The sequence below is a fragment of the Actinocrispum sp. NPDC049592 genome, from assembly GCF_040675465.1.
GTDB lineage: Bacteria > Actinomycetota > Actinomycetes > Mycobacteriales > Pseudonocardiaceae > Kibdelosporangium.
In genome coordinates this window covers 1-56702 of the sequence record NZ_JBFAPA010000023.1, presented here as the reverse complement: position 1 = coordinate 56702, position 56702 = coordinate 1, and the positions used below count along the sequence as shown (strand labels likewise).

Below are 56702 nucleotides of genomic sequence, written 5' to 3'. Positions count from 1 at the left end.
GTGGAGAGGCGGTCGGCCAGTTCGGGTGGGGGGATGGCTGGGAAGGTTTCGGTGGGTTCGCCGGGGACCGCGATGCGGACCGTTACTGTGGGTGGGCCGGCTTGGGAGCTTGCGCGGTAGCGGATGGTCACCCGGGTTCCGTTGGCCCAGCTGCCGGGGCTGGCGGCCGTCACGGTGTACGCCGGGTGGGGGAAGCGGGGGCCGGGCGTCCAGAGCGCTGAGGCGGTGGTGGTCTGGCCCGCGACGCGGATGATCCACGCTGTGCGACCGCCGTTCTCGAAGAAACCGTGCACGGCGTTCGACGTGGCAGAGCCGCGAGGCGGCCCGAAGGTGGCCAGGAAGTCGTTCCAGCTCGACACTCGCCCCGGCGCACCCACCGGGCCTCGGTGTGTCCGGCCCAGGAACACGGCCACGTCGGTCCGCAGCGGCTCGGCGACCGGAGCCGGCGGACTGACCGTGAGGCGGACGCCTGGCAGGGAGGTGGTCATGAAATGTCGATTTCCAGCTTCTCTACCGCGAGGACGAGGGTCTCCATGGCGATCTCGTTCTTCGTCGCCGCCAGCGTCGGGCCGGTGTACTTGGTGGGCCAGCCGCGGTCGAAGTTCCACCGCATGGCTTCCTGGCGGTTCTCGTCCAGCAGCACGATGGAGCCCGCGGTGCGCCGCACTTTGCCGTTCAGCGCCTCGACGATCCAGCTCCAGAACGCGACATCGCCGGTGATGCCCCGCTTCAAGGTGATGTTGGTGAACTTCTTCAGGCCGGGGATCTTGCGGACGGTGATGTCCTCCGCGCCGGTGCGGTACTCGATCGGCGAGATCTCCAGCTCCAGGCCGCTCACCTCGGTGAACGCTCCCTTGACGGCGACCGGGTCGTTGCTGACGTTGGTCACGATGACCTGGAAGTTGTAGGAAGCATAGGGATCTTCCCGGAACACGGGTGGCATCGCTGCCTCTCCTCACACACTCAGGCGAGCTGGGTCTCGCGGGTCTTCTGCTGGATCCGGAAGATCACGAACTCGGCCGGGAACACCGGCGCGACACCGATCACGCAGATCAGCCGCCCGTTGGCCAGGTCGTCCTCGGTCATCGTGGTGCGGTCGCAGGCAACGAAGAACGCCTCCTCGGCGGTGGTGCCCGCCAGGGCGCCGCCGCGCCACACGCCTGTCAGGAAGTTCGTCACGGTCTGGCGAACCAACGCCCACAGCGACTCGTCGTTCGGCTCGAACACCGCCCAGTGCGTGCCCTCGTCGATCGACTCCTCCAAAAACAGGAACAGCCGCCGCACGTTGATGTACTTCCACGAGCTGTCCGACGACAACGTCCGCGCGCCCCACACCCGGTGCCCCAACCCGGGGAAGAACCGCAGCGCGTTGATTCCCTTGGGGTTCAACAGGTCCTGGTGACGCTTGGTGATGTCCTGCGCGATCCCGTCGGTCAGCCGGATACCGCGGATCACCACGTTCGCCGGTGCTTTGTGGACACCCCGCTCGACATCGGTGCGCGCGTAGATTCCGGCCAGGTGACCGGACGGCGGCACCTCGACATCCGCGTTCACCGAGAGGTCACGCGTCACGAGCCACGGGTAGTACAAGGCGGCGTACTTGGTGTCAAAGGGTTCCCGGAACGTCTGAATGCCCTCGATGTCCAGACCGTCCTGCGGGTCGAGGATCGCGAACCGGTCCTTCAACGTCTCGCACTGCGTGATCAACGCTGACAACACGGTCCCCGACCACATCCCCGGCACCGCGCAGATCGCGATCTCGTCGATGTCCTCCAGCGCGACGATTCCGGTGCGCTGCCCGCTCCCGCCGTCCGCACCAACGAAGTCACCAACGGAAAGCGACCCGAACGAGTCGTCGCCGTCGGCCAAAGTGAGCCACGAGCCGATCGCCGGGGTCGGGAACTTGCCCGGATCATCGGAAAGCCCAGCCAGCCCACGCGCTCGGACCAACTGCGACTGCCCTGCCAGCACACCAGTCAGCGAAGACGGCCCATCGCCGGTCAACCGGAGGTTGCTGAAAGTCTCAGTGACGGCTTCGAAGCGCGTGTTCACCTGAGCCTCGACCAGATACAACCGGTCGGACTCCAGCACATCCTGGGCAACATCGACGTCGAACGTCACCACGTCCAGGTCAACGGAAACGACCCGGAGCACGGCCAGCCGATGACCATGGTCCAACTGGACCACAGCGCCGGTGTACAACCGGCTCGCCCCACCGACCCGAAGTGTCCTCTGTGGACCAGCCGGTGACGCGCTGCGAACCCGCCGCACGGTGAGCCCAGTGTCCCAAGCGGGATGCGTGGCACCAGCGGCCAACGTCAAGGTCACCTTGCCATCGGCCGGAGTGCCAACAGTGACAAGGAAAACACCGCGACCGATCTGCACCCACACCTTGTCCGGAGCGGGCGACGGCGGCAGCCCATTCACCTCGGCGACCTCGACCGTGGTGCTGTCAGCGGAAGCATCCGCTGTCAGCTGGGTAACGAAAAGCCCACCCTGGCTGGGATCCGGCAGCACCGGCAGCGAAGCACCCACCACAGGCTGGATCCGGACCTGAACGCCCGACCCCCACGCGCCCGGGCTGACCGCGCTGAACTCGAGGGAAGCCGTGTTCGACCGGGCACCGACCTGGACGAAATCCCCTCGTGCGGCACGAACCTCAGCGGTCAGCGGCGTATCCAGGGTGATCCGCCGCGAGGTTACGTCATATGTGGCAATGCGAGCGGTGTGAATGGACTGCCGGTCGTCGCCGCGGACGATGTCGACCTGGTCGTCGCCGGCGAAGCCGATCAAATGGCTCAGCTGCAGCGAATCGGCGCCGGCGGCCGCGTCCGCGACGATCGAGGAAGTCAGACCCTGACCCAGGGTTCCCTTGGCGGCAACGGCATCCTTGCTGACCACGCGTTTGACGTACAACCGCTGCCCGCCGTTGTCGAAGAACCCCTTTACCGCCAACGGGAACAGCCACCAGCGCCCGCCCTCGCCGGGGTTGTTGGCCCAGGCGTCCCGCACGGACGGCTCGGGAGTGGGCACGAACCCGCCGAAGGTCCGCTGGAACTCCAGGAAGTTGGTGACCAGACGGGGTTTTCCGGTGTCCGGCCCGCGCACGGTGACCCCGGCCATGCCCGCCGTACTGGTGCTCACCCCCGCGATCGGCCGTGGCCCCGCGTCGACCTCCTCGACGTACACCCCGGGGCTCAGATACTCGGGCATGGCTCCTCGCTTCCTCGCTGAGACTGCTAGCTGATCTCGATGACCTGACTGGCGCCCACGTCCTGGGGCAGGCGCACGGAGACCGACCCGCCGCGACCGGGCCGGTCGGTGGCGCTCACCGCGACCGGGCCACCGTCGGCCGGCCAGCGCAACGACAGCCGGAACGCGCCTGCCGCACCGGAAAGCGTGCGTTCCCGCCACTGCACCTGGTCGACCTGCCCGGCCGCGCTGACGAGCGCGTTCACGATCGGCGCCTGGGTGTTCGCGTCCCGCACGACCCCGTGGACGACGCGACCCCCTGGGGGATAAGCAAAAGTGACGTCCGGCAGCAACCGCACCAGCCGCGGTGAGGCGCCCACCGCGGGCGGGTCGGGGTGCACGACGAACTCGACGCCGACCACACCGGCGTCGAAGGCGACATCGTCGGCCGGGTACAACGGCTGGTAGCCCGGAGAACTCAGCAGCACGCGATGCCGTACCGGCGCGGTGAACCGGCGGCCGAGACCCGGGAAAGCGAAGGCACCACTGGGAGTCCGCACGACCTGCGCGTCCGCGGGCCGCCATTCCGCGCCGTCCCAACGGTCCACGGAAACGCGCACGATCCCGCGCACGACCTGGTTGTACTCGTCGAATGGGATCAGCCAGGCCGGGCTGAACAGCGACGACCGTTCCAGCGGCAGCAGACGGGTCATCGCCGGGCCACCCCGTCGATGATCCGGTTCTGCACCGGCCGGACCCGCTGGGCCGACTCGACATCGAGGTTCACCACGCGGACCTCGTAGTTCAGCGATAGCCGGTAGGGCTTCTGGATCGCGTACCAGACCCAGGACTTCTGGTCGAGCGTCAACGACGTCAGCGTGACGTGCAGCGAATCGTTGCTGCCCGCAAGGCTTCCGGTCAGCTGGCCGCCGTCCAGGATCGCATCGTCGTACAACGCTTGCAGTGCACGGCCGAGCATCCGGTGCTGGGTCACCTGATCGCCGCCCCACGGGGTGATCAGGTAGCGCAACAACAACGCCATCGGCGGTTTGCGGGTCGTCGGCGGATCCGGTGGCAGGGAACGCACCGGCGGCCGGTTGCGGGACGTCGGGTCCTCGGCGATCTCGTAGAGGAACACCGTGAGCGTCGGCGGCGGTGTGGTCGGCGTGTCCAGCAGGTCGTCCAGCTTCGCGATGGGCTTCTCCAGCATGCCCAGCCCGTCCAGCGCCTGGTTCAGGGTCTCCACGATGATCGTCGAGACGTCGGCGATGACGCCGAAGTCACCCATGCGAGTCCTCCCCAGGCTCCGCACTCGAAGGCGTGCCGGGCGAGGATGGCAGGCCCCGCGTGACCACCCCGCGTTCCGCTCGTCACGACGGCGTCACCGAACCGTTCCGCGGCGCCGGTCGCCGGAAAATGGCGACGTTGTGACAACGGGACCGACAACGGCGAGGTGACACCGGATGCGGCATTCTTCCGTTTCGTGAACGCACCCCTCGAGCGCTCCGGCACCCTGATCCTGCGGGTGTGGGTGGACGGCGACGCGTTGCGCGTTCGCGTTCTCCGGTCGATCGGCGCACGTCAGGCCCCCGCGATCGCCGTCACCACAACGGAAGAAGTGCATCTCGCGGTCCAGGCGTGGTTCGACGAACTGCTGCGCCGGGACTCGTGACGTCCCGGAGATGGCACGGCGACGCCTCGGCGACGGATCACCATTAATCTGCGCGGCGTTCGTAATACCGGCACGATCATGAACTTCTGAGTAGTGTGGGGAGCGACTGATTCCCTGCGTATGCGGGAAATTGATCACATCACACACGGCGGCATCGCCCGGGGGGACCGATGAACGCGGACCACGACCAGATCACCCTACGGCTGCTGAAAGGGTTCGCGCTGACGGTCGGCCAGCGGCGGGTGCCCATTTCCGCCAGCGCGCAACGGCTCCTGGCCTTCCTGGCGCTGCAGGACAGACCGAGAACACGGTCCTATGTGGCCGGCACACTGTGGCCGGAGAACACCGTGTCCCGCGCGAGCGCGAACCTCCGTTCGTCGTTGTGGCGGGCAATGCGCGCCGGGCACGACGTGATCGAGGCGTCGGCGCAGGAGATGTCCATCGCGAAACACATCACCGTGGACATTCACGACGCGACGACCCGTGCATACCGATTGCTGGACACGACATATTCCTGCGACGACATCCTGACCGCGGACACCCGCGCCGATCTGTCGGCCGACCTGTTGCCGGACTGGTCGGAGAGCGAGTGGGTGCTGATCGAGCAGGAGCAGTACCACCAGTTGCGGTTGCACGCCCTGGAAGCGATGTCCGAGCGGTTGATCGAGGCGGGCAGGCATGGTGAGGCGGTCGCGGCCGGTCTGGCGGTGGTGCGCGCGGAACCGTTGCGGGAAAGCGCGCACCGGGTACTGGTAAAGGCACATCTGGCGGCCGGGAATCGCGGCGCGGCGTTGCGGCAGTACGAACAGTGCCGCCGGATCCTGCGGGCGGAACTGGGCCTCGAACCGTCACAGGCGCTCAAAGACCTGTTGCCCCACCGCGTTATCGCCGCCGCCAGCTGACCAGAAACCCTGGCCCACTCTCGTGAGGGTTTTCGGTCGTTCTAACGACCGAAAACTCTCACGAGAGTGGGCGCTCGCGGCGCGCATAGAGGGCGGCGCTAATGCATGGGGATGTTCGCTTCCTCGGCGAGCCGCTCGTTGCCGGTCTTGGTCTTCAACGGGATCTGCTTGAGGAAGAACACGACCGCCACCGACAGCACCGCGAACGGCAGGCAGTACAGGAAGATGCTGCTGGTCGCGACCGCGTAGGCATCCTGGATGACGGCCACGATGGGCGGCGGCAGCTTGGTCAGGTCCGGCACCGCGGCCGTGCCCGAGCCGCCCGGCAGCGGGCCGAGCTTCGCGGTGATCTCGCTGGTCACGCGGTCGGCCAGGACCGCGCCGAGCACGCTCACCCCGATCGACCCGCCCAGGCTGCGGAAGAACGCCAGGTTGGAGGTGGTCGCGCCGAGGTCCGCCGCGGGCACGTCGTTCTGCGCGACCAGCACCAGGTTCTGCATCAGCATGCCGACCCCGGCGCCGAGCACGACCATGTACGCGCTCAGCACGACCAGGTTGGTGTCCCGGTGGATCGTGGCCAGCAGGGCGAACCCGGCGACCATCAGCACGCCGCCGATGACCAGGTGCGCCTTCCACTTGCCGGTCCGGCTGATCAGCTGGCCGGACACGGTCGACGAGACCAGCAGGCCGAAGATCAGCGGCAGGCCCATCAACCCGGCCACGGTCGGCGTCTTGCCGAGCGACAGCTGGAAGTACTGCGACAGGAACACCGTGCCGCCGAACATGGCGACGCCGACCAGGAAGCTGACGACCGTGGTCAGCGTGACCGTGCGGTTGCGGAAGATCGACAGCGGCACGATCGGCTCGCTCACGCGCGACTCGACCCACACGGACAGCGCCAGGACCACGACACCGAACCCGACCAGCAGGAACGTCCAGCCCGAGCCCCACGGGAACTGGTTGCCGGCCAGCGAGGTCCAGATCAGCAGCGTGGACACGCCGAGCATGATCAGGAACGCGCCCAGGTAGTCGACCTTGGCACCCTCCCGCCGGATGGTCGGCAGCTTCAGCGTGCGCTGCAGCAACGCGATCGCCGCCAGTGCGAACGGCACGCCCAGGAAGAAGCACCAGCGCCAGCCGAGCCACGAGGTGTCCACCATGACGCCGCCGATCAGCGGCCCGGCCACGGTCCCGGCGGCGAAGATCGCGCCGAACACACCCATGTACTTGCCCAGCTCACGCGGCGACACCAGCGCGGCCATGACGACCTGGGCCAGCGCGGTCAGACCACCCGCGCCGACGCCCTGCACGACCCGGCTGCCGATCAGCACGCCGATGTCACCGGCGAACCCGGCCACCAGCGAACCGACCACGAACATCGACAGCGACAGCTGGACCAGGAGTTTCTTGTTGTACAGGTCGGAGAGCTTGCCCCACAGCGGCACGGTCGCCGTCATGGCCAGCAGCTCTGTGGTCACCACCCAGGTGTACGACGCCTGCGAGCCGCCCAGGTCGGCCACGATCCGCGGCAGCGCGTTGGCCACCACGGTCGACGCCAGGATGGCCACGAACATGCCCATCATCAGCCCGGACAGGGCCTCGATCACCTGGCGGCGGTTGGGTGCCGCCACGCCTGGTCCGTCGGACATCACGGTCACTTCTGCTCCCCCTTTGGTTGCGGTAGCCCGGCTGCGATCGAGGCGATGGCCTCGTCGAACAGCTGCGTCACGGACGCGTCGCCGTCCTTGGCGAACCACCGCCGGATGGCCGCCTGGAAGGCCGCCCCCACGGCGGCGAAGATCAGCGCCGGGTAGTAGTCGTCCGGGTCGACACCCGCGCGGGCCGCGATGGCCTCGCAGGTCATCCGCTCGGTCTCGCGCCGGGCGCTGAACATCTTCACGATCAGCCCGGGGTCGTTCTCGATGATCGACACCCGGACCAGCCACTCGTCGGCCTCGCGGTCGATGCGCAGCGCGGCCGAGCGCATGGCCGTGGCGAACGCGCGGAACGTGCCGACCTCGGCGGGAACGGCGGCGAACTCGTCGAGGATGCGCTGGGTCTCGGCGATCGGGTCGTCGTCCGGCCGCAGGACGGCGTCCTCCTTGGCCGGGAAGTAGTTGAAGAACGTCCTGGTGGACACGCCCGCGCGCTCGGCGATGTCGTCCACCGTGACGTTGTCGTACCCGCGCTCGACCGACAGCCGGATGGCGGCCTCGGCCAGCGCTTTGCGCGTCTCGATCTTCTTGCGCTCGCGCAGGCCCAGCTTCAGGTCGGCATCCGGCATGCGACCAGGCTAGCGGGGATCTTGCATCCTCTGCAAACTTGCAGGGTGTGAAATGAGTCCCTCGGACAGCACCGCGTTGAGGCCGTAGAGGGTCGCCCGGACGTCCTCGACCTGCGCGTCCGGCCGGGCCAGGTGGGCACCCAGGCGCCGGACCTGACGCTCGATCTCGCCGGTGCGCTGCAACGGAACCACGTGGTCGGAGATGAGGTGGTAGGCGCGCAGCACCGAGCGCTGGGCCTGCGGGGTCATGCCGGAGGACAGCTCGTCCGCGGCCTTGCGCACGGCGAGCCGCACCGGCCGCAGGTGATCCGGGACCGGCCCGGGCAGCTGCGCCTTCGGGCGGACCGGGTTCAACGCCCGCAGCGCCCCGGCGACCATCGCGACGTCGATGACCGACCGCAGCAGGACGGCCACGATCGGCGCGAACCAGCCCAGCGCGGACAGCCCCATCGCGCCCGCGACCAGCAACAGTCCACTCAACGTGGTGATCACGGCGATGATCCGCGACCGGCGCGCGGTGGTGATCGCGTCGGCCAGGCGCGCGACCATCCCGTCCGCGATGATCATGTCCGCGACACAGGTCCCTCGTCCGCTCAACGCGACGCCGACATCGGCCGCGCCGACCGCCGGGTCGTCGCCGACCATCAGCGTGCGGCCCTTGCGGCGTTCCTCGCGGACGCGCTCCACCTTGTCCGCGGTGCCGCACCCCGTCCACAGTTCGTCGACGCCCAGCAGCACGCCGACGTCCTCGGGGTCGTTCAGCCGTCCCCTGGTCACCAGCACCAGCCGCTTGATCCCGGCGGACCTCAGTTTCCGCAGCGACTCGGCGGCTTCGGGGCGGACCTCGTCGCGCACGAGCAGGGCCCCGGCGGGCTGACCGTCCACAATGACCCATGCCAGGCCTGCGCCGTCCAGACTCGCGCGCGCCTGCGCCACCTTCACCCAGTCCGCGGTCACCTCCGGCTGGGTCTCGGTGACGATGACCTTGCTGGTCCGCGTCCTGTCCCGCACTCCAGCGGCTTTCGCGGCACGCACGACCGCACCCGCCAACGGGTCGGGCCGGTACTGCTGCACGGACGCGGCCAGCGCGAGCACATCGTTGGTCAGCCGCCCCGGCGCGGCGACGACCTCGGTCACCGACAACGCCCCCAAGGTCACCACGCCCGCGCTGTCGACCACTCCGACGCGGGTGCGCGCGAGGTGATCGAGAATGCCCGCGTCGCCCATCACCACGCCTTGCCGCGCCGCCCGGTTCACGCCCGCGAGCAGCGACAACGGCCTGGCCAGCAGGATCGGGCCGGGCGCGGCCACCGCCAACGCGGCGAACGCGGCCAGCGAGTCGCGCGTGACGAACCAGATCACCCCGGAGATCAGCACCGACAGCGGCAGGAACACCACCGCGGCCCGGTCCGCGCGGCGCCCGGGCTCGGCGCGGTCGGACACCGCGCGCCCGGCGAGTCGCGCCATCGCGGCCCACGTTCCCTCGTTCGCCGGCACGGTCGCGATCAGCTCGACCGGGTCGCCCGCGTTGATCGCGCCGCTGCGCACGGACTCGCCTTTGCGCCGCAGCACCGCGATCGGGTCACCGGACAGCGGCGCCTCGTCCAGCACCGCGTCGGCCAGCAACCGTCCATCGGCCGGGACGGCCTCGCCGGTCACCACCCGGATCCGGTCGCCGGTGGCGATCTTGGTGTCCTGCTCGGCGACCTTGATCGCGGCGAGCTGTCTGGTCGCCATACGCCAGGCGCGGATCTCGATCATCCGGCCGAACACGGCCAGCACGCCGATCGCCGCACCGACTTCGTGCTGGTGGACCAGCAACGCGGCGCCGACGACCGGCATCGCCAGCAGGCTCGCGTCGACCCGCCGGCCGGCCAGACCCTCGATCGCCCACACCGCGAGTGGCGCCAGCCACACCGGCGCCGCGACCGTCCACAGTAGATCGGCACCCGGCATGCCCAGTAACTCCACCACCGCCGCGACCACCGTCAGAAGGATGGCCGCGACGAGCGCGGGCACGGACGCGAGCCGCCAGATGAGGCGGTCCTGGCCGGTGATCATGCCGGAACTCCCAGCTGTCAAAAGACTTATAGCCAAGGAGTACCCGCAATCGGCCGGACTGCGCAACCGATTGACTGATCTTTTTAGACCATTTTTTCGCTGTGCTACGGAAGCCCTCTCAGTTCGCGCTGGGCTTTGTGAAGGTTCTGCGGGGAGACTGTGACGTCGCCGTAACTGTCCAGCCGGGCGCCGAGCGGGCCGGTGAAGTCCGGGCGGTCGACCTGCCCGAAGTCGCGAACCGTTGATATGCCTACGGTCGCGCTCATCGGGGCGACCTCGTCGATGCGCACGCAGCCCGCCCGCTGGTTGGTCACCGTGACGTTCCAGTGCGCGAACCGGGCCCCGTACAAGGGACCCGCGTCCGCGCTGCCGCCGTGCGAGCCGTCGTTGAAGATCACCACCTCGGTTCGCACGTTGCCGAACGGCAGCCCCCGGTGGGTGTCGAAGGTGCCCGCCTCCATCCGGCCCTTGGACCAGACATTCCCACAGGACAAGCCTTCCACGTTGATCCCGTGGTGACCCGAGCCCGGGGTGGGCGGCTCGGTGAACTTGCCGATGCCGAAGTCCTCGATCAAGTTGTCGTGCGACTGCTCGCGGCAGCAGTACGAGTGGTGCTGGCCGCGGCCGGCCACCCACGTCCGCGAGAGCGTGACGCCTTTCGCCGCTACCAGCAGGAACCCGTTGTCACTGTCCACAACGGTCACATCGTCGGCCCAGCAGTCCCAGGCGCACTGGAAGACCAGGCCGTTGTACCCCTTGTCCTGCAGGTGCGCTGGTCGGACCGTCTTCACCAGCCGGATCGTCAGGCCCTCGACGCCCGCTCCGGTTACCGCCGGGGCCGACGTGGTGAGCCGCGCGTTCCACTCCGGCCGCAGCTGCACCGGCAAGGGCTGCGCGAACGTCACCTTTGTCCCGGTTATCGCGGCGATCCGGACCGGCCACTGGAAAGGCTTGTAGGACAGCAACTTGGTCTTGTCGGTCCACACGTAGGTCCGCGTGCCGGGGATGTCGCCGCACATGTGCTTGAGCAGACCGTGCGCTGGATCGTCGTCTACCTGCAGCAACACCCGATCGCCGACCTCGAGGCCGCTCGCGTCGGCCACGTCCACGGTGAAATCACCGCGCCGGGCGGGCTTCACCACAGTGGTGATCGGCGCCGAGGCGTCGCCTTCGTTGCCCAGCCAGCCTTCGAGCGGCCAGTTGTGCGCCTGAATCGCGTTGATCAACGTGCTGCGGCGATCACGGTGGCAGACCCAGACCAGCCCGCCGCACCAGCTCCACGCGGAGTTCTCGCTGCCGTAGCGGCTGCGGTTGATGCCGACGATCTGTTCGAGCGACCGGGTGGCATACAGCGTGGTCCGGCCGCTGCCCGCGCCGCGCAGCACGACGTTGGAGTAGCCGACCTCGACGATGTCGTCGATCCGGAAGGTGCCTTCCGGCACGTACACGACTCCCCCGCCGGACTTGCCGACGTCCGCGATGGCGCGGTTGATCGCCGGGGCCGCGTTCGCCGACCCGTCCGCCTTGGCGCCGTAGCGGAGCACGTTGACGTGCGCGGGCCGCTGCGTCGGCAGCCGCTCGCCCAGCCGGTAGCCCGCGAAGGAAACATTTGGGATCTGGGGATGGTCGTAGGGGTTCTGGACGAACTCCTGCCATAACACTGGTACCGCTGCCTGCGCGGAGCCCCCGCCCGCCGCCAAGGCCGCAGCCGCGGTGCTTCCCACCAGGAACTTCCTGCGATCGAACGCCATCGCCACTCGTCCTCACATCCCGGTCGTGGCGGCGGCAGGGGTCGTCATTCAGTGAGTACCAGAGACCCCGGTCACAGTGAAAGGACGAATTGCCCTACCCGGGCCTCGGTAAGGTCGGCGGAGTGAGCACCGCACCACAGCTGCTGGCCATCAGCGACCTGCACGTCGGTCACGAGGACAACCGCCCGATCGTCGAGGGCCTGCGCCCCGAGCACCCGGGCGACTGGCTGATCGTCGGCGGCGACGTGGCCGAGACCGCCGCGGACATCGAGTGGGCGCTGAGCCTGCTGAAGTCGCGGTTCGAGACCGTGGTGTGGGTGCCCGGCAACCACGAGCTGTGGACCACCTCGAAGGACCCCGTGCAGCTGCGGGGCGTCGAGCGCTATCAGCACCTGGTGGCGATGTGCCGCCGGATCGGCGTGCTGACGCCCGAGGACGAGTTCCCGGTGTGGACCGGTGACGGCGGCCCGGTCCGGATCGCGCCGCTGTTCGCCCTCTACGACTACACGTTCCGGATCGACGGGGTGAACAGCAAGGAGGAGTCGCTGAAGGCCGCGCACGACGCCGGGATCGTCTGCACGGACGAGTACATGCTGCACCCCGACCCGTACCCGTCGATCGACGCCTGGTGCGACGCGCGGATCAAGGAGTCGGAGAAACGGCTCGCCGACTGCGACCCCGATGTGCCGTTGGTGCTGGTCAACCACTGGCCGCTGGTCCGCCAGCCGACGCGGATCCTGCGCTACCCGGTGTTCGCGCAGTGGTGCGGGACGGTGCAGACCGCTGACTGGCACACGCGGTTCAACGTCGCCGCCTGCGTGTACGGCCACCTGCACATTCCGCGGGCGACGGTGTACGACGGCGTGCCGTTCACCGAGGTCTCGCTGGGCTACCCGCGGGAATGGCGGCCGCGGGGCCTGCCGGAGAAGCTGCTGCGCCCGGTGCTGCCCGCGCGGGTGACGCCGTGATCATCGAGAAGCTGATGCCGGCGGGTGTCGTCTGCCGGGACACGACCGAGGACGCGCCCGAGTCGACCCTGTTCCCCGAGGAGGCCGAACGGGTCGCCAAGGCCGTGGACAAACGGCGCCGGGAGTTCGCGACCGTCCGGCACTGCGCCCGTCAGGCGCTCGGCGAGCTGGGCATCGAGCCGGCCCCGATCCTCAACGGCGAGCGTGGCGCGCCGCAGTGGCCCGCCGGGGTGGTCGGCAGCATGACGCACTGTGCCGGGTACCGGGCCGCGGTGGTGGCTCGCTCCTCGGACATTCACACGATCGGGATCGACGCCGAACCGCACGCGCCGCTGCCGCAGGAGGGCATGCTGAGGATGATCGGCCGCGAGGAGGAGATCCCTCGGCTGGCCGCGTTGTCGGCGCGCGACCCGGGCGTGCACTGGGACCGGATGCTGTTCTGCGCCAAGGAGGCCGTGTACAAGGCGTGGTACCCGCTCACCCACAAGTGGCTCGGCTTCGAGGAGGCCTCGGTCACGCTGGACCCGGCGGGCACGTTCGACGCGCGGCTGCTGGTGCCCGGGCCGGTGATCGCGGGCGAGCAGGTCTCCGGGTTCACCGGGCGGTGGATCGTCAGCGACGGGCTGGTGATCACCGCCATAGTCGTCCCGGTCGCCGAATAGGGATGCGCCCGGGTTGGGTCACTGCTATGGTGATGCCATGGGCACTTTGGGCAACTGAGAACCTCCGCACGCTCGTTCCAGCGCCGCGTTGAGCCGTTTTGCCGTCCCCTTTTTCACCCTTTCCGGGAGGTTTCCCATGCGTGCACGCCCGAAATCGAAGAAGAATTCCGAGGCTGAGCCCCAGTCACTGTCCTTCATGCAGCCGATCGAGCCGCGTGACCCGGCCGACGAGCCGGAAAAGCCCAGCCGCGCCGAGCGCCGGGCCGCCAAACAGCAGCATCAGCAGGGTCACGGCGCGAAAGTGCAGACCATGCGCAACCAGGCGACCCAGAACCACCGCAACTTCGCCAACCGCCGCTCCGGCTGACGGTTTCCATGTACACCGCTATGCGGGAGACCGCCCTCCGGCGGTTTCCCGCTTCGGCGGCAACGGGAAAAACCCGCTCGTGCGTGCGACGTAGTCCGCGTATTCCGGGCGGGTTTTCCGCATGTGTTTCTCGGTGAGCGGTTTGCCCGAGCCGCCTGCCAGCAGCCAGATCATGGCAATGGGCGAAAGAACGGTCGCCGCCCCGGCCCAGCCGCCGAGCGCGAGCAGATAGAGCCCGGTCCACACCGCCGCGTCCCCGAAGTAGTTGGGGTGCCGCGTGTACCGCCACAGACCGGTCGTCATCAGCTTGCCCTGGTTCGCCGGGTCCGCCTTGAACCGGCTCAGCTGCCAGTCCCCCACCGTTTCGAACACCATCCCGACCGCCCACACGACCGTCGCGACGACCGCCAGCCACACGGGCGGGGCGGGCAGGTACTGGGCGGCTTGCACGGGCAGCGAGACGAACAGCATGATCAGGCCCTGCGTCAGGTAGACGACCTTGAGCAGGTGCAGGTTCGGGTTGCCCTTGGCGCGCCGGCGGATGGCGGCATAGCGCGGGTCCTCGGGCTTGGCGCTGTTGCGGATCGCGATGTACCCCGCCAGCCTCGCGCCCCAGATGACCGTCAACAGCGCTGGGAGGACCTCCGGGTCCGTCGCGAGCGCCAGGGAGACGATCGCGATCAGCGCGAACCCCAGTCCCCACGCGGTGTCGATGAGGTCGTGCCGGTCCCGCTTGACCGAGACCCCGAACACCACGCCCATCAGCACGACGACCGCGAGCGCCGAGAACGCCAGGTTGACCAGGAAATCGCCCATCGGTCCAGTCTCCCATCAATCCGCGTGCTCGTGCCTGCGAACGGGCAGCGGCTCGACGCGGGTCAGCGGCATTCCACTGTGACCGTCCACTGTGGTCTTCGTGGCGGTGATCTGGTCGACGCCCATCCGGTTGTCCTCGAACGCTAGGGCGCCGCCGGCCAGGTAGAGCCGCCAGATGCGGGCCTGTTCCCCGCCCACCAGCTCGACGGCCTCGGCCCAGCGGTCCTCCAGGGTCGCGGCCCAGGCGTCGCAGGTCAGGACGTAGTGCTCGCGCATGGCGTGGACGTCGCGGATCTCGAAGCCCGCGTTCGCCAGGTGGTTGAGGGTGGCGCCGATGGGGCGCATGGTCATGTCCGGGGCGATGTACTTCTCGATGAACGCGCCGCCGCCGGGAGCCGTGGCACCGCGGGACATCTGCTGCAGCACGAGGCGGCCTTCCGGTTTGAGCATGCGGAACAACGTCTGGGTGTAGACCGCGTAGTTCTGCTCGCCGACGTGCTCGCCCATCTCGATCGAGGCGACGGCGTCGAACGGGGCGTCGGTCAGCTCGCGGTAGTCCTGCAGGCGGACGTCGACCCGGTCCGACCGCGACCGGATGAAGTCGCGTTGCTGGGCCGAGAGGGTGATCCCGGTGGCGTGCACGCCGTAGTGGGCGGCGGCGTGGATGATCAGCGAACCCCAGCCGCAGCCGACGTCCAGCAGCCGCATGCCCGGCTCGAGGCCGAGTTTCCGGCAGATCAGGTCCAGCTTGTCGGTCTGGGCCTCGTGCACGCCATAGCCCGGGTCCCGCGAGGTCCAGTAGCCGCACGAGTAGGCCATGTGCTCGTCGAGCAGCAGGCTGTAGAACGCGTTCGACAGGTCGTAGTGGTGTGAAATGGCCGCACGGTCACGACGGCGGGTGTGCAGGCGCCCCTGCAGCCGCGCCTCGCTGAGGGGGATCCGCGGCCGGGGCCCGATCACGCCCAGCCGCACCGCCGACCGCGCGATGTCCAGCCAGTCCACCGGACTGGGCTTGGCGGTCACGCCCAGGCTCCAGAACCGGCTCAGCCCGTCGGCCAGCGAACCCTCGACGTCGAGATCGCCGCTGACGTAGGCACGCGCCAGCCCGAGTTCGCCAGGCTGCCACAGCACATGCCGTAGTGCACGACGGTTCCGCAACACGATGCACGGCCCGTCCACGGCACCGGCCCGGCTGCCGTCCCACGCCTTGAGACCGACCGGGAGCTTCGCCCCGAGCAGCCGTTCCACCAGATCCACGAGTTCCCGCGCCACGCCCATGGCTGAGGTTCGGCGCCGGACGTCCCCCGGATTGGGGACAAGCCGGATCCGCGCCCGCACCGAATGACCGGCATGGTGCGCACCGAACGAGTGGCCGTGATCGGCGCCGGAGTGGCCGGGCTGACCGCCGCCTACCTGCTGCAACGCCGTCATGACGTGACGCTGTTCGAGGCACAGCCCAGACTGGGCGGGCACGCGCACACGCACGACGTGCCCACAAAGGACGGTGGGCTGGTCGCGGTGGACTCCGGCTTCATCGTCCACAACGAACGGACCTACCCGAACCTGCTCCGCCTGTTCGGTGAACTCGGCGTACCCACCCAGGACACCGAGATGTCCATGAGCGTTCGCTGCGACGGGTGTGGCCTGGAGTACGCCGGTGCGCGAGGCTTGCCAGGGTTGTTCGCGCAGAAGCGGAACACAGCGAACCCGCGGTACCTGCGGATGCTCACCGAGGTGCTGCGGTTTCACCGGCATGCCCGGCGGGTCCTCACCTGCCCGGAGGCGGATGAGGTCACCTTGGCGACATTCCTGGCCATCGGCGGGTACTCGGAGTACTTCGTCCGGCATTTCGCGATCCCGGTGGTGTCGGCCGTCTGGTCGGCCGGACCGGCGGTCAGCGGACGCTATCCGGCGCGGTACCTGTTCTCGTTCCTGGCGAATCATGGGATGTTGTCGGTCACCGGATCACCCCAGTGGCGCACGGTCGCCGGCGGTTCACGGACCTATGTGGACCGTGCGGTGAAGGCGTTGACCGCGGTGCACGTCTCCACCCCGATCCGGGCGGTACAACGGACATCCGGTGGGGTGACCATCCACGATGACGCCGACCAGGTGCATCGCGCGGACCGGGTCGTGATCGCCACCCACCCGGACGAGGCCCTGGCGCTGCTGAAAGACCCCTCCCCGCGGGAAACCGAGGTGCTGGGCGCGTTCCGTTACTCGCGCAACGAGACCTGGCTGCACACCGACGAAACGGTCCTGCCACGGGATGCCAAAGCCTCCTGGAACTACCGGAAAACCGCGTGCCGGGACGAAAACGGCCCCGTGCTGGTCAGCTACGACATGAACCGGCTGATGAACCTGACCGGGCCGGAGAGCTACGTCGTCACCCTGAACGCAGCCGACCGCATCCGGGAAGACCGCGTGATCGCCAAAATGGTCTACGAACACCCGGTGTACACTCCGGAATCGGTTGCCGCCCAACAACGTCTGCCGGAACTCAACACGAACACCACGGCCTACGCCGGGGCGTACCACGGCTGGGGCTTCCACGAGGACGGCTGTGCGGCGGGAGTCCGGGCGGCCGCGGCGCTGGGCGTGACGTGGTGACCACGCTGTATGAGGCCGAGGTCGCCCACTTCCGGAACATCAAGCCGCACAAGGCGTTCCGGCACAAGGTGGCGATGTGGCTGGTCGACCTGGACGAGTTGCCGCGGCTGTCCTGGTGGCTCCGGCCGTTCGCCCGGTTCGAGGCCCGCGACCACCTCGGCCGCCCGGACCGGACCATCCGGGCGAACCTCGAAGCGTGGCTCGCCAAACAAGGTGTCGAGGCCGACGGCAAAATCCTTATGCTGGCCAACGCCAGAATCCTCGGCCACGTCTTCAACCCCGTCAGCGTGTTCTGGTGCCTCGACGCGCAGGACACCACGACGTGTGTCGTCGCCGAGGTGCACAACACGTACGGCGAACGGCATTGCTACCTGCTCACCACCGACAAGCAGGACAAAGCCAGCACCAGCAAGGAGTTCTACGTCTCACCGTTCCAGCAGCCGGGCGGGACCTACCGGATGCGGCTGCCCCGGCCCGGCGACCGCCTCTCGCTGACCATCAGGCTCAAGCAGGACGGTGCTGTTCCTGAGATCCCGCTCGTGGCCACCCTGCGGGGCACGAGCGTGCCGGTCACGCCCAGAACCGTGCTGCGGGCGGCGTTCCGCTGGCCGGCCAGTGTCCTGATCAGACGGCACGGCATCGCCCTGTGGCTGCGCCGGGCCCCGATTGTTCGCAGACCACACCACATCGCGCAGGATGGTGTCCAATGACGACAGTTGCCACGGCCGCCGAGCGCTGGCCCTGCCTGACCGAGATCCCGCATTCCCCGGCCAGGGCGTGGATCGCGGAGAAGTTGTTCCGGCGCACGGCCGGGCGGCTGCCCATCCAGGTGGTCTTCCCGGACGGCGAGCGGATCGGCACCGGCGGCCCGGTGATGACCCTGGTGCGGCCCGGGGAGTTCTTCCACCGGCTGGGCGTGGACGCGAAGATCGGGTTCGGTGAGGCGTACATGGCCGGCGACTGGACCAGCGAGGACCCCGTGGGCCTGTTCACCCCGTTCGCGCAGCGGATGGCGGTGCTGGTGCCCAAGCCGTTGCAAGTGTTGCGGCGCTGGGTGGATGCGCGCCGGCCATCGAACGAGCGCAACACGGTCGAGGGCGCGCGTGCCAACATCCACCGGCACTACGACCTGTCCAACGAGATGTTCGAAGTGTTCCTCGACTCGTCGATGACGTACTCGTCGGCCTGGTTCGCGCCCGGCGATGACCTGCATTCGGCGCAGCTGCGCAAGATCGACGGGATCCTGGACCTGGCCGGGGTCCGCGCGGGCATGCACATCCTGGAGATCGGCACCGGCTGGGGCTCGCTGGCGCTGCGGGCCGCCCAGCGGGGTGCGCGGGTGACCACGTTGACGATCTCCGGTGAGCAGCAGGCGCTCGCCGAGCAGCGGATCGCCGAGGCCGGGTTCGCCTCGCAGGTGCGGGTGCTGCTGCGGGACTATCGTGCGGCGCAAGGACATTACGACGCCGTGGTGTCGGTGGAGATGATCGAGGCGGTCGGCGAGGAGTACTGGCCGGCCTACTTCGCCACGATCTCCCGCGTGCTCAAGCCGGGCGGCCGGGCCGGTCTGCAGGCGATCACCATGCCGCACGACCGGATGCTGGCCACCCGTCACTCGTACACGTGGATCCACAAGTACGTCTTCCCGGGCGGGCAGCTGTTGTCGGTGCCCGCGATCCAGGACAACGTGGCGAACGCCGGGCTGCGGATCTCCTCGCGCCGCCAGCTCGGCCCGCACTACGCGCTGACCCTGCACGAGTGGCGGGAGCGATTCCACGCCGGCTGGGGCCGGATCGCCGAGGCCGGGTTCGATCCGGTGTTCCGCCGGATGTGGGACTTCTACCTGGCGTACTGCGAGGCCGGGTTCCGCGCGGGATATCTGGACGCCTGGCAGTTTTCTCTGCGCAAGGCTGGTTCGCGGCTACCATCGGGTGGTGGCTGAGCCGATCCTCGAGACGGTGCCGGTCCGCCCGGACCCGCCACCGAAACCCGGGTACCCACCCGGAATGTGGTTGCTGGCCGGGCTGGCCGGCCTGGTCGTGGGCGCGCTCGCGATCGGCGGCGCCTGGCTGGCGACCGGCACCACCGCCCGGCCCGACACCCGGCCGATCCCCGCGCTCACCCAAGTGGGCCAGTTCGAGCCGTACGACCGGGTGCTGGCCGGGCAGAACCCCCGGATCACACGGGTGATCGAGAACGAGCGCAAAGCCGCGCAGGAGAACACGAAACGGTTGTCGGAGTCGCACGGCGGCGCGGCGGCCCTCTACGCGCACCTGGCCGACGACGGCATCAGTTCCCAGCTGATGGTGCAGATCTACCGCGACCAGACGGCCAATCCGCCGTTCGTGCCGTTCGGCGACTCGACGCAACAGACCATCCAGCAGCACGGCGATGTTTCCTGCGTGCTGATCGGCGATCTCACCCGGGCCGCTCGCTGCACGAGGTCCAGCGAAACGCTGACCGTCGAGATCACGCCGGCCGGTGTGGTGGCCCAGAACCCGGCGGAAGTTTCCGGACTGGTGGACGAAATCTGGGAAAAGGTGTCGTGACTGTCGCTACCCTCGCGCGGCTCCGGCGGGCAGGACTCCCGCCCGATCGCCGCACCCGCCAAGATCGGCGCACTGGTCCCGTTCGACAAGGCGGAGCCGAACCGGAAGCCGATGGCCAAGCCGGTGGTGGAGCGCACGCTCAAAGCGATGCAGGAGAGCACCAAACGACTGTCCGAGTCGCACGGCGGCGCCGGTGCCCTCTTCGCGCACTACGCCGACAACAAGCTCGAGTCGAACTTCATGGTGGTGGCCTACCGCGACCGCTCCGCCGATCCGTTGTTCGTGCCATACGTGAACCCGGACGACCTCGGCCTGGCCAAGCCACAGCAGACCGTGGAGCGGTACGGCTCGGTGTCCTGTCTGGTGATGAACGACCCGACACCGCAGGGGCAGACGCCCGCGGCCGGCTCGGCGCGGGCGGCGAAGTGCTCGCGGTCGAGCGGCGCCCTGACGGTGGAGATCACGCCGGACGGCGGCGACCACTCGCCGAAGCAGGTCGCCGAACTGGTGGACGAAGTCTGGGCCTCGGTGTCCTAACCTTGGTGTTATGCGTGTTCCCTGGGCTTTGCTGATGGCTGGTCTGGGCGGGCTCGCGACCGCGGGCGTGGTCGTCGGTGGGGCGTGGGTGCTCAACACGACGGGCACGTACATCGACAAACAGCCCATCGACCCACCGGCGCGGGTGGGCGCCTATCTGCGGTACGACAAGATCGATGTCCGGTCGTCGGGGCGGCCGGACATCCAGCAGAAGATCCTGGAGCAGAACGCGAAAAGCTCGGAACTGCTGTCGCAGGCGCATGGCGGGGCGGCCGCCGTCGTCCAGTTGTACGCCGGACGGGATCTGCGGCAGCAACTTTCCGTCCAGATCTACCGGGCCCCGTCGGCGCACCCGTTGTACGTGCCGTACGAGGACTATCAGCGTTACCGGTTGGCGAAACCCACACAGTCGGCCGAGGAGTTCGGTGAGGTGTCGTGTGTGGTGCGCAACGACCCGACGCCCGCCGGGCAGCCGCCCGGGCCGAACGGCACGCACACCTCGTTGTGTTCCCGTACCAGCAAAGCGCTGACCGTCGAGGTCCGGCCGGTCGGCGATCTGGCCGACCAGCCGGACGACGTGGCCGCGCTCGTCGACTCCCTGTGGAACGCGATCACATAGCGCGTTCGATGATCGCCTTGGTGTCCACACCCGGTGGCAGCGCGCCGAAAGCACCCGTCCACTCGCCGAACCGCGAGGCGCAGAACGCATCCGCGACCGCCGGGACGCCGTGCCGGACGAGCAGCGAACCCTGCAGCACCAACGCCATGGTCTGCACCAGGTGCCGCGCCCGGTACTCGATGTCGTCCACATCGGACAGCTCCTTGCGGAGACCGATCACGGCCTGGTCCAGCCGGGCGTCCGCGCCGGTGGCCTGCTCGACCTCGGCGAAGTAGGCGTCCACGGTCGCGGGCTGGCGGGCCATCGCGCGCAGCGTGTCGAGCGCGGCCACGTTGCCGGAGCCTTCCCAGATGGACTGCAGCGGCGCCTCCCGGTACAGCCGAGGCATCCCGGACTCCTCGACGTACCCGTTGCCGCCCAAGCATTCCAGGGCCTCGGCCGCGTGGATCGGGGCGCGCTTGCAGACCCAGTACTTGCTCACCGCGAGCCCGAGCCGGCGCAACAGCTCCTCGTCCGCCGAGCCTTGCAGGGCCGCGTCCGAGGCTCCCGCGAGCCGCATCGCGACCGTCGTCGCGGCCTCCGACTCGACGATCAGGTCGGCCAGGACGTTGCGCATCAACGGCTGGTCCACCAGCCGCGCTCCGAACGCCCGCCGGTGGCTGGCGTGGTGAACCGCTTGCACGGCACCGAACCGCATCCCGGACGCGCTGCCGACCGTGCAGTCCAGGCGGGTGTTGTTGACCATCTGGATGATCGTCCGCACGCCCTCGCCCTCGGCGCCCAGCGGCCAGCCGACGGCGTTCTCGTACTCGATCTCGGCGGACGCGTTCGACCGGTTGCCGAGCTTGTCCTTCAACCGCTGCAAGCGGATCGGGTTGCGCGTGCCGTCCGGCAGCACCCGCGGCAGCAGGAAGCACGACAGGCCGCCGGGCGCCTGCGCGAGGGTCAGGAACATGTCCGACATCGGCGCCGACGTGAACCACTTGTGCCCCACCAACCGGTATGTGCCGTCCCCGGCCGGAGTGGCCACCGTGGTGTTCGTGCGGACGTCCGACCCGCCCTGCTTCTCGGTCATCGACATGCCCGCGATCAGGCCGCGCTTGGCCGAAGGCACGCGCAACCCGAAGTCGTAGGTGCGCGCGGTGAGCAGCGGCTCGAACTCGGCGGCGAGGTCGGCGTTCGCGCGCAGCGCGGGGATGGCCGCGTAGGTCATCGAGATCGGGCAGGTGTGCCCGGCGTCGACCTGGCCCCACACGTACAACTTGGCCGCGCGGGCGATGTGCGCGCCGGGCGTCGGGTCGGCCCACGGTGCCGCGTGCACGCCGTGTTCGACGGCGACGGTCATCAGCTCGTGCCAGTACGGGTGGAACTCGACCTCGTCGATCCGGTTGCCGTAGCGGTCGTGCGTGCGCAGGACGGGTTCGTTCTCGTTGACCACCCGGCCGCGTTCCTGCCACTCCTGGCTGCCCGCGAGGCGTCCCAGGGCGTGCAGGTCGTCCTCGGCCCAGCCGGCGCCGTGCCGTCGCAGGCCTTCCAGCAGCGCCGGGTCGGCGGCGACGTCGTGGCCGACGAGCGGCGGGACCTGGTTGGTGACCTCATGAGTGGGCATCGGAACCTCCGAGGGCGCGCAGTGTGAACGCGATGAGTTCGGGCAAGGAATCCGGCACAGCGTCGACTCGTTCTTCATCGATCTGCGCACCGGCGGCCAGGGGGCCGACGAGGATCTCGCCGAGCGCGCCGATCAGGGCGGCGGCGGTGATCTCGGCGTTCTGCGGCGGCAGGACTCCGGTGGCCACCGCCTCGGCGATCCGTTCCGCGGCGATGTCCCGGAACGCGCGGCGGAACACCAGGCGCTCCTGGTCCACCGCGGGGTCGACGGGTTCGACCAGGAGGGCGTAGGCCAGGCGAGGGGACTTCAGGGCGCGGGAGGTGAACGTCTCGACCACGGCGACGATCCGTTGCACCAGGTCACCGGGCTGCGCGGCGGCCTGGGCGACCGCGTCGACCTCATGGCCGCAGACCCGGCGGAACAGCTCGACGGCGAGCTCGGTCTTGCTGGTGAAGTGCTTGTACATGGTCCCGGTGGCGATCCCGGCGCGGGCCGCGACCGCGGCCATCGAGCAGCCCGCGTAGCCCTGCTCGGCCACGAGGTCGATCGCGGCCTGCAGGATCGCCGCGCGCTGGTCGTCCATCCGCGCCTGGACCCGAGGGGTTCGCCGGTAGGGCACGCAAGAAGTGAACCAGTGATTCACTGCTTCACGCAAGAGACCGGTATCTAGGCTGCACCTATGCCGTACGACGTCGAGAAGGTCCGCGCTCACTTCCCGGCGCTCCACGAGGGCGCCGCGCACTTCGACGGGCCGGGCGGGTCCCAGGTCCCTGACGTGGTCGCGGACGCCGTGGCGGGCACGTTGCGGGCGGCGGTGTCCAACCGCGGCTCGGTGACCAAGGCCGAGCAACGCGCGGAGCAGATCGTGGCAGAAGCCCGCCAGGCGGCCGCGGACCTGCTGGGGGCGCAGCCGGCCGGGATCGTGTTCGGCCGGAGCATGACGCAGCTGACCTACGACCTGTCCCGCACGCTGGCCAAACAGTGGCTGCCCGGGGACGAGGTGATCGTGACCAAGATGGACCACGACGCCAACATCCGGCCGTGGGTGCACGCCGCCGAGGCCAGGGGCGCCCTCGTGCGCTGGGCGGAGTTCGACCGGGCCACCGGAGAGCTGCCGGTCGAGGCGATCAGCAGCCTGTTGAGCACGCGGACACGCGTTGTCGCCGTGACGGCCGCGTCGAACCTGCTCGGCACGCGGCCGTCGATCGCGCGGATCGCTCCGCTGGTGCACTCGGTCGGGGCGTTGCTGTACGTCGACGGGGTGCACCTCACGCCGCACGCGTGGGTCGACGTCGAGGCGCTGGGCGCGGACTTCTACGCGTGCTCGCCGTACAAGTTCCTCGGTCCGCACCTGGGCATCGTCGCCGCCCGCCCGGCGCTGCTCGAGTCGTTGCGGCCGGACAAGCTCATGCCCGCCACCAACGACGTGCCCGAGCGGTTCGAGTACGGCACGCTCCCCTACGAACTGCTGGCCGGGACCACCGCGGCGATCGACTTCCTGGCCGATCTCGTGCCCGGCACCGGTCCACGCCGGACCCGGCTGGCCAGGTCGATGCAGGCGCTGGAGGACCACGAGCACTCGCTGCTGACCCGGCTGGAGACCGCACTGCAGGGCACCCGCCAGTACGGCTCGCCGACCCGGGACCGTACGCCGACGCTGTTGTTCAACGTCGACGGCGTGACCCCGATGGAGGTGTACCGGAAACTGGCCACACACAACGTGAACGCTCCCGCGGGCACCTTCTACGCCCTGGAATGCGCCCGCTGGCTGGGCATCGGCGACGCGGGCGCGGTCAGGGCCGGGATCGCCCCGTACACCAACGAGTCCGATGTGGACAGACTGGCCGCCGCGGTGCGCACTCTCGGGTAACTGCGCGCGATCAAAGCGTTCCGGCGGGTGTTCGTGCGCGGTTGCCGGTGAACCGTGATCATTCGGGCGGTAAACTTCAGGGACTACACCGCATGAACCGGGGGGACCGAGATGGGCTGCCGCCTGCCATGACCAACCTGATCATCGCGATCGTGCTGTGCGTCGCGGTCGCCATCGCCTACGCGGTGGCGGCGCTGATCCAGGCGCGCCATGCCCATCTCACCGTCAGCCAGCTCGCGCGCGTACCGGTGTTGTGGGCGGCCATGGGGCTCAACGGTCTTGGCGCCGCGCTGCACGTCACGTCGCTGAAGTTCGGCCCGTTGTCGCTGATCCAGCCGCTGGGCGTGCTCACGCTGGTGATCGCCGTCCCGCTGTCGGCCGCTTCGGCGCGCCGCCGGGCCACCCGGCTCGAGCTCACCGGCATGATCAGCACCGTCGTCGGCCTGGCCGGTCTCAGCCTGATCATCACCACGACCGGCAACCACGGCACGCTCGGTTCCGGCGCCCTCGTCGGGCTCGTGGTCGCGACCGTCGTTGTCGTGACGGTGTTCGGGTTGCTGGGGCGGCGACCGGGGGCGTCGACGCTGTGGGAGGCGGTCGCGGGCGGGATGGCGTTCAGCGTCTGTTCGGCCTTATGCCAGACCATGGTCGTGACTGTCGGCAACGGTGGTCTCGGGACACTGTTACACCCCTTGTCGATTCTCGCGATTCTCGCCATCGGCACGTTCGCGGTCGTCGCAACCCTGCTCACCCAACGCTCCTACCGCGACGGCCTCAGCGCTCCCCTTGCCATCACCAACATCGTGAACCCCGCCACCGCCACGGTCATCGGCGTGGTGCTGCTGAACGAGACCCTCGCCACCACCAAGCTCGAGGTCTTCCTCGCCGTGGCCTGCGCTCTGCTGGCCGCCTTCGGCGTCACCCAGCTCGCCCGCGCCCGCGACGCCGCCGCACATCCGGCCATGGACAGCGCCCCGCCGCAGCGATCAGCCGCCGCGGGGTGACAGTCGTAGGCTCGTGGGGTGACCACGAAGGAGTTCAAGCGCGACACCAACTACATCACCACCCGGATCACCAAGGACGGCAGCGAGGGCTATCCGGTGCAACCGGGGCGCTACCGGCTGGTCGCGGCGGCGGCCTGCCCGTGGGCCAACCGGTCGGTGATCGTCCGCCGGCTGCTGGGCCTGGAGGACGTGATCTCGCTGGGGATGGCCGGTCCGGTGCACGATGAGCGGTCGTGGTCGTTCGACCTCGACCCCGATGGCCGTGACCCGGTGCTCGGCATCGAACGGTTGCAGGAGGCGTACTTCAAGCGGGAACCGGACTATCCGCGCGGGATCACCGTTCCGGCCATTGTGGACATTCCGAGCGGAGCCGTGGCCACCAACGACTTCGCCCAGATCACCCTGGACTTCTCCACCGAATGGCGGGAGTACCACCGGGAAGGCGCGCCCGACCTGCTGCCCGAGGACCTGCGCGACGAGATGGAAGTCGTGATGAAGCGGGTCTACACGGAGGTCAACAACGGCGTGTACCGGTGCGGGTTCGCCGGCAGCCAGGAGGCGTACGACGACGCCTACGACCGGTTGTGGACCGCGTTGGACTGGTTGGAGCAACGCCTGACCGCGCAACGGTTCCTGATGGGCGACTCGATCACCGAGGCCGATGTGCGGCTGTTCACCACGCTGGCCCGGTTCGACGCGGTCTACCACGGGCACTTCAAGTGCAACCGGAACAAGCTCAGCGAGATGCCCGCGCTGTGGGGCTACGCCCGGGACCTGTTCCAGACCCCCGGATTTGGCGACACGATCAACTTCCCGCAGATCAAAGAGCACTACTACGTCGTGCACACCGGCATCAACCCGACCCGGATCATCCCCAGGGGCCCGGACCTCTCCGGCTGGACCACCCCGCACGGCCGCGAAAAACTGGGCGGCCGCCCCTTCGGCACCGGCACCCCACCCCCCTAACCCCCGCGTGTCCCACATTCACGGCCCCCGTGTCCCACATTCGCCGCCCCCGTGTCCCACGTTCACGGCCAGCGAATGTGGGACACACCGGCGGCGAACGTGGGACACGCGCGGAAGGGAGGGCTAGAGGCGGGCGCCGACGGCGTACTCGAAGGCCAGCTGGGACAGGTGCGCGAAGCCGTAGCCGCGTTCGGCGGCCTTGTCCGGGTCGAACTCCTCGAACGCGGACTTGTCGTTCCTCAGGTCGGCCGGGGTCTCGCCGGGCGCCAGGGTCGGCACGGACAGCTCGGGCACGCGTGAGGCCGCCAGCGCCGCCTGGACCTCGGGGTCCTTGCGGAACGCCTCGGCGCGTTCCTTGAGCAGCGTGTAGCTGCGCATGTTCGCGGCCGCGCTGGCCCACACGCCGTCGATGTCCTCGGTGCGGAACGGCTTGTAGTCGAAGTGCCGCGGGCCGTCGTAGCCGCCCGTCTCCAGCAGGTCGACCAGGAAGAACGCCGACAGCAGGTCGCCGTGGCCGAAGATCAGGTCCTGGTCGTAGCGGGGGCCGCGCTGGCCGTTGAGGTCGATGTGGAACAGCTTGCCCTGCCAGAGGGCCTGGCCGATGCCGTGCACGAAGTTCAGCCCGGCCATCTGCTCGTGGCCGACCTCCGGGTTGAGCCCGACGATGTCGTGGTGCTCCAGCTGGGAGATGAACGCCAGCGCGTGCCCGATCGTGGGCAGGAAGATGTCGCCGCGGGGTTCGTTCGGCTTGGGCTCCAGCGCCAGCCTGAGGCCGTAGTCGTTGTCCTTGACGTACTGGGCCAGGGTGTCGATGCCCTCGCGGTAGCGGTCCAGGGCGGCGGCGACGTCCTTGGCGGCGTCGGTCTCCGAGCCCTCGCGCCCGCCCCACAGCACGTAGGTGTGCGCGCCCAGCTCGGCGGCCAGGTCCATGTTGCGCATGACCTTGCGCAGCGCGTACCGGCGGACCGAACGGTCGTTGCTGGTCAGGCCGCCGTCGCGGAACACCGGGTGGTTGAACAGGTTCGTGGTGGCCATCGGGACCACGAGCCCGGTGTCGGCCAGCGCCTGCTTGAACCGGGCGATCTGGGCGTCCCTCGCGGTGTCGTCCGACCCGAACGGGATCAGGTCGTCGTCATGGAAGGTCACGCCGTAGGCGCCCAGCTCGGCCAGCTTGTGCACGGCCTCGACCGGGTCGAGCGCGGGCCTGGTCGCCTCCCCGAACGGGTCCACCGCGCGCCATCCCACGGTCCACAGGCCGAAGCTGAACTTGACTGGGTCGGTCACGATCACTCCCGCGTCTCGAATCGAATAGTTCGATGCCTAAACTTAATCGTGGTGATGCGGCGAGGCAACTACTTGTGCACCCCGTCGCGCCATTAGCATGACGTGGTGACCCAACCGCGGCCAGCGGGCCAGCACACAGTGCGCCGACACAACTCCGCGCTGGTGCTCGGCGCCATCGCCGACTCGCCCGGGATCTCCCGGGCGGGTGTGGCCGCGCGCACGGGCCTGACCAAGGCGACCGTGTCCAGTCTGGTGGACCGGGCGATCGTCGCCGGCCTCGTGGTCGACGGTGAGCCGGCGCACCGCGAAGGCCCCGGCAGGCGCGGTACCGCGCTGACCCTGTCCCCCGCCGGGCCGCACGGCCTGGGTGTCGAGATCGGCGTCGACTACATCGCGACCTGCCTCGTGGACCTGACCGGCCGGGTCAGCCGCCAGCGGATCCGCCCCGCGGACAACCGGGCGCAGCCCGCCAACCGGGTGCTGGTGAAGGTCGCGCGGGCGATCCGGTCCGTCTTCTCGGAGTTGCCGGTGGTCGTCGGCGGCATCGGGGTGGCCGTGCCCGGTCTGGTCGAGAACTCGACGGGCCTCCTTCGAACCGCCCCGAACCTCGGCTGGCGCGACGTGGACATCCCCGCGGAACTCCGCGACCGCGCCGCCCTCGCGGACATCCCCGTACTGGCGGGCAACGAGGCCAACTTCGCCGCCCTGGGCGAGATGTGGAGCGGTGAACACCCGGAGCTGCGGGACTTCATCCACGTGTCGGCCGAGATCGGCATCGGCGCGGGGATCGTGATGGACGGGACGCTGTTCGAGGGCGTGCGGGGGTTCGGCGGCGAGATCGGCCACCTGTCCGTGGACGCCAAGGGGCCACAGTGTTCCTGTGGCGCAAGGGGTTGCCTCGAGGCGGTGGCCGGGCAGGACGCCATCCTCGCGCAGTCCGGGGTTTCGGACGTCCCGGCGTTGGTCGCACGGCTGGAGTCCGGTGACCGCAAGGCATTGACGGCGGTGCGCCCGGTGGCCCGCTACCTCGGCACCGCACTGTCCAATGTGGTCAACCTCCTGGACGTGCCCACCATCGTGCTGGGTGGCACGTACGCGGCCCTCGGCCCGTGGCTGCAGGAGCCGCTGCAGGAGGAACTCACCCTCCGCGTCGTCAGCGCGGCCTGGTCCCCCATCACCATCCTCCAGTCCACCCTCGGCACCGAGGCGGCCATCCGCGGCGCCGCCACCTCCGCCGTCCGCGCCATCATCGCCGACCCCGACCCGTTCATCACAGCCACGGTCCCCGGCTAGCGGGGTCGAGGTTCTGCTCGTCCCACACGGAGACCGCGTCCTTCTTCGCATCACGGCGGGAGACCGGCAGGTTCCGCTCCGACAACGCCGGGGTGACGGCCGCGAACTCGTCGCCGGGTCCATCGGCCGCGCCGACGTTCCGTGGCGAGCAGTTGCTCGTGAAACCGTCAGCAGGCGGTTTCGCTGGGCCCGGCACCTGTCCGGCGGCGGTTGCCGATCAACGGGTACGCTCGATACTGGATCGGATCTTTCGGACAATTGGGGTGTCGTGAAGCGCGTAGGGATGGCGTTGGTGGCCGGGGTGATGGTGGCGGGGTGTTCGACGGGTGCGCCGGCCAGGCCGGTGCCGCCGCAGAGCCCGTCGGCGAAGACAACCGCCACCAGCACGAGTGCGGCTCCGCAGGTGATGAAGTTCGGGCAGGAGCGGCCGGGTAAGCGTGGGGTGATCGTGGTGGGTGCGCCGGTGGCGTTCGAACTGCCCGCCGACCCCGCCCGCGGCAAGGACCTGACCCGCGGCCTGCGTTTCGAGGTCACCGTCCGCAACACCACCCAGCAGGCGCTGGAGGCCGCCGCCTTCGCCTTCTCGGCCACCGCCAACGGCGCCCCCGCGACCCTCATCACCGACCCACAGAAGCAGATCGGCGACAAACTCCAGGCCGATGTCCTGCCCGGCAAGGAAGGCAAGCTCGGCGTCGTCACCGCCCTGCCCGCAACCCCCGCCGAGGTCACTATCAAGGTCGTCTTCGAGAAGACCAACCCCCTGTACTGGACCGGCACGGTCTAGCGCGGTCCAGGACAACCCGATTGCCACATAGCGTCACCATCGACGAGCCACTAACGTCGGACAGCGCGCGAACAGGTGAAAGCCGAGGCGGCGGCCCTGACGCGGATGGTCGCCGAACGCGCTGCCGAACTCGACGGGTTGCTGCTCAACGGAGTGGCCGACCCCGGAACAACCACGTTCGATCAACTGCGCCAGACCTACCTGCCCGTCCCGTTCGACGCTGCCGGACTCGGAACACCCTGCCCTGCACCGCAATGGCACCAGTTCGCCCCTGAGCCGCCTGCGGGCCTGGGCCGGGTGTTCGGCAAGAGCGGTCACGAACGCGCGGTGCGAGAGGCGAACACACGCTTCGCCCAGGCCACTGCCGACCACCAAGGAGATCAGGGAGCGCTACGCAAGCCTGGTGGCGCAGATCGTGCTGCACACGATGCACCGGGTCTTCTCGATCATGCCGCACGACGTTGTCGGCGAAGTGGCCGTGAACGGGCATGTCCCCACCCGGAACAAAGCCACCGGCCAGCCCGAACGACCTTGCCTGGTCAGTGTGTCCGGGACGACGGTGTGGACGCCGTGGCGGTCAACCCCAACCCGATCATGGGCGGGGTGTGCGTCATCCAGGCCAAGCGCTACAGCAAGGTCGTCCCGATGGAGGCCGGGGTGATGGAGGACAAGAAGGCCAGCCGGGGCGAGCTGGTGACCACCTCATGGTTCGGCAAGGCCACTGAGGACTTCGCCGGTCGTCACGAACGGATCCAGCTCATCGGCGGTCCGCAGCTCGTTCACCTGCTGGCCGAGTACCTGAACCTCAACGTGATAGTCGGCCAGCTCCGAGTGCGGCCCGCTTAGCCCGGTGGGCGGATGCCCTGGGTGGATGGGGGTGGGGTGGTGGGGCCGAAGGCGGTGAAGAAGCGGTCGCGGAAGGCGCTCATGGGCCAGACGGGGGCGTGGTCGCTCGGCCGGAGGTTGTCCTCCCAGCCCCAGCCGGCGATCCGGTCGAGGACGGCGGGGTCCTTGGCGACGAGGGTGATGGGGACGTCGTGGCTGGCGCCCTCGCCGCTGACGATCGGCTGCGGCTGGTGGTCGCCGAGGAAGACCAGCACGAGGTTGTCATCACCGTGGCGCTGGAGGTACTCGATCAGGGTCGTGAGGCTGTACTGGATGGACTGGCCGTAGGCCGCCTTGATCTTGCCCTGGTCCGGCCAGACGTCGTTGGGCTGTTTGGCCGCGGCGGGTTGGGGGCCGAAGATGCTGCCGTCGCCGACCTTGTCCCAGTCGACCATTGTGGGCAGTGGCGCCCACGGGGTGTGGCTGGTCACCAGGTCGATCTCGGCCATCAGCGGCGCGTGGCCGGGGGTGCGCTCCAGCCGCTGGAACGCCGACATCGTGTACTGGTCGGGCATCTGCGCGTAGAAGTACTTGGGGCCCTTGTAACCCACGTTGCGTGAGTCGTAAAGCTTGTCGTAGTCGTAGAACTTGCCCTCGGGCCAGTCGTACATGTTCTCCGGCAGGTCGCCCACGGTCCGCCAGCCGGACTTCTTGAACGCGTGGCTGAAGGTGAACCGGTCACCCGCCACCAGGGAGTCATACCGGTGCTGGTTGCTGATCCACACCCCGGACTGGAACGTCGAGTGCGCCAGCCAGCTCCCGCCGCCGAACGTCGGCGAGGTCAGAAAAGCGCTGCGCACCCCGAAACCGGCGTTGCGCAGGGCCGTGGTCCCGTTGGCCAGCACCGAGTTGACGCCCGGCGCGATCGCCGGGTCGGAGATGGCGACCTTGCCATAGCTCTCGATGAACGTGAACAGGACGTCCTTGCCGCGCAACCCGTTCAGCAGGTCCGAAGAGGACCGGAACGCGTCGACGGCCACCTCGTCCTTGAAACTCCTGGCGTCCGCGATGTTGTGCGTCACCTGCCGGGTCTGCAGATACGTGTATCCGGCGGCACTGCGCGAAGCGACCGGAAATCCGAAAGCAGCACAGAAAACCCAAATAACACTCAGAACGGCGAGTGTCCTAATTGCACCGGTCCGGTGCGCGACGGTCAAACGAGTCACCCGGAGAGCCGCGAAAACCATCAACACCAGCAGTCCCACGGCGACCAGCACGGCGACAATCACCGCGATGACCGCGCCGGTCTGCCCGAAGCCCTCCCGGACGATGCTCACCGCCGGGCCGAGGAAGTCCCAGTCGTACATGGGATCGAAGCCACGGTCGAACGCCGAGTAGAAGCCGAAGTCGAAGGCCTTGAAGATGGCCACCAGACCGAGCAGCACACCGCCCACAATGGCCACTGCCTTGCGCGGCCTCGGCGGCAGGACCAGCACGAGCGCGACGCCGATCAGCGCCTCCACCGGGATCCGCAGGAACGCCCACGGGGAGAGCTTGCTCAACTGGTTCGGCGTGACCATCGCGTACAGCAGGAGCAGGAACGCCAGCGCCGTGAGCACACGGCCGGCGATCACCCGCCAACGCGGTTCGTGGTCGGCCGTGCGCACTTGGCCGTCGTCGCTCATATCGTCCTCAGCTGTCGATTGCTTCCCCTTACCGCCAATACGCACAGCCGCGCGCCAACGGTTCAAAGAAGATTCGCCAAACCCTAGCCGGACAGCGAAAACGCCTGAGCAACAGGTGGATTCAGTTCATAACGCGGCGAATCACCGTAATCGGGCCGATCGAGTCGATCGGGGCGATCCGGATGTTCTGGCCGACGGTCGGCGCGTGGATCGCGCGGTTGCCGTCGATCGCCATCGCAACGTGGTGCACCGGGTTGTAGTAGAAGATCATGTCCCCGGCGCGCACGTTGGCGCGGCTGACCACCTGGCCGAACTGCGACTGGTCGATCGACACCCTCGGGATGTTCAGCCCGGCCTGCTTGTAGGCGGTCTGCATCAGCCCGGAGCAGTCGAACGCGCCCGGCCCGGTCCCGCCCCACAGGTACGGCTTGCCCTTCTGCGCGAGGGCGAACTGGACGACCGCGCCCAGGTTGCCCTTCGGCAGGACCACACCGGCGCCGCTGTCGCCCGGGTCGGCCAGGATGGCCTTCTGCTCGGGGGTGAGCCGGTCGAGCGCGGCCCGCACCTCGGTGATCTGCCGGGTCAGCTCGTCGCGGCGGCGTAACACCTGGTCGGCGCCCGCCTGGGCGGTCGCCTCGGCCTTGCGGGCCTCGATCTGGGCCGCGGTGGCGTCCCTGGCGGCCTTCTCGGCGTCCGCGATGGCGAGCCTGCCCTGCTGGGCGGCCGCGCCGGACAGCTGCGAGGCGATGCTGGCCGCCTGCATCTTGGTGACGACGTCGTCCTTGCTGTTGCTGGTCAGGAACGCCGACATGGCGTTCAGGTCGCCCCCACCGACCAGCAGGGTGTCCACCCGCGCCTTGTCGTCGCGCGCCTGGGTGACCCGGCCGCGGGCCGCGTCGGCGGCGGCGCGGGCGGCGTCGGCACGCTGGGTAGCCGCGGCGGAGTCGGCCTTCTTGTGCTCCAGGTCCTCCTGGAACCGCAGCAGGTCCTCGTTGACGCGCTCGGCCTGGTTGGACAGGTCGTAGTAGTGGCCGAGCAGGCCCGCGACCGTCGTCGGCGGCTCACTGCTCTCCTCGGCACCGGTGGGCGCAGCGGTGATCAGGCCCGCGACCAGCGCACTCAGCGCCGCGAGCACGATCCTGCGCACCAGGGCACCTCTCCAGCCGCCCGACCGCACCAGCCTGCCCACTCGTCCCCCTCGCTGCCTCACCGATCCCCTGCCGCCGACATTGTTACCGATCTTGAAGCGATACGGCAGGGCCTTACGGCTCAAAGACTGTCAGATACAGGCTGTGCGCGGTGTGAAGTCGCGCGGAACTCCGCTGCCGTCGAACACCTGAACGCGGGTGGCCGGGCTCCAGCAGGACACGGCGACGTCCGGGTTCGCGGCCAGGTGGCCACCGAGCACCAGACCACCTCGCCGGTGATCCGCCAGGAACTCGTCTTTTGAGCGCCGCGAACGACCCGGCCATACCGGTGCCCTCCCCTTTTCGCCGGGATCATCCGGGCACCCGCTGCGCTGAATGGGCGATTCGGGGGGAACTCATCCGGGTACCCCGGACGTTGAGCAGAGTGACGCCGACACGACAGAAAGGTTTCCTTGTCATGGCGAAACTGTTTCGCAAGGTGGCCGTGCTGGCCGGCGCCGCGGAGGCCGCCCGCCGCTACGCCCGCAAGAATCCGGAGAAGGTCGGCCGGATGGCCGAGAACGCGGGCCGGTTCGTGGACAAACAGACCAAGGGCAAGTACCACGCGCAGATCCAGAACGTAGTGCGGAAGGTGAACCCGCAGACCCCGCCGCCGCCGGCTCAGCCGCCTGCCTGACATTCCGCGCAGAGCCATTCACCGGCCGGTGTGGTGATCCAGCCGGACGTGGTCAGCGCCGTGCGCAGGACGGCGTGCGCGCTGGCCGGGTCCGTCTTCACCACGACCACGGGGCCGTCGCCGCAGTGCGCGCAGTCGATTGACGTGAACACATTTCCGGGAGCGCACCTCACGCAGTATCGAGTGCGCCGAATACGTCCGTGGGCTATTACCCACCAGACCACGGTCAGGTCGGCCAGCATGTCCTCGTGCTCATACGGGCCGTCCGGCCGGTGCCGGCACACCGGGCACCGGCGTAACGTGAAACTCCTCGGAGCGTCCACGGTTGATCATCATGCACGTTTGTCTGAGAGTGGACAAGACAATTCACTCAACAGGCCGCGCCGGTTCAGCATTTCGTCACAAAGAAATGCGATGAATGGGCTCGGTTTCGCGCATAATCTCAGGCGCAGCGGCGGGCGGCGAGCCATTCCGGCGCTGGCCGTTGCTGGTCCTCACACCATTCCAGCAGCCCGATCGTCCAGAGCAGGCAGTGCACGACCACATCGAGAGTGGTGTGCACTGTCTGTTCGCACAGCGCGAGTTCGAGCTGGAATTCCGCTTCATCGGGACGGCCGTTCAGCTCGGCTAACAGTGCCCTGACGGTCGCGCGCAGCGGCGGGGTCAGCTCGTCGATCGGGACCGCGAACTCGTCGTCGTCGCGCAGGTCGACCACGTAGGTGACGTCGTCGGGGGCCTTGCCGACGCGCAGCAGCATCATCTGCGCGGACGCGGCGACCAGCTGCCCGACGATCTCGCGGGCGTCCACCGCGTCCTCGGTCAGCCTGCGCAGGACCTCGAACACGGCCTGCGTGTCGCCCTCCCTGGCGACCTGCACCAGTTCGCGCGCGCCCGCCTGGGCCCGCCGCACCTCGTCCCTCCGGTCCATTCGGGCGGGGTACCCCGCCCGGCCCTCGCGCTACCGTAGAGCGATGGGACAGTTCGGTGAGCTTTTCGGTGCGCAGAAGCTGCGCAAGGAGAGCGAGGACGACGACGGCACCGGCGAGCGGTTCGACCACGGCCCGCTTGACCTGGCCTCGGGCGTCGTCCCGGTGCGCCCACGCCCGGCCAAGGCCAGGGACGCGGACGACAGCGAGTGAGCCAGCCCTGGCTGGAAGGCCTGTTCACGATGGGCAAGGCGCTGCTGCCGGGCCTGGCGAACAGCCCTGCCGCCATGCTCCAGATGGCGGTACGGGCCGCCGGTGACCGGGTGATCGGCAAGCGGCTGACCATGCGGGCCGGTGATGCGGACGTCGAGCTGACCCCGGTCGTGCTGGACACCGAACTGGACACCGTGGGCCTCGCGCTCGGTCAGGTCCCGCACATCCGGATCGTGGCCGAGGACGTGACCTGGCCGTCCGCGCCGCTGTCGAGGCTGGCGATCACCTGCGAGAACGTCCGGATCCAGTCGCTGCCGGTGCCGAGCGTGGTCGCCGGGTCGGTGGACCTAGAGATCACCGTGTCGGCCGACGTGGTCCGCGCCAAGGTCGCCGAGCTGCAGCCGAACCTGGTCGTGGACATCGGCGAGGACAGCGTGGTGCGCCTCCGGTGGGCCAAACACCCCTCCTGGGGCCACCTGGAGGTCGAACCGACCCTCGACCCCGCGGCGGGGCTCATCCTCGCGCCTCAGGTGCTCCAGGCGGCCGGAATGCGGTTCAGCGCGGTCCGCCGGCTGCAGCCGACCGTCGTCGAGGTCCCCGACCTGCCCCGCGGCCTGCGCCTGACCGCCGTCGAACCCGGCCCGGGCGAACTCGTCCTGCGCGGCGAGGCCGAACGCTGGCGCGAGACCATCCCGATCACCGAGGTGATCACCTGGCTGGCCACCGCCGCCGCGACCCTCACCCTCCCCCGCTTCCCCACCTGACCCCCGCGTGTCCCACGTTGGCGGCCCCCGTGTCCCACACTCACCGCCCCCGAATTCCCCCCTGGGGTGAGCGAGTGTGGAACTCGGGGGCGCCGAACGTGGGACACGGGGGCCGCGAATGTGGGACACGCGGTTAGGGTGGGGGATGCGCGTGGGGATCATTGGGGCTGGGTTCGGCGGGCTGGCCGTGGCGATCGAGCTGCGACGGGCCGGGATCGGGGACTGCACCCTGTTCGAGAAGGCCGCCGACCTCGGCGGAACCTGGCGGGAGAACACGTATCCCGGCGCAGGCTGCGACATCCCGTCGCCGCTCTACTCGTTCTCCTACGAGCCGCACACCACCTGGCCGCGCCGGTTCTCCCTGCAGGCCGACATCCACGAGTACATGAAGGACACCGCCAAGAAGTACGGCGTGGCCGGCCACATCCGGTTCGGCACCGAGGTCACCAGCGCGGTGTTCGACGACTCGGCGGCGGCCTGGACGGTCGGCACGGCGGGCGGCGAGACGTTCGAGTTCGACGTGCTCATCTCCGCGGTCGGCCAGCTCAACCGGCCCGCGCGGCCGGACATCCCCGGCGCGGACACCTTTCAGGGACACAGTTTTCATTCCGCGCGGTGGGACCACGACCACGACCTGACCGGGCGGCGGGTCGCGGTGATCGGCACCGGCGCGAGCGCGATCCAGTTCGTGCCAAGGATCCAGCCGATCGTCGAGCACCTCACGGTGTTCCAGCGCACCGCGCCCTACCTGCTGCCCAAACCGGACCGGACCTACCGCCGCTGGCACCACGAGCTGTTCCGGCTGTTCCCGCCCGCGCAGCTGGCCGGGCGGCTGTCGATCTGGACGCTCTGCGAGGTGATGACCAAGGGCTGGACCGGAACCCGCCCGGTGGCCGCCGCGTTCGAACGCGTCGCGCTGACCATGCTGCGGCTGCAGGTCCGCGACCGCGGGCTGCGCGCCAAGCTCACCCCGGACTATCCGGCAGGGTGCAAACGTGTGTTGTTCGCCAACGACTACTACCCCGCGCTCACCAAGCCCAACGTCCACCTCGAGACCGAGAAGATCACCGAGATCACGCCGAACGGCATCCGCACCGCCGACGGCACGCATCATGAGGTCGACACCATCGTCTACGGAACCGGTTTCAGCACCATGGACATGCTGGCGCCGATGACCGTGCGCGGCAGCAACGGCCAGGACCTGCACACCGAGGCGTGGGCCGGCGGCGCCAAGGCCTACCTTGGCATCACGGTTCCCGGTTTTCCCAACCTGTTCCTGATGTACGGGCCGAACACCAACCTCGGCGCCGGGTCGATCATCTACATGCTCGAACGCCAGGCCCGCTACATCACCCAGCTGGTCGGCAAGCTCACCCCGGGGTCCTCTGTGGACGTCAGACCCGAGGTCGCGGACCGGTTCGACGCCGAGGTCCAGCGCCGCCTGGCCGGCAGCGTCTGGACCAGCTGCGGCAACTGGTACCGCAACGAGAGCGGCCGCGTGGTGACGAACTGGCCGGGCCTGGTGTCGGAGTACGACAGGCGCACCCGCCAGGTCGACATGACCGAATATACGCTGAATCGCCCCAGGTCAACGACCTAGAAGCAACGCCAGCACCCCCTGTGACGTCCTTCGAGTGATGAAGGTCGGGGGAAACAGGGGAACACGTGAGCGGATGGTTGGACTGGGAGCTGGTGCACGGCCCGCTGCCCGCGGTACTCACCGCGCTGGGGGCCGTCGCAGGCGCCACCCTGCTCGTGAGTGGTTTCGGTCGTTCCAACGGCCGGAACCCATCACGAGGGGTGGGGCGCTGGGTGCGGGTGGACCGGGGCTGGTGGCTGCGGGTGGTGCCGTTCGTCGGCGGGGTCAGCGTGCTGCTGACGGCGTTGATCGCTTGGCTCGTGGAGGATGTCTGGCAGCCGTTCCCGGATGCGGTGCCCCTGCGGGTGGTGTTCTGGGTCGGCGTGGGGATTTTCGGCCTGGGGCTGGCCATCGCGGGCATGCGCACACGCGGATGGCTGCGGCGTGGGTCCGTCGTGCTCGCGGTACTGCTCGTGGTGGCGACCGCGACGATGAAGGTCAACGCGTTCTACGGGTACTACCCGAGCATGCGCGCGGCTCTCGGACTGCCCCCCGCCAACGAGATCGCGTTCGCGAGTCTGTCCACTTCGGTCCCGCCCGCGGCGACCGGCCAGCCGCCGGCCGTGGTTCCCAAGCAGGGCGCGGTGACCCAGGTGCCGATCCCGTCGCCGAAGTCCAAGTTCCCGGCCAGCCGCAACGCCTACGTCTACCTTCCGCCCGCGTACCAGGCCAATCCGCGGCCGTTGCTGCCGGTCGTGGTGCTGCTGCACGGCGAGCCGGGCGGCCCGGTCGACTGGGTCAACGGCGGCCAGATCGCCGCGATGATGGACCGCTATGCCGCCGCGCACAAGGGAATGGCGCCGGTCGTGGTGATGCCCGACGCCACCGGCGGCCCGTTGAGCAACCCGTTGTGCGTCGATGGCAAGCAGGGCAACAGCGAGACCTACCTGGCGCAGGACGTGCCCGACTGGATCCGGCACAACCTCCAGATCGACCCCGACCCCAAGCGCTGGGCCGTCGGCGGCTACTCCTATGGTGGCACGTGCTCGTTGCAACTCGCCCTGCGCCACCCGGACGTCTATCCGTCCTTTTTGAACTTCTCCGGCCAGGTCGAGCCGACCCTGGGCTCGCGGGCCCGGACGGTCAAGGAGATCTTCGGCGGGGACGAGGCCGCGTTCCACCGCAACAACCCGGCGGACCTGTTGGCCGCCAGGAAGTTCCCGGGCAGCGCGGGCGTGATCACTGTCGGCGCCGCCGACCACGAGTACATGCCCCAGCAGCGCAAAGTCTTCGACCAGTGCAAGCACAACGGACTCGACGTGAGGTGGCTTGAGGTGCCGGGCAACCACAACTGGCAGGGCTGGGCCGGCGGCATGGAGGCCTCGCTCGACTGGCTGGCCACCCGGCTGGGGCTGGTGAAGGCGTGAAGTCGTTGCTCCAGAAGAACCCCGGCACGATCGTCATGGTCGTGACGTTCTGGGTCCTGGGCGCCGCGACGGGATTCGGTCCGCACGACGACGTCCTCGACCGGGTCGGCCTTGGCGGCGAACAGATCGCCCAGGGCAAGTGGTGGACGCTGGTCACCTCCGTGTTCTTCTCCGCCGACCTGGCCAAGTACATCGGCGTGACGCTGGTCGTCGCGCTCGGCTGCGGGCTGGCCGAGCGGAAGATGGGCACCGGCCGGATGTTGTCGGTGTTCTTCGCGACCCACGTCTTCGGATCCGTGCTGGCGGTTGGGCTGGTGACCGGCGGCGCGGCGATCGGCGACTGGTGGACGACGGACCTGATGTCCACTGTGGCCGTCAGCCCGTCCGGCGCCGCGTTCGGCACCGCACTGGCGGCGAGCGGACGGCTGCCCGCGTTGTGGCGCAGGCGGCTGCGGCTCACCCTCGTGCTCACGATGATCATGCTGGCCCTCTACGCCGGGAACCTGGCCGACATGGTCCGGGTGTTCGCCGGGCTGACCGGGCTCGCGCTGGGACCGTTGATGCTCGGCCGCAGCCAACGCCCGCCGGACAGCGCGCCGTCCCGGATCGAGTCCCGCCTGCTGGTCGCGATGAGCGTGGCCATGTCGGCGATCGGGCCGTTGGTGGCAACGGCTTCGCAGACCGCCAACGGTCCGCTGAACGTCCTGCAGTTCCTGCTGGTCGGCGAGCAGCCGGATCCGTCCGATGTGGACGAAGTGTGCGCCGACCCGACCATGGCCCTGGACTGCCAGCACGCGAGGGTGGCGTTGCGCCTGGCCGGGCTCGGCCCCGCGTTCCTCTCGATCCTCCCGGCGCTGCTCCTGCTGGTGATGGCCGAAGGGCTGCGTCGCGGCCGCCGGTTCGCCTGGTGGGGCGCGACCGGCCTGAACATCGCCCTGACCGGACTGGGCATCGCCCTGCTGGTGTCCTACCTCAGCGAACCGGCGCCGATGACCCCGCAGGACTGGATCGAGACGGGCGCGTCTTTGCTGCAACCGTTGCTGGTACTGGTTTTGCTGGCCGCCACGAAACACCGGTTCGACGTGCAGGCGCCGCCGGGCGTGTACCGCAAGCTGGCCGTGACGGTCGGGCTGACCTTCCTGCTCTGCGCGGGAACCTACCTCGTGGTCGGGAACATGGCCCGCGGCCAGTTCGAGCACACGCCGAGCTTCGCGCAGCTGCTGGCCGACCTGCCGACCCGGTTCGCTCCCCCGGGCTACCTCGGCGCGTTCGACCTTTCCGTGGTACCGAACGGGATCGTCGCGATGTTCCTGCACCAGTGGATCGGTGTGATCTTCTGGGTGATCGCCATCGCGTGCTGCGTGCTGACGTTCATGCGCGCCCACGTGGTGAGCCGCCTGGCCGACCAGAACAAGGCCCGGGCGCTGCTGACCGAGCACGGCGGCACCTCGATGTCGCACATGATCACCTGGCGCGGCAACCACTACTGGTTCACCCCGTGCGGAAACGCTGTCATCGCCTACCGGGTCATCGCCTCGGTCGCCCTCACCACCGGCGAACCCGTCGGCTCACCGGAAGCACGCGCCAAGGCCGCCGCGCTGTTCGCCAAGTTCTGTGCGGACAACGGTTGGACGCCATGCTTCTACGGCGTCAGCGAAGAACTCCGCGAGGAACTCACCACGGCCACCTGGAGTTCCGTCCAGGTCGCCGAGGAGACGGTCCTGCCGTTGCCGGACCTGCAGTTCAAAGGCAAGAAGTGGCAGGACGTCCGGACCGCGCTCAACAAGGCGGGAACCCTGGGTGTCACCGCCGAGGCCGTCCGGTTCGGCGAGGCTCCACAGTGGATGGCCGACCAGATCACCGCGCTGTCCAAAGCGTGGCTGGCCGACAAGGGCCTGCCCGAGATGGGCTTCACCCTCGGCCGCTTGGAGGAACTGGCCGACGACGACGTCCGCTGCGTGGTCGCGGTGGACGCCGAGCAACGCGTGCACGGCGTCACGAGCTGGCTGCCGGTACGGCGCGACGGGCAGATCGTCGGTTGGACGCTCGACTTCATGCGCCGCGACCACAACGGCTTCCCGGGCGTGATGGAGTTCCTGATCGCCTCGATGGCCACCCAGGCCCGCGAGGAGGGCATGGAGTTCCTGAGCCTTTCCGGCGCGCCGCTGGCCCGGCTCGACCGGGCCGGCCGCACGCCCCCGCTGCAACGGGTTCTCGACCTGGTCGGCCGGACTTTGGAGCCGGTGTACGGGTTCCGCTCGCTGCTGGCGTTCAAGGCCAAGTTCCAGCCGCAGTACCGCCCGCTGTTCATGAGCTACCCGGACGCGGCCGCGCTGCCCAGCATCGGCAACGCCATCACCCGCGCCTACCTGCCCAAGATCACCTTCGACGAAGGCATGCGATTGGTCCACACATTGGTTCGCCGGTCCCGCAACCGCCGCTGAGCACGTAACGTGAGCGCCGTGCAGACGCTCGAATCGAACATCGACGGCAAACCCTGGATCCAGGGCGCCGAGTACCTGTCTCGCAATCCGGCACAACTGGATGACGTGGTGGCCACGGTCAAGCTGGCCGGGCCGGACGCGGTGAAGGCCGCGGCGGAGTCCGCCCGGCGCGCGCAGAAGGAGTGGGCCGCCGTGCCCGCGCCGGTCCGCGGCCAGTTCGTCGCCGCGCTCGGCCGCCTGGTCGAGGCGAACGCGGACACGCTGGCCCGGCTGGTCACCCGCGAGATCGGCAAGCCGCTGGCCGAGGCGCGCGGCGAGGTCCAGGAGATCGTGGACACCTGCGACTTCTTCCTCGGCGAGGGCCGCCGCCTGTACGGCCACACCGTGCCGTCGGAGATGCCGGACAAGCAGCTGTTCACCTTCCGCGTCCCGGTCGGCGTGGCAGGCGTGATCACCGCGGGCAACTTCCCGGTCGCGGTGCCGTCCTGGTACATCGTCCCGGCCCTGCTCTGCGGGAACGCGGTGGTGTGGAAGCCGGCCGAGTACGCCGCGGCCAGCGCGAAGGCGTTCGCCGAGCTGATCTGGCACGCGGGCCTGCCCGCCGGGGTGCTCAACCTCGTGTTCGCCGACGGCCAGGCCACCTTCGACGGGCTCGAGGCGTCGCTGGGGGCGGGGCTGGTCGACAAGGTCGGGTTCACCGGGTCGAGCGCGGTCGGCACGAAGATCGGCGAGCTGTGCGGGCGGCACCTCCAGTCGCCGTGCCTGGAGCTGGGCGGCAAGAACCCGATGGTGGTCACCGAGGACGCGGATCTCGACCTGGCCGTGGAGGGCGCGCTGTTCTCCGGGTTCGGCACCGCCGGCCAGCGCTGTACCTCGCTCGGCACCGTGATCGTGCACGAGTCGGTGCACGAGGAGTTCTTCGGCCGGTTCTGCGAGGCGTTGCGCGGCGCGAAGAGGGGCCAGCCGGACCAGGACGTCCTCTTCGGACCGTTGCTGGACGAGAAGTTCGCCGCCTCCTTCGAGGGCTACCTGGAGTGGATCTCCAGCCACCACCGGGTTTCCGGGTCGATCGGCCGGGTCACCGCGGACAACCCGCCGCCCAGGGACTTCGCGGGCTCCTACGACAACGGGCTGTTCTACCACCCGGTCATCGTCGACGGGGTGCGCCCGGACGACCGGCTGTTCCTCGAGGAGACGTTCGGCCCGATCGTCGGCGTCACCTTGTACCGGACCCTCGACGAGGCCATCGAGCTGGCGAACCTGCCGGGCTACGGGCTTTCCTCGTCGATCTACACCACCAACCCGACGTCCGCGTTCCGGTACCGGCAGGGCATCAGCGCGGGCATGGTGAGCGTCAACAACTCCACCTCCGGCGCCGAGGCGCACCTGCCGTTCGGCGGGAACGGCAAGTCCGGCAACGGGTCCCGCCAGTCCGGCATCTGGGTGCTCGACCAGTTCACCCGCTGGCAGTCGATGAACTGGGACTTCTCCGGCAAGCTGCAGAAGGCCCAGATGGACGTGGCCACGGTGACCCCGGATCCCGGCTTCCGCCTGTGAGAGCCGACGTCGTCGTGATCGGCGGCGGCGTGATGGGCGCGAGCACCGCGTTCCACCTCGCCGAGGCCGGCGTGGACGTGCTGCTGGCCGAGCGGGACACGCTCGGCTCCGGCAGCACGAGCCGCGCCGCGGGAGGGGTGCGAACCCAGTTCTCCGACCCGGTCAACATCGCGTTGAGCGTCCGGAGCCTGGAACTGTTCGCCCAGTTCGGCACGCGCCCCGGCGGCGAGATCGACCTGCACCGGCACGGATACCTGTTCCTGCTGGACAATCCGGCGGACGTCGCCGAGTTCACGTCGAGCATCGCGCTGCAGAACTCGCTCGGCGTGACCGGCAACCGGATGCTGTCCGTGGCTGAGGCCGTGGAGTTGTCGCCGCCGGTGTCTCCCAACGGTTTGCTCGCGGCCGCGTACTCCCCTGGCGACGGCCACTGCACGCCGGAGGCGGTCGTTCAGGGGTATGCCCGGGGCGCCCGGCGGTTCGGTGCCCGGATCCTGCAGCACTGCTCTGTCACGGGAATCTCGTCATCCGGCGGCGAGATCACCGGTGTCTCCACGTCTTCCGGCTTCATCTCGACATCGACCGTGGTCTGCACCGCGGGCGCCTGGTCGTCCACCGTCGGCGACATGGTCGGCGTTTCGTTGCCGGTGCGGCCGTTGCGGCGGCAGATCCGGACAACCACACCGATCCCGTGGCTGCCTCCACGGTTGCCGTTGACCATCGACTTCAGCAGCTCGTTCTACTTCCACCTGGAGGGCCAGGGGTTGCTGGTCGGGATGTCCGACCCGGACGAGGAGTTCGGCTACCACACGGCGGTGTCGGACTCCTGGCTCGAGCGGCTCGGTGAGGCCGTCTCACTGCGGGCACCCCGGCTGGCCGAGGTCGGGCTGGCGCGCGGCTGGGCCGGGCTGTACGAGGTCTCCCCCGACCACAACGCCATGGTCGGCGAGGCCCCCTCGGTGAGCCGGTTCCTTTACGCCACCGGGTTTTCCGGGCACGGCTTCCAGCACGGCCCGGCGATCGGCGAGGTGCTCCGCGACCTCGTCCTCGGCCACCCTCCCGGCATCGATGTGTCCGCTTTGGACGCTCAACGGTTCGCCGGGTCCGCCGTCCGCCCGGAGCACAACATCGTGTAGTAGCCGGGTCGCTTTTTGGGGGTCTCCGCCTCCGTGCGGTTGGGTTTCGTCACTGTATAGACCTACTGTGAACGTAGTCCCAAAAATAGTTCTCAAGAACTCTGCGTAGTCGTTGAACCGCACCCGAGATCCGTCCGTATCCCCAGATGGAGGAATGGAGGGTCGATGCGCTCACGACTGATCGCGACGATGGCCGTCGTCGCACTGGCGCTTGCCGGATGTGGGTCCAGCGACGCGGCGGCGCCCAAGGCGCCGGCGGGTGGCGAACACAACGAGGCTGACACGCAGTTCTCGCTGATGATGATCCCGCACCACAAGCAGACGATTCAGATCGCCGACCTGGCCACCAAGCGCGGCTCCGCCGAGCCGGTGAAGGTGGTCGCCGCGGAGATCATGAGCGCGGAGGAACGGGACATCCAGCAGATGACCGGCTGGCTGAAGGGCTGGGGCGTGCCGGTGCCGTCGGCCGACGAGCACAAGGGCATGGACATGCCGGGCATGCTGACCGACAAGGACATCAAGTCGCTCGAGTCCGCCCAGGGCGCCGCGTTCGACAAGCTGTTCCTGCCGATGGTGGCCAAGCACCTGGAGAACGGCGTGACCATGGCCAAGGACGTGCTCAAGTCCGGCCAGCACGCGGAGACCAAGGCGCTGGCGAACAAGATCGTCACCGAGCAGGAGGACCAGATCAAGAAGGTGCAGGCGCTGATCACCTGACCTGACAACGCGATCACTCGTCGTGGCTGTCTACTGCGGCGAGGATGGCCCTGCCCGCGCGGCAGGGCCATCTCTGGTTCTACGCGACCGCGGTGAGCTTGCCGGTCAGCACGTTGTTGGTGGGGTCGATGTCCTTGTACACGCCCTTGTGCACCTCGATCTTGACCTCGGCGTCGGTCATCGGGCGGTTGATGCGCACCAGCGCGCCGACGAACTCGCCGTCACCCGGGAACCGGCGCTCGGTGAAGTCACCGATCACCTGCTGCCCCTTGATGTGCGAGGGGGTGCCGCCGCGGGTCTCCAGGATGGTGACGCCCTCCGGCAGGGTCAGCGTGCCGCCCAGGTGCTCGGCGACGTTGCCGGAGTTGGACACCGACCCGTAGACCTCGATGACGTCGCCCACCTTGAACACCTTCCCGGGCGGGCTCATCGGGTCGACCAGCACCTGCACGGTCCGCAGGTCCACCTTGGCGGGCACGAAGCCGGAGTCGAAGTTCTCGACGTGGGTGAACTTGCCGTCCTGCTTGGTGATCTGGACCGGGATCCGGTTCATGTCCTTGTAGTCGTAGCCGAGGCCGGTGGTGTTGTCGAACCGCGAACCACCGCCGGTGGGGTGCTCGAGCGTCCACCCGGTCTGGTCGATCCGGGCCCGGTCACCCGACTTGAGCACGTACCCACCCTCGGGCAGGTTCTTCAGGCAGTAGTGGCCGTTGAGGTCCGACAGCGCGAACCGCGGCCGGCCGTCCACCCGCACGAGGTGGAACGGGATCGGCTTCTCGTCCGCCTGCCGCAAGCCGTCCCCGTTGGTGTCGGTCCACACCGTGCCACAGATGGAACCGCCCTTCTCGACCTCACCGGCGGAGGCGTTCCCGGCCAGCATGACCGGGCCCGCGGCAACCGCACCGACCGCGACTCCGGCGGTGAGAACGCGCACGACAACATTGCTGATTTTCATGATGTGTGATCCCCCATGGGAAGAATTGTTTCTGACATTCACCAGGACGCCGGGTGGGACGGATGGTTGCCCACCCGGCCGGGCCTGCGGCAACGGCACCGAAAGCAATTCCGGCGGCGACCCGCGCGACAATACCCGTGCGATTGATCTGATTGAGCCCCACGAACTGCGAAATCTTTCTGACATAGAGGAAGACGCCACGCTCATCAGGTGGTTGCTCGCCCCGGGAAGAAAGACCCATGTTGGTCCGAAGGGCGCAACTACGGACGCCCAAAGGCGTCCGGTTGCTAGCGCGGCAGACGGCGCCAGATCGCGCGGGGCAGCAGGCGCATCACGGCGAAGACGGGCCGCAGCACGCCCGGCACCCACACGACGCCCTTCTTGCCCCGCAAAGCCTTCACGGTGGCGTCGGCGACCTGTGCGGGGGTGCTGGAGAACGGCGCGGGTGACATCCCGGCGGTCATCCGGCCGATCACGAAGCCGGGCCGCACCAGCAGCAGGTGAACACCGCTGCCTGCGAGGGCATCGGCGAGGCCGCTGGCGAACCCGTCCAGCCCCGCCTTGGCCGAGCCGTACACGTAGTTCGCCCGCCGGACGCGGATCCCGGCCACCGACGAGAACACCACCAGCTGCCCACTTCCCTGGTCCCGCAACAGGTTCGCCAGGTGGGTCAGCACCGATACGTGGGCCACATAGTCGGTGTGCACGATGGCGACCGCGTGGGTGGCGTCCTGTTCGGCGAGTTTCTGGTCGCCGAGGATGCCGAACGCGGTCACCACCACGGAGATCGGACCGAACCGGGTGAAGATGTCCTTGAGCAGCGGGCCGTGGGAGGCGAGGTCGTCGGCGTCGAACGGGACGCGTTCGACCGCGGACGCGCCGGCCGTGAGCAGCGGCTCGACCGACAGGGCCGCCGGGTTGCGGGCCGCCAGGACGACGGTGCCGGTGGCCAGGCGTTCGGCAACGGCCAGGCCGATCTCACTGCGCCCGCCGAGAACGAGGATCGTCACCGCGGCATTGTGACGCGCGTCAGTGTTTGCTCGCCCGGCGGTCTGGCTGACAATGGAACGTTACCGGTTCTACCTCGGGGAGGCGGCCATGACGGGTTTCGTGCATCCGATCGCCCGCGGCTGGGTGGTGCGCGACGCCGTGCCCGGGCCCAACGTGGACGAGTTCGGCGAGCCCGACCAGGTGCGGGCCGCGCTGGCCCGGCCGGGTGCGGCGGACGGCACGCTGCTCGCGGTCCAGCATCCACATCGGACTCCGACGGCCCTGGCCGAGGGACTGGACCTGCTGTCCGCGCTGCCGATCGCGCACGCCGCGCTGGCCCGGCTGCGGGCCGAGCACTACCGCCGGGTCGACGACGTCATCGCGTTGTCTTGGGGAGATGGGCCGGACGGCGAGGCGATCGGGATCATCTGCATCGTCGACCCCACCGCCGTCCTGCCCAACGGGCTGACGTTCGTCCGGCACACCGAGGACGTCTATCCGGAGGTGGTCGCCGAGCGGGCGGCGGTGATCAAGGGCCTGGGCTGCGCGACCAGTTCGGCCATGCTGATCCCGGCGGACGGCGGCCGCCGGTTCTCCGAGCTGGTCGCCCGGACCATCGGTGAGATGGGTGACCCGGATGTGTCCACTGTGGACGTCAAGGGCCGCAGGGAACGGTTGTGGCTGCTGGGTCCGGGCGAGCGCCAGGACGAGATCATCGCCACCGCTCAGCGCGAGTCGCTGCTGGTCGCGGACGGCAACCACCGGGTCGCGGCGGCCACCCTGGCCGGCAAGGGCTCGTTGCTCGCCCTGGTCACCGGCGGCCCGGACCTGCGGATCGGCCCGATCAACCGGGTCCTCGTGCACACCGGCCTGACCATCGACGACCTGGCCGTCCGCTGGACCGCGACCGGCCTGCACGTCCAGCCGGCCGAGGACCGCACGCCCGAGACCGGCGTGGTCGTCGTGGTCGCCGGGAGCACCGCACTCAAAGTCACCCTGCCGGGCGACGAGCTCGACCACCAAGCGGTGGAACGGCTCATGGTCGCCCAAGCTCTGGACATCGAGCCGGCCAAGGTGCTGCGGCCGTTGTACGAGGGCCAGACGCCCCGGCCGGACGCGGACGCGGTGGTACTGATCGCGCCGGTCCGCCGCCAGGACATGCTGGCGATCCACGCGGCCGGGCACCGCATGCCCCGCAAGGCGACCTACTTCACCCCGAAGCCCCGCAGTGGCCTGCTGCTCGCTGATATCGGTTGGTCGCGCTCAGTAGACTCGCCTCGGTGGGGATCGTGGGGCGGGACCGTGAGCTGACCATGCTCGCTGAGGCGGTGCAGGACGCCGCCGGGCGCTTGCTGCTGCTCTCGGGTGAGGCCAGGATCGGCAAGTCCCGGCTCGCGGACCACGCCCTGGACGGTGCCCGCGAACAAGGTCAGGCCGTCCTGCGTGGACAGGCGCACGCGCCGCACTCGGGGCTGGCGTACGCGCCGATCGTGGAGGCGGTCCGCCCGCACGTCGCCCAGCTCAGCGACCACACCGGGCTGGAGCACCTCGGCCGGATGCTCGCGCCCGCGTTGCGTCCCGGCGGCGACCCGGCGCTGGAACGCACCCGGATGTTCGAGGCGGTCGCCGCGCTGGCCACCCGCCTGGCCGCGGCGGTGTTGTTCGTCGACGACTTGCACTGGGCCGACCACGGCACGGTCGAACTCGTCCACTACACCGGCCGCAACACCCACGGCGTGCTCCTACTGGGCGCGTACCGGCCGAGCGAGGCCGTCGCCGAGCCGACCGAGATCCTGCTCGGCCACACCCCCGGTCCCGAGTTCGCCGCCACCGTGACCCAGCGCGCCAAGGGCGTGCCGTTGTTCGTGACCGCCCTGGTGCACGAGGGTTATCACGAGAACGCGGCCCTGCCCGCGATCGTCCGGGATGTCGTCCTGGCGCGCCTGCACCAGCTCGACGGCGCCGAGCGGCGAGTCCTCGAGGTCGTGGCGGTCGCGGGCGAGTCCGCGTCGGGCGCCGTGCTGCGCCTGGTGAGGGGCGCGCCGGCCCGGTGGGCAAGCGAGAACCTGCCATGAGGATCGTCGGGCGCGAAGCCGAACAGGACCTGCTCACCCAGGCGATCACCGATGTGCTGTTCGGCAACGGGCGGGTGGCGTTGCTGCGCGGTGAGGCGGGGATCGGCAAGTCCCGGCTGGCCGAGTACGCCCTGGACCTCGCCCGTCACCGTGGCCTGAGGGTGTTGCGCGGGCAGGCGCATCCGCTGCACGCGGGACTGGCGTATGCGCCGGTGGTGGAGGCGATCCGGCCGCACCTCGGCACGCTGGCCGACCACAGTGGACTGGAGCAGCTCGGCCGTTTGCTGGCCGATCCCCGGCTGCCCGCCCCGCGGCCGAGCGTCGACCCCGAGCTGGAACGCACCCAGATGTTCGCCGCCGTCACCGAGTTCATCGCGCGCCTTGCCCCAGCGGTGTTGTTCGTCGACGACCTGCACTGGGCCGACCGCGGCACGGTCGAACTGGTGCACTACATCGGCCAGAACACCCGGGACCGGAAAGTCCTGGTGCTCGGCGCGTACCGCCCCAGCGAGGCCGGGTCGCCGCTCGACGACCTCGCCGCGACCGTCCGGCGCCACCCGGGCGGCGAAGTCACGGTGACGCCCTTGCCGGATGCCGCGGTGGCCGACCTCGTCGGTGACCTGCTCGGCGAGCAGCCGGCGGCCGGCCTGCTGGACACTGTGACCGCCCGCGCCAAGGGCGTGCCGCTGTTCGTGACCGCGTTGGTACACCAGGGTTTCACCGCCGACGCCACCCTGCCGCTGATCGTCCGGGACGTCGTGCTCGGCCGCCTGCAAGCCCTCGACGAGACCCAGCGCCGGCTGCTGGAGATCATCTCGGTCGCCGGGGACGCGGCCACCGACACGGTCGTCCGCACCCTGCTCGACGAGTCACAAGCGTTGCGGGCGCTGGTGATCGGCGGCCTGATCACCGAGCAGACGGTGAGCAGCGCCTTGCTCTACCGGGTCGCGCACCCGCTCTACGCCGAGGTCGCCTACAGCGAACTGACGCTGGCCGAGCGCCGGAGCCTGCACGCCGCCGTGCTGCGGGCGATCGAACGAACCAGCCCGGACGACGTACTCGCCCTCGCGCCGCACTACCGCGAGGCGGGCGATCTGGCGGATCCGGTGCGGGCTGCGGAGATCCTGGCCGACGCGGGCTGGCGGGCGCTGTCCATGGGCGCGGCCGACGAGGCCATCCGGTACCTCGAGGCCGCCGCGGACCAGGCCGAGGAGAAGCAGGTTCCCGCGCTGCTGGACGGAATCGCGCGGGCGCACCAGAGCCTCGGCCGGTTCGACGAGGCCACCGCGGCCTGGCAACGGGCGACGGCAGTGGCGCAACACCAAGGACAGACCGACATCGTGGCCGAGGTCCGGTTCCGGATGGCGATCCTGGACGCGCAACGCTACGACTCGACCGCGGCCAACGAACGCATCCGCGCCGAGGCCCGGGCGCTGAGCCAGCAGTCGCCCGAGGCGGCCGTGCAGGACTTCATCTTCACCATGCGGCACGGCACCTTGGCCGAGGCCGTGGAGGTGTCCAAGATCCTGGCCGGCTACCTCGACCGCGACCACTCCCCCGCCACGCAGGGCGTCGGCTGCCTGGGCGCGGGCGTGCTCCGGCTGTTCGACCGGGACGCCGGCACCGCGATCACGTTGCTGGAGACCGGACTCACGCACGCTGTCGAATGCGAGGACGAGCAACCCTATCTGGCGCACTACCTCCGCGTCGTACTGAGCGGCACGTACCTCGTCGACGGGGACATGCCGAGGATGCACGCGCGGGCACAAGAGCTTTTCACCAAACGCGCCTTGATGGACATTCCCTCACTGTGGTGCTGGGAGCAGTACATCTTTTCGTTCAACCTCTACCTGCAAGGTGATCTGCCCGCCGCGCAACGGGAAATCGAGCGGGGCGTGGCGGTGGCCCGCGAGGCGGGGTTGCCCCGCTCGCTGGCTTGCACGCTGGCATTGCGCGCGTTCCTCCTGGCCGAACAGGGAAAGGTCACCGAGGCGGTGACCACGCTGGCCGAGTGCAAGCGCGCCTACCTGGCCCCGGAACAGGGCCTGTACGAGGTGACCGAGCTGGCCGCGGCGGCGATCGCCTGGCACGAGGGCGGTCGCGTGGTGTCGGCGCCGTTCAGCTACTACTCGTTGTTCAATGACCCGTGCGCGTCGGTCCTGCGGGGCCTGCATACCGGGCTGGCGGCCCTGCGGAACGGCGATCGGGACCTGCTGGCAAAAACGGAGCAGCAGTTGCGAGTGTCCGGAACGGACCGGCCGCGGCTGGTGATCGCCTGCGCGGACCGGCTGCGGGGGTTGCAGCTCAACGACTCCGCGCTGCTGGCGGATGTCGCGACCAGGTTCGCCTCGATGGGCGCACCGCTGCTGGCCGCTCAGACAGCAGTGGAATGCGCCGAACTGACGGGCGACAAGTCGGCCATTCCCGGGGCGCTGCAGGTGTTCGAGCGGTCCGGAGCAGCGCCATGGGCCGATCGGACGCGCCGATTGGCCCGGTCATTGGGTTTGCGGATGAGCCCGGCCCGCAGCGACGGCGTGCTCACCAAGCGTGAGAGCGAAGTGTTGCGGCTGCTGGGCGAAGGTCTGTCCAATGCGGACATCGCCGCCCGGCTCTACCTGAGCGAACGCACGATCGAGACCCACCTGCGCAACGCCTACGGCAAGCTGGGCCTGACCTCGAGAGTCGCGATGGCCCGATGGGCCGTGGAGAACCTCTAGCCCTTGGTGATCTCGCTGACCAGGGCGGTGGCGAAGACATCCGTGTCGGGGCAGGGAACCGCGAAGTTCAGCGACCGCTGGTCGGCGATCGTCGAGGTCACGGTGATCAGCGTGACGTCGTTCATCCCGACGTTCACCGTGCACTGGCCCTGGTCGGGCACGCTGCGGTCGGTGTCGGTGTGCACGGCCGGGTAGCCCGCGATGTCGGTGGGCTCGAAGTACGGCAGCCTGGCGCGCTTGCGGTACAAGGCCTCCAGGCCGCCGGACTTCAGGTCCACGGTGACGGTGATCTGCGGCTGCAGCGGGGTTTTCGCGGTCCACGTGCAGGTGGCGCCGTCGGCCACGCCCTTGGCCATGTCCTTGGCGACGGTCGTGCCCGGCTTGAGCAGCGTGCAGGGCGCGTCCGCGTAGGACGAGACGTCCAGCGGCAGCGGGATCTGCGGCGCCAGCTTGGCGGGGCTACTGGCCTCCGGGGCGGCTACGGACAGCGCCTCCGGGCGCGCGCACCCGGCAAGCACCACAAGGCAGGCCGTCAGACCCAGCCCGATCCGTCCCATCCCGGCTCTCCCTACTCGGACTCCCACCAACTATCACATGGTTTCGGCGACCGAGCGCTGATATCCAGCCTTCGCATGTCACTCAATGTCCACCGAGCATGACCGGCGGGTGCGCACCCTCGCCGTCATCCTCACGATCGCCTTCCCCGGACGCAGACGATACCGTCCGAGCCGCCTTCGGCAGGAACAACGCGGGCACGACACACACGGCGATCAACACGAGCGCCCAGATGAACGTCGACGCGAACGCGTCCGCGGCCGCCGACGCGGCCATGTCGTGCGTCGCGGGGTTGTGCACGGCGACACTGGCCGCGCCGATCCCGAGACTGGTGGCAACGTTGAACTTCGTGGCCAGCAGACCGGCCAGCACCACGGACATGATGGACGTGCCGATGGCGCCGAACGCCTGCTGGACGATGTTCATCGCCGAGGAAGCGTTGGCCACGTCGGCCGGCTTGAGCTTCTGCAGCGCGGCCGACATGATCGGCATCATCGTCGCGCCCATGCCCAGGCCGAGCACGAACAGCCCGAGCAGGAGCTGCCAGTACGGCGTGACCGGTCCGACCTGCGTGTAGATGACCATGCCCACGAGGATCAGCACCAGGCCGGGCAGCACCACCTTGCGCACGCCGATCCGGTCGGCCAGCACGCCCGCGATCGGCATGGTGATCATCGCGCCGATGCCCTGCGGGGCCAGCAGCAGGCCGGCGTCCAGCGCCTGCTCGCCGCGGACGAGCTGGAAGTACAGCGGGAACAGCAGCATCGCGCCGAAGAAGGACATCGCGAAGAACGACATCGCGAACACCGCGATGGAGAACCCCTTGTCCTTGAACAGCTTCAGGTTCACCAGCGGGTTGGGCACGCGCAGCGCCCGCAGCACGAACCCGGCGATCAGCAGCAGACCGGCCAGGGTCGGCAGCCACACGTCGACCGCGCCGACGCCGCCCGCGCTCGGGATGCGCGACACGCCGAACAGCAGCAGCGCCAGGCCGGGCGAGAGCATCAGCATGCCGGGGAAGTCGAACCGGCCCACTTGGCCCGCTTCGTCCTTGGGCAGCAGCCGCCAGGCCAGCACCAGGGCGACGATGCCGATCGGCACGTTGATGTAGAAGATCCAGCGCCAGCTGACCGAGTCGACCAGCCAGCCGCCCAGGATCGGGCCGCCGATCGGGCCGAGCAGCATCGGCACGCCCAGCACGGACATCACCCGGCCGACGCGGGCCGGGCCGGCCGCGCGGGTCAGGATCGTCATGCCGGCGGGCATCAGCATGCCGCCGCCGAGGCCCTGCAGCACCCGGAAGGCGATCAGCGACTCGATGTTCCAGGCCAGCCCGGCCAGCACCGAGCCGAACAGGAACAGCACGATGGCCAGCATGTAGAGGCGCTTGGTGCCGAACCGGTCGGAGGCCCAGCCGGTCACCGGGATCACGGTGGCCAGCGCGAGCATGTACCCGGTGGCGACCCACTGGATGGTGTCCAGCGAGGTGTTGAACTCGAGAGCCAGCGCCTGCAGTGCCACGGACACGACTGTCGTGTCCAGGATCGCCATGACGGCGCCCAGGATGACGACCGCGGCGACTTTGAGGACGGCACCGTCGAGTTTGTCGGTTGCCGGTTGTGTCACGGGAAATCCCCCATAGAGTCAGGGCGGGCGCCCGTGAATCCCCCACAACACCGGGCCCCGGAGAACATGCGGCGGCCTCGCCGCAGAACTGTGCGAACGCGACTGTATCCAGCGCGGTTTCTTACGGACAAAGAGTTTTAGGCGTGTGCGCCGTCACACTACGAACAGTCCCAGCATGATCACAGACCGGCGAACCGGCCGACCGCAACGAAAGCGGCCAGCGCCAGCAACACCAGGTTGCCGGGGACGACCTTGCTTTCCTTGCGCCGCAAGTGAACCACGATGGCGCCGAGCTGAACGACCACCAGACCGACGGCGGCCAGCGGGGTGAGCACCTTCGCCATTCCCAATGCCCACGGCAGAATCAAGCCGATCGCGCCGAGCAACTCCGCCCCGCCGATCGATTTCACCGCCCTATCGGTCATGTCGCCCGCCCACCCCATCTGCCCGTCGGCGAGCTTCTGGCGGGGCTGGGTCAGCTTGGTCAGGCCCGCGGCGAGGTACACGGCCGCCAGCAATCCGGAGACGATCCACAACGCCACGTTCATTCCGGCCCTCCCATTTCTGATACCTGTCAGAATAGGGTTGTTCTGACAGCTGTCAAGCGGCACCCTGACCTAAGATGCCGGAGAGAGGGGTGATCGTCGAGGTGCGTGACTGCGTGAAGCGGCGGGGCCGCCGGTCGGCGTCCGAGCCCGAGGTGCCCGGCGAGGACGTGATCCTCCGGCACGGGCTGGCGGCGTTCGCCGAGCTGGGCTACGCGGGCGCCTCGGTGCGGGAGCTGGCCCGGCGGATCGGCGTGAGCCACAACTTCATCAACGACCGGTACGGCTCGAAGGCCGCCTTCTGGGAGGCCGCCGTGTCGTTCGAGCTGGAACGCATCAAGTCGGCGATCGAGCGGGTGGTCGCCGCCGAGGCCGACGACGCCTGCCGCCTGGCCGCCGTGGTGCGCGAGTTCTACCGGATGGCCGCCACGAACCCGCATCTCAACCGGGTGCTGAGCGATGAGTCGGGCCGCGAGTCCGAGCGGGTCGACTTCCTCTGCCACGAGTACCTGGAACCGACCCGCGCCGCGCTGGAGCCGACCCTGGACCGGCTGATGAGCGCCGGCCGGATCCCCAGACTGCCGCTCCACCTGGTGTTCCTGGTGATCACCGGCCCGCTGGCGTGTTTGAGCCAGGACCCGCTGGCCCACCGCATGGGCCTGCCCCATCAGGACGACGCGGAGCGCGTCGCCACCGCCGACGCCCTGGCCTCGGTCGTGCTGCAGGGTCTGCTGCAGCCGTCAGATCGCGCCACCGTTGGTGTAGATGACCTGGGCGTTGACCCAGCGGCCCGGACCGGCGAGGAAGGACACGACCTCGGCGACGTCGGTCGGCAGGCCGAGGCGCTCCAGCGGGGGCACTGACGCCAGGCGGTCGATGACCTCCTGCGGCTTGCCGTCGAGGAACAGCGGGGTCGCCACCGGGCCGGGGGCCACGGCGTTCACGGTGATGTCACGGCCACGCAGCTCGCGGGCCAGGATCAGGGTCATCGCGTCGACCGCGCCCTTGCTCGCCGCGTAGGCGGTGTAGCCGGGCAGGCCGAGCTTGGTGACCGAGGTGGAGAAGTTGATCAGCGCGCCGCCCTTGCGCAGGCGACGGGCGGCCTGCTGGTCGACCACGAAGGTGCCGCGGATGTTGGTGCGGTGCATGCGGTCGAGGACCTCCAGGTCCTGCTCTTCCAGCGGGGACAGCAGCATGATGCCCGCGGTGTGCACGACGACGTCGACACCGCCGTAGCGCTGTTCCGCGGCATCGAAGAGGGCCTCGACGTCGGACTCGTCGGCGACGTCCGCCCGGAACGCGCTCGCCTCGCCACCCCCGGCGATGATCTCCTCGACCAGTTCCTTGGCCCGGTTTTCGTTGCCGGTGTAGCTGAGCAGGACGGTCATCCCGTCCGCGGCCAGCTTCTTGACGATCTCACTGCCGATACCGCCGGTAGCCCCAGTGACGATCGCAACTCGTGTGTTCATTGCTGCCTCCTTCGTTCTGTTAACAACGCTACGCCACTAGCGTTAGCATCGCTACGCGACGTCCGTAACAACGCTAGCGTCACTTGTTAGCACTGTTACCCTGGCGGTATGGAGGACATCAGAACCCGCATGCTGGAGGCAGCGGAGGCGCTGCTGGACGCCTCCCCGGACGGTGACATCTCGACGCGCGCGGTGTGCGACGCCGTCGGCGTCGGCGCGCCCACCCTGTACCGGCAGTTCGGTGACAAGAACGGCCTGCTCAGCGCGGTCGTGGACTACGGCTTCGACCGGTACCTGTCAGTCAAGCGCGCGGCCACGCCCTCCGCCGACCCGGTCGCCGACCTGCGCTCGGGCTGGGACAGCCACGTCGCGTTCGCCCTGGCCCACCGGGCGGTCTACCGGATGATGTACTCCCCCGCCCTCGCCGGCGTGCCCAAGGCCGCCGAGGAGGCGCTACGGCTGCTTCGCGAGGTGCTCGACCGCTGCGCCGAGGCGGGCCGTCTGCGCATCGCCCCCGACCTGGCCGCCCAGATGATCATGTCCGCCACCATCGGCGTCGCCCTCAGCCTCGTCACCCAGCCGGACACCTACACGGACGAAGCCCTGCCCATCCGCGTCCGCAACGCCATCTTCGCCGCCGTCCTCACCGACACTCCCACCACCCCCGCCAACACCCTCGCGGGCGCCGCCCTCACCCTCTCCGCCCAACTCCGCTCAACCCCCACGGAAGCCTTGACCGGCAACGAGAAAGCCCTCCTCCACGACTGGCTCACCCGCCTCACCACCTAATGGGGATTGATCGGCGTGGCCTCCCACCGATTGTGGTTGGTGGGGGTGAGGCTGGTTGCCGAGCCGCTGGCCGGTGAGCACTGT

At 69.2% G+C, this 56702-nt stretch carries 55 protein-coding genes and 1 pseudogene; 31 read left to right on the top strand and 25 right to left on the bottom strand.

Translation table 11 applies throughout. The features are described 5' to 3' along the window. Positions 1–484: 484 nt before the first annotated feature. Genes AB0J95_RS42935 through AB0J95_RS42920 form a run of 4 tightly spaced genes read right to left on the bottom strand, consistent with a single transcriptional unit; the run spans position 485 to position 4480 of the window. Positions 485–943 (bottom strand): phage tail protein, encoded by a 459-nt coding sequence (locus AB0J95_RS42935; protein ID WP_364771245.1) that lies wholly within the window; start codon positions 941–943, stop codon positions 485–487. Positions 944–963: 20 nt separating this feature from the next. Next, complete coding sequence (locus AB0J95_RS42930) at positions 964–3213, bottom strand: phage tail sheath C-terminal domain-containing protein (RefSeq protein ID WP_364771243.1); 2250 nt, start codon at positions 3211–3213, stop codon at positions 964–966. A 26-nt stretch (positions 3214–3239) separates the two neighbouring features. Beyond that, positions 3240–3905, bottom strand: coding sequence for a carboxypeptidase regulatory-like domain-containing protein (locus tag AB0J95_RS42925; RefSeq protein ID WP_364771241.1), 666 nt, complete (start codon positions 3903–3905; stop codon positions 3240–3242). Further along, complete coding sequence (locus AB0J95_RS42920; RefSeq protein WP_364771239.1) at positions 3902–4480, bottom strand: DUF4255 domain-containing protein; 579 nt, start codon at positions 4478–4480, stop codon at positions 3902–3904. Before AB0J95_RS42920 ends, AB0J95_RS42925 begins: the two co-directional genes overlap by 4 nt. A gap of 195 nt (positions 4481–4675) precedes the next feature. Between AB0J95_RS42920 and AB0J95_RS42915 the strand changes: the two genes are divergently transcribed. Beyond that, entirely contained in the window at positions 4676–4864 is a 189-nt protein-coding gene (locus tag AB0J95_RS42915) for a hypothetical protein (RefSeq protein ID WP_364771237.1), read from the top strand. 170 nt (positions 4865–5034) lie between these two features. After that, positions 5035–5766, top strand: a complete 732-nt coding sequence (locus tag AB0J95_RS42910; protein ID WP_364771235.1) for a BTAD domain-containing putative transcriptional regulator — start codon at positions 5035–5037, stop codon at positions 5764–5766. A 98-nt stretch (positions 5767–5864) separates the two neighbouring features. Here the strand turns inward: AB0J95_RS42910 and AB0J95_RS42905 are convergent, their stop codons facing one another. The 4 genes from AB0J95_RS42905 to AB0J95_RS42890 all read right to left on the bottom strand — a co-directional run bounded on the left by AB0J95_RS42905 (position 5865) and on the right by AB0J95_RS42890 (position 11862). Continuing rightward, positions 5865–7415 (bottom strand): MDR family MFS transporter, encoded by a 1551-nt coding sequence (locus AB0J95_RS42905; protein WP_364771541.1) that lies wholly within the window; start codon positions 7413–7415, stop codon positions 5865–5867. 5 nt (positions 7416–7420) lie between these two features. Beyond that, entirely contained in the window at positions 7421–8050 is a 630-nt protein-coding gene (locus AB0J95_RS42900) for a TetR family transcriptional regulator (RefSeq protein WP_364771233.1), read from the bottom strand. Positions 8051–8059: 9 nt separating this feature from the next. Continuing rightward, a complete protein-coding gene (locus AB0J95_RS42895; RefSeq protein ID WP_364771231.1) occupies positions 8060–10111 on the bottom strand; it encodes an HAD-IC family P-type ATPase in 2052 nt (683 codons plus the stop codon). 104 nt (positions 10112–10215) lie between these two features. Continuing rightward, positions 10216–11862, bottom strand: coding sequence for a glycosyl hydrolase family 28-related protein (locus AB0J95_RS42890; protein WP_364771229.1), 1647 nt, complete (start codon positions 11860–11862; stop codon positions 10216–10218). Between the two features lie 122 nt (positions 11863–11984). On the opposite strand from AB0J95_RS42890, the gene AB0J95_RS42885 reads away from it, so the two are divergent. The 3 genes from AB0J95_RS42885 to AB0J95_RS42875 all read left to right on the top strand — a co-directional run bounded on the left by AB0J95_RS42885 (position 11985) and on the right by AB0J95_RS42875 (position 13859). Further along, on the top strand, positions 11985–12830 hold the full coding sequence (locus tag AB0J95_RS42885; protein WP_364771227.1) for a metallophosphoesterase: 846 nt from the start codon (positions 11985–11987) through the stop codon (positions 12828–12830). Continuing rightward, entirely contained in the window at positions 12827–13492 is a 666-nt protein-coding gene (locus AB0J95_RS42880; protein WP_364771225.1) for a 4'-phosphopantetheinyl transferase superfamily protein, read from the top strand. The genes AB0J95_RS42885 and AB0J95_RS42880 overlap by 4 nt, the downstream gene beginning before the upstream one ends. A gap of 136 nt (positions 13493–13628) precedes the next feature. Continuing rightward, positions 13629–13859 carry a hypothetical protein gene (locus tag AB0J95_RS42875; protein ID WP_364771223.1) on the top strand — a complete coding sequence of 77 codons (231 nt, stop codon included), beginning with the start codon at positions 13629–13631 and terminating at the stop codon, positions 13857–13859. Positions 13860–13877: 18 nt separating this feature from the next. On the opposite strand, the gene AB0J95_RS42870 is transcribed toward AB0J95_RS42875, so the two are convergent. Together AB0J95_RS42870 and AB0J95_RS42865 are read right to left on the bottom strand one after the other, a co-directional pair. Continuing rightward, positions 13878–14675, bottom strand: a complete 798-nt coding sequence (locus AB0J95_RS42870) for a DUF1295 domain-containing protein (RefSeq protein WP_364771222.1) — start codon at positions 14673–14675, stop codon at positions 13878–13880. Positions 14676–14690: 15 nt separating this feature from the next. Continuing rightward, on the bottom strand, positions 14691–15953 hold the full coding sequence (locus AB0J95_RS42865) for a cyclopropane-fatty-acyl-phospholipid synthase family protein (protein WP_364771221.1): 1263 nt from the start codon (positions 15951–15953) through the stop codon (positions 14691–14693). A gap of 72 nt (positions 15954–16025) precedes the next feature. On the opposite strand from AB0J95_RS42865, the gene AB0J95_RS42860 reads away from it, so the two are divergent. The 6 genes from AB0J95_RS42860 to AB0J95_RS42835 all read left to right on the top strand — a co-directional run bounded on the left by AB0J95_RS42860 (position 16026) and on the right by AB0J95_RS42835 (position 20990). Next, positions 16026–17285 carry an FAD-dependent oxidoreductase gene (locus AB0J95_RS42860; RefSeq protein WP_364771219.1) on the top strand — a complete coding sequence of 420 codons (1260 nt, stop codon included), beginning with the start codon at positions 16026–16028 and terminating at the stop codon, positions 17283–17285. Further along, positions 17282–17995 (top strand): DUF1365 domain-containing protein, encoded by a 714-nt coding sequence (locus AB0J95_RS42855; RefSeq protein ID WP_364771217.1) that lies wholly within the window; start codon positions 17282–17284, stop codon positions 17993–17995. The genes AB0J95_RS42860 and AB0J95_RS42855 overlap by 4 nt, the downstream gene beginning before the upstream one ends. Next, entirely contained in the window at positions 17992–19227 is a 1236-nt protein-coding gene (locus AB0J95_RS42850; RefSeq protein ID WP_364771215.1) for a cyclopropane-fatty-acyl-phospholipid synthase family protein, read from the top strand. The genes AB0J95_RS42855 and AB0J95_RS42850 overlap by 4 nt, the downstream gene beginning before the upstream one ends. Beyond that, positions 19220–19834, top strand: coding sequence for a hypothetical protein (locus AB0J95_RS42845; RefSeq protein ID WP_364771213.1), 615 nt, complete (start codon positions 19220–19222; stop codon positions 19832–19834). The genes AB0J95_RS42850 and AB0J95_RS42845 overlap by 8 nt, the downstream gene beginning before the upstream one ends. A 111-nt stretch (positions 19835–19945) precedes the next feature. Next, positions 19946–20371 carry a hypothetical protein gene (locus AB0J95_RS42840; RefSeq protein ID WP_364771211.1) on the top strand — a complete coding sequence of 142 codons (426 nt, stop codon included), beginning with the start codon at positions 19946–19948 and terminating at the stop codon, positions 20369–20371. Positions 20372–20381: 10 nt separating this feature from the next. Beyond that, a complete protein-coding gene (locus tag AB0J95_RS42835) occupies positions 20382–20990 on the top strand; it encodes a hypothetical protein (protein WP_364771209.1) in 609 nt (202 codons plus the stop codon). On the opposite strand, the gene AB0J95_RS42830 is transcribed toward AB0J95_RS42835, so the two are convergent. Further along, positions 20983–22599 carry an acyl-CoA dehydrogenase family protein gene (locus AB0J95_RS42830; protein WP_364771207.1) on the bottom strand — a complete coding sequence of 539 codons (1617 nt, stop codon included), beginning with the start codon at positions 22597–22599 and terminating at the stop codon, positions 20983–20985. The genes AB0J95_RS42835 and AB0J95_RS42830 overlap by 8 nt on opposite strands. Continuing rightward, the gene (locus tag AB0J95_RS42825; protein ID WP_364771205.1) at positions 22586–23218 is read right to left on the bottom strand and encodes a TetR/AcrR family transcriptional regulator; all 633 of its coding nucleotides are present in this window, start codon (positions 23216–23218) and stop codon (positions 22586–22588) included. The genes AB0J95_RS42830 and AB0J95_RS42825 overlap by 14 nt, the downstream gene beginning before the upstream one ends. Before the next feature lie 60 nt (positions 23219–23278). Between AB0J95_RS42825 and AB0J95_RS42820 the strand changes: the two genes are divergently transcribed. The 3 genes from AB0J95_RS42820 to AB0J95_RS42810 all read left to right on the top strand — a co-directional run bounded on the left by AB0J95_RS42820 (position 23279) and on the right by AB0J95_RS42810 (position 26439). After that, positions 23279–24469: a cysteine desulfurase-like protein gene (locus tag AB0J95_RS42820; protein WP_364771203.1), complete on the top strand. Its 1191-nt coding sequence runs from the start codon at positions 23279–23281 to the stop codon at positions 24467–24469. 92 nt (positions 24470–24561) lie between these two features. Then, entirely contained in the window at positions 24562–25473 is a 912-nt protein-coding gene (locus AB0J95_RS42815) for a hypothetical protein (RefSeq protein ID WP_364771201.1), read from the top strand. An 18-nt stretch (positions 25474–25491) separates the two neighbouring features. Next, positions 25492–26439, top strand: coding sequence for a glutathione S-transferase C-terminal domain-containing protein (locus AB0J95_RS42810; protein ID WP_364771199.1), 948 nt, complete (start codon positions 25492–25494; stop codon positions 26437–26439). Positions 26440–26562: 123 nt separating this feature from the next. Here the strand turns inward: AB0J95_RS42810 and xylA are convergent, their stop codons facing one another. Next, positions 26563–27723: a xylose isomerase gene (xylA, locus tag AB0J95_RS42805; protein ID WP_364771197.1), complete on the bottom strand. Its 1161-nt coding sequence runs from the start codon at positions 27721–27723 to the stop codon at positions 26563–26565. A gap of 105 nt (positions 27724–27828) precedes the next feature. Here xylA and AB0J95_RS42800 point away from each other — a divergent pair, with 105 nt between their 5' ends. After that, the gene (locus AB0J95_RS42800; protein WP_364771195.1) at positions 27829–29016 is read left to right on the top strand and encodes an ROK family transcriptional regulator; all 1188 of its coding nucleotides are present in this window, start codon (positions 27829–27831) and stop codon (positions 29014–29016) included. Here the strand turns inward: AB0J95_RS42800 and AB0J95_RS42795 are convergent. Continuing rightward, a complete protein-coding gene (locus tag AB0J95_RS42795) occupies positions 28994–29212 on the bottom strand; it encodes a hypothetical protein (RefSeq protein ID WP_364771193.1) in 219 nt (72 codons plus the stop codon). The two genes, AB0J95_RS42800 and AB0J95_RS42795, sit on opposite strands and share 23 nt — an antisense overlap. A 72-nt stretch (positions 29213–29284) precedes the next feature. On the opposite strand from AB0J95_RS42795, the gene AB0J95_RS42790 reads away from it, so the two are divergent. Together AB0J95_RS42790 and AB0J95_RS42785 are read left to right on the top strand one after the other, a co-directional pair. After that, the gene (locus AB0J95_RS42790) at positions 29285–29800 is read left to right on the top strand and encodes a hypothetical protein (protein WP_364771191.1); all 516 of its coding nucleotides are present in this window, start codon (positions 29285–29287) and stop codon (positions 29798–29800) included. A 561-nt stretch (positions 29801–30361) separates the two neighbouring features. After that, positions 30362–30646: a restriction endonuclease gene (locus AB0J95_RS42785; protein ID WP_364771189.1), complete on the top strand. Its 285-nt coding sequence runs from the start codon at positions 30362–30364 to the stop codon at positions 30644–30646. Here the strand turns inward: AB0J95_RS42785 and AB0J95_RS42780 are convergent. From AB0J95_RS42780 to AB0J95_RS42770, 3 genes are all read right to left on the bottom strand, one after another. After that, complete coding sequence (locus tag AB0J95_RS42780; protein WP_364771187.1) at positions 30643–32310, bottom strand: sulfatase; 1668 nt, start codon at positions 32308–32310, stop codon at positions 30643–30645. The genes AB0J95_RS42785 and AB0J95_RS42780 overlap by 4 nt on opposite strands. 121 nt (positions 32311–32431) lie before the next feature. After that, entirely contained in the window at positions 32432–33457 is a 1026-nt protein-coding gene (locus AB0J95_RS42775; RefSeq protein ID WP_364771185.1) for an NlpC/P60 family protein, read from the bottom strand. Positions 33458–33589: 132 nt separating this feature from the next. After that, on the bottom strand, positions 33590–33718 hold the full coding sequence (locus tag AB0J95_RS42770) for a hypothetical protein (protein ID WP_364771183.1): 129 nt from the start codon (positions 33716–33718) through the stop codon (positions 33590–33592). A 197-nt stretch (positions 33719–33915) separates the two neighbouring features. On the opposite strand from AB0J95_RS42770, the gene AB0J95_RS42765 reads away from it, so the two are divergent. Then, positions 33916–34134: an antitoxin gene (locus AB0J95_RS42765; RefSeq protein ID WP_364771181.1), complete on the top strand. Its 219-nt coding sequence runs from the start codon at positions 33916–33918 to the stop codon at positions 34132–34134. Here the strand turns inward: AB0J95_RS42765 and AB0J95_RS42760 are convergent. Both AB0J95_RS42760 and AB0J95_RS42755 read right to left on the bottom strand, forming a co-directional pair. After that, positions 34119–34286: a hypothetical protein gene (locus AB0J95_RS42760; protein ID WP_364771179.1), complete on the bottom strand. Its 168-nt coding sequence runs from the start codon at positions 34284–34286 to the stop codon at positions 34119–34121. The two genes, AB0J95_RS42765 and AB0J95_RS42760, sit on opposite strands and share 16 nt — an antisense overlap. A 290-nt stretch (positions 34287–34576) precedes the next feature. Then, entirely contained in the window at positions 34577–35062 is a 486-nt protein-coding gene (locus AB0J95_RS42755; RefSeq protein ID WP_364771177.1) for a hypothetical protein, read from the bottom strand. Between the two features lie 43 nt (positions 35063–35105). Between AB0J95_RS42755 and AB0J95_RS42750 the strand changes: the two genes are divergently transcribed. The 8 genes from AB0J95_RS42750 (at position 35106) to AB0J95_RS42715 (ending at position 44897) form a co-directional block, all read left to right on the top strand. Next, positions 35106–35273 carry a hypothetical protein gene (locus AB0J95_RS42750; protein WP_364771175.1) on the top strand — a complete coding sequence of 56 codons (168 nt, stop codon included), beginning with the start codon at positions 35106–35108 and terminating at the stop codon, positions 35271–35273. Next, positions 35270–36037, top strand: a complete 768-nt coding sequence (locus AB0J95_RS42745; protein WP_364771173.1) for an LmeA family phospholipid-binding protein — start codon at positions 35270–35272, stop codon at positions 36035–36037. Before AB0J95_RS42750 ends, AB0J95_RS42745 begins: the two co-directional genes overlap by 4 nt. Positions 36038–36182: 145 nt before the next feature. Beyond that, on the top strand, positions 36183–37637 hold the full coding sequence (locus tag AB0J95_RS42740) for an NAD(P)/FAD-dependent oxidoreductase (RefSeq protein WP_364771171.1): 1455 nt from the start codon (positions 36183–36185) through the stop codon (positions 37635–37637). A gap of 65 nt (positions 37638–37702) precedes the next feature. Further along, on the top strand, positions 37703–39043 hold the full coding sequence (locus tag AB0J95_RS42735; RefSeq protein WP_364771169.1) for an alpha/beta hydrolase-fold protein: 1341 nt from the start codon (positions 37703–37705) through the stop codon (positions 39041–39043). Next, positions 39040–41487, top strand: a complete 2448-nt coding sequence (locus AB0J95_RS42730) for a rhomboid family intramembrane serine protease (RefSeq protein WP_364771167.1) — start codon at positions 39040–39042, stop codon at positions 41485–41487. The genes AB0J95_RS42735 and AB0J95_RS42730 overlap by 4 nt, the downstream gene beginning before the upstream one ends. 18 nt (positions 41488–41505) lie before the next feature. Continuing rightward, positions 41506–43044: an aldehyde dehydrogenase family protein gene (locus AB0J95_RS42725; RefSeq protein ID WP_364771165.1), complete on the top strand. Its 1539-nt coding sequence runs from the start codon at positions 41506–41508 to the stop codon at positions 43042–43044. Then, the gene (locus AB0J95_RS42720) at positions 43041–44180 is read left to right on the top strand and encodes an FAD-binding oxidoreductase (protein WP_364771163.1); all 1140 of its coding nucleotides are present in this window, start codon (positions 43041–43043) and stop codon (positions 44178–44180) included. The genes AB0J95_RS42725 and AB0J95_RS42720 overlap by 4 nt, the downstream gene beginning before the upstream one ends. Positions 44181–44345: 165 nt before the next feature. Then, positions 44346–44897, top strand: a complete 552-nt coding sequence (locus AB0J95_RS42715) for a DUF305 domain-containing protein (protein WP_364771161.1) — start codon at positions 44346–44348, stop codon at positions 44895–44897. Between the two features lie 79 nt (positions 44898–44976). On the opposite strand, the gene AB0J95_RS42710 is transcribed toward AB0J95_RS42715, so the two are convergent. Continuing rightward, positions 44977–45852 (bottom strand): hypothetical protein, encoded by an 876-nt coding sequence (locus AB0J95_RS42710; RefSeq protein ID WP_364771159.1) that lies wholly within the window; start codon positions 45850–45852, stop codon positions 44977–44979. Between the two features lie 287 nt (positions 45853–46139). After that, positions 46140–46856 carry an SDR family NAD(P)-dependent oxidoreductase gene (locus AB0J95_RS42705; RefSeq protein ID WP_364771539.1) on the bottom strand — a complete coding sequence of 239 codons (717 nt, stop codon included), beginning with the start codon at positions 46854–46856 and terminating at the stop codon, positions 46140–46142. Between the two features lie 94 nt (positions 46857–46950). Here AB0J95_RS42705 and AB0J95_RS42700 point away from each other — a divergent pair, with 94 nt between their 5' ends. From AB0J95_RS42700 to AB0J95_RS42690, 3 genes are read left to right on the top strand one after another with little or no spacing between them, the layout of a single operon-like run. Continuing rightward, positions 46951–48153, top strand: coding sequence for a DUF1015 family protein (locus tag AB0J95_RS42700; protein WP_364771157.1), 1203 nt, complete (start codon positions 46951–46953; stop codon positions 48151–48153). Further along, complete coding sequence (locus AB0J95_RS42695) at positions 48123–48917, top strand: AAA family ATPase (RefSeq protein ID WP_364771155.1); 795 nt, start codon at positions 48123–48125, stop codon at positions 48915–48917. The genes AB0J95_RS42700 and AB0J95_RS42695 overlap by 31 nt, the downstream gene beginning before the upstream one ends. Continuing rightward, the gene (locus tag AB0J95_RS42690; protein WP_364771153.1) at positions 48914–51634 is read left to right on the top strand and encodes an AAA family ATPase; all 2721 of its coding nucleotides are present in this window, start codon (positions 48914–48916) and stop codon (positions 51632–51634) included. The genes AB0J95_RS42695 and AB0J95_RS42690 overlap by 4 nt, the downstream gene beginning before the upstream one ends. Here AB0J95_RS42690 and AB0J95_RS42685 read toward each other — a convergent pair. The 3 genes from AB0J95_RS42685 to AB0J95_RS42675 all read right to left on the bottom strand — a co-directional run bounded on the left by AB0J95_RS42685 (position 51631) and on the right by AB0J95_RS42675 (position 54363). Further along, positions 51631–52191 carry a DUF3558 domain-containing protein gene (locus AB0J95_RS42685; RefSeq protein ID WP_364771151.1) on the bottom strand — a complete coding sequence of 187 codons (561 nt, stop codon included), beginning with the start codon at positions 52189–52191 and terminating at the stop codon, positions 51631–51633. The genes AB0J95_RS42690 and AB0J95_RS42685 overlap by 4 nt on opposite strands. 82 nt (positions 52192–52273) lie before the next feature. Further along, positions 52274–53815 (bottom strand): DHA2 family efflux MFS transporter permease subunit, encoded by a 1542-nt coding sequence (locus AB0J95_RS42680; RefSeq protein ID WP_364771149.1) that lies wholly within the window; start codon positions 53813–53815, stop codon positions 52274–52276. A 179-nt stretch (positions 53816–53994) separates the two neighbouring features. After that, positions 53995–54363, bottom strand: coding sequence for a DoxX family protein (locus AB0J95_RS42675; protein WP_364771147.1), 369 nt, complete (start codon positions 54361–54363; stop codon positions 53995–53997). A gap of 74 nt (positions 54364–54437) precedes the next feature. On the opposite strand from AB0J95_RS42675, the pseudogene AB0J95_RS42670 reads away from it, so the two are divergent. Beyond that, positions 54438–54659: pseudogene (locus AB0J95_RS42670) on the top strand (TetR family transcriptional regulator); the annotation flags it as partial. A gap of 441 nt (positions 54660–55100) precedes the next feature. On the opposite strand, the gene AB0J95_RS42665 reads toward AB0J95_RS42670, so the two are convergent. Beyond that, positions 55101–55829 carry an SDR family oxidoreductase gene (locus AB0J95_RS42665; RefSeq protein ID WP_364771145.1) on the bottom strand — a complete coding sequence of 243 codons (729 nt, stop codon included), beginning with the start codon at positions 55827–55829 and terminating at the stop codon, positions 55101–55103. Positions 55830–55937: 108 nt separating this feature from the next. On the opposite strand from AB0J95_RS42665, the gene AB0J95_RS42660 reads away from it, so the two are divergent. Beyond that, positions 55938–56618: a TetR/AcrR family transcriptional regulator gene (locus AB0J95_RS42660; protein WP_364771143.1), complete on the top strand. Its 681-nt coding sequence runs from the start codon at positions 55938–55940 to the stop codon at positions 56616–56618. The last annotated feature ends 84 nt before the right edge of the window (positions 56619–56702 follow it).

Coding starts and splice junctions, on each gene's coding strand:
- AB0J95_RS42935 (WP_364771245.1), bottom strand. CDS start 943: ATGCCACCCGTGTTCCGGGAAGATCCCTATGCTTCCTACAACTTCCAG.
- AB0J95_RS42930 (WP_364771243.1), bottom strand. CDS start 3,213: ATGCCCGAGTATCTGAGCCCCGGGGTGTACGTCGAGGAGGTCGACGCG.
- AB0J95_RS42925 (WP_364771241.1), bottom strand. CDS start 3,905: ATGACCCGTCTGCTGCCGCTGGAACGGTCGTCGCTGTTCAGCCCGGCC.
- AB0J95_RS42920 (WP_364771239.1), bottom strand. CDS start 4,480: ATGGGTGACTTCGGCGTCATCGCCGACGTCTCGACGATCATCGTGGAG.
- AB0J95_RS42910 (WP_364771235.1), top strand. CDS start 5,035: ATGAACGCGGACCACGACCAGATCACCCTACGGCTGCTGAAAGGGTTC.
- AB0J95_RS42905 (WP_364771541.1), bottom strand. CDS start 7,415: ATGTCCGACGGACCAGGCGTGGCGGCACCCAACCGCCGCCAGGTGATC.
- AB0J95_RS42900 (WP_364771233.1), bottom strand. CDS start 8,050: ATGCCGGATGCCGACCTGAAGCTGGGCCTGCGCGAGCGCAAGAAGATC.
- AB0J95_RS42895 (WP_364771231.1), bottom strand. CDS start 10,111: ATGATCACCGGCCAGGACCGCCTCATCTGGCGGCTCGCGTCCGTGCCC.
- AB0J95_RS42890 (WP_364771229.1), bottom strand. CDS start 11,862: ATGGCGTTCGATCGCAGGAAGTTCCTGGTGGGAAGCACCGCGGCTGCG.
- AB0J95_RS42875 (WP_364771223.1), top strand. CDS start 13,629: ATGCGTGCACGCCCGAAATCGAAGAAGAATTCCGAGGCTGAGCCCCAG.
- AB0J95_RS42870 (WP_364771222.1), bottom strand. CDS start 14,675: ATGGGCGATTTCCTGGTCAACCTGGCGTTCTCGGCGCTCGCGGTCGTC.
- AB0J95_RS42865 (WP_364771221.1), bottom strand. CDS start 15,953: ATGGGCGTGGCGCGGGAACTCGTGGATCTGGTGGAACGGCTGCTCGGG.
- AB0J95_RS42860 (WP_364771219.1), top strand. CDS start 16,026: ATGGTGCGCACCGAACGAGTGGCCGTGATCGGCGCCGGAGTGGCCGGG.
- AB0J95_RS42850 (WP_364771215.1), top strand. CDS start 17,992: ATGACGACAGTTGCCACGGCCGCCGAGCGCTGGCCCTGCCTGACCGAG.
- AB0J95_RS42840 (WP_364771211.1), top strand. CDS start 19,946: ATGGCCAAGCCGGTGGTGGAGCGCACGCTCAAAGCGATGCAGGAGAGC.
- AB0J95_RS42835 (WP_364771209.1), top strand. CDS start 20,382: ATGCGTGTTCCCTGGGCTTTGCTGATGGCTGGTCTGGGCGGGCTCGCG.
- AB0J95_RS42830 (WP_364771207.1), bottom strand. CDS start 22,599: ATGCCCACTCATGAGGTCACCAACCAGGTCCCGCCGCTCGTCGGCCAC.
- AB0J95_RS42820 (WP_364771203.1), top strand. CDS start 23,279: ATGCCGTACGACGTCGAGAAGGTCCGCGCTCACTTCCCGGCGCTCCAC.
- AB0J95_RS42815 (WP_364771201.1), top strand. CDS start 24,562: ATGAACCGGGGGGACCGAGATGGGCTGCCGCCTGCCATGACCAACCTG.
- AB0J95_RS42780 (WP_364771187.1), bottom strand. CDS start 32,310: ATGAGCGACGACGGCCAAGTGCGCACGGCCGACCACGAACCGCGTTGG.
- AB0J95_RS42765 (WP_364771181.1), top strand. CDS start 33,916: ATGGCGAAACTGTTTCGCAAGGTGGCCGTGCTGGCCGGCGCCGCGGAG.
- AB0J95_RS42755 (WP_364771177.1), bottom strand. CDS start 35,062: ATGGACCGGAGGGACGAGGTGCGGCGGGCCCAGGCGGGCGCGCGCGAA.
- AB0J95_RS42750 (WP_364771175.1), top strand. CDS start 35,106: ATGGGACAGTTCGGTGAGCTTTTCGGTGCGCAGAAGCTGCGCAAGGAG.
- AB0J95_RS42740 (WP_364771171.1), top strand. CDS start 36,183: ATGCGCGTGGGGATCATTGGGGCTGGGTTCGGCGGGCTGGCCGTGGCG.
- AB0J95_RS42715 (WP_364771161.1), top strand. CDS start 44,346: ATGCGCTCACGACTGATCGCGACGATGGCCGTCGTCGCACTGGCGCTT.
- AB0J95_RS42710 (WP_364771159.1), bottom strand. CDS start 45,852: ATGAAAATCAGCAATGTTGTCGTGCGCGTTCTCACCGCCGGAGTCGCG.
- AB0J95_RS42700 (WP_364771157.1), top strand. CDS start 46,951: ATGACGGGTTTCGTGCATCCGATCGCCCGCGGCTGGGTGGTGCGCGAC.
- AB0J95_RS42690 (WP_364771153.1), top strand. CDS start 48,914: ATGAGGATCGTCGGGCGCGAAGCCGAACAGGACCTGCTCACCCAGGCG.
- AB0J95_RS42685 (WP_364771151.1), bottom strand. CDS start 52,191: ATGGGACGGATCGGGCTGGGTCTGACGGCCTGCCTTGTGGTGCTTGCC.
- AB0J95_RS42675 (WP_364771147.1), bottom strand. CDS start 54,363: ATGAACGTGGCGTTGTGGATCGTCTCCGGATTGCTGGCGGCCGTGTAC.
- AB0J95_RS42665 (WP_364771145.1), bottom strand. CDS start 55,829: ATGAACACACGAGTTGCGATCGTCACTGGGGCTACCGGCGGTATCGGC.
- AB0J95_RS42660 (WP_364771143.1), top strand. CDS start 55,938: ATGGAGGACATCAGAACCCGCATGCTGGAGGCAGCGGAGGCGCTGCTG.